The sequence below is a fragment of the Flavobacterium sp. HNIBRBA15423 genome, assembly GCF_052655965.1.
Genome location: NZ_CP199751.1, coordinates 2,768,231 through 2,825,901, shown reverse-complemented (window position 1 = coordinate 2,825,901; position 57,671 = coordinate 2,768,231). Strand labels below are relative to the sequence as shown.

At 31.0% G+C, this 57,671-nt stretch carries 45 protein-coding genes and 4 tRNA genes (2 of these 49 running past the window's edge); 34 read left to right on the top strand and 15 right to left on the bottom strand.

What is annotated here, in order from left to right; all coding sequences use genetic code 11:
• From ilvA to ACULEV_RS12730, 9 genes are all read right to left on the bottom strand, one after another.
• On the bottom strand, positions 1–1,158 hold the 5' portion of the coding sequence (ilvA, locus tag ACULEV_RS12770; RefSeq protein ID WP_445458547.1) for a threonine ammonia-lyase IlvA. Its footprint begins 87 nt before the window's first position; 1,158 of the gene's 1,245 nt are visible here — the first part of the coding sequence; it begins with the start codon at positions 1,156–1,158; the stop codon falls past the left edge of the window.
• A 70-nt stretch (positions 1,159–1,228) separates the two neighbouring features.
• Complete coding sequence (gene ilvC / locus ACULEV_RS12765; protein ID WP_445455435.1) at positions 1,229–2,707, bottom strand: ketol-acid reductoisomerase; 1,479 nt, start codon at positions 2,705–2,707, stop codon at positions 1,229–1,231.
• A gap of 225 nt (positions 2,708–2,932) precedes the next feature.
• The gene (ilvN, locus tag ACULEV_RS12760) at positions 2,933–3,520 is read right to left on the bottom strand and encodes an acetolactate synthase small subunit (protein WP_445455434.1); all 588 of its coding nucleotides are present in this window, start codon (positions 3,518–3,520) and stop codon (positions 2,933–2,935) included.
• Positions 3,521–3,524: 4 nt separating this feature from the next.
• Positions 3,525–5,273, bottom strand: a complete 1,749-nt coding sequence (gene ilvB, locus ACULEV_RS12755; RefSeq protein WP_445455433.1) for a biosynthetic-type acetolactate synthase large subunit — start codon at positions 5,271–5,273, stop codon at positions 3,525–3,527.
• A 10-nt stretch (positions 5,274–5,283) separates the two neighbouring features.
• Positions 5,284–6,963: a dihydroxy-acid dehydratase gene (gene ilvD / locus ACULEV_RS12750; protein WP_445455432.1), complete on the bottom strand. Its 1,680-nt coding sequence runs from the start codon at positions 6,961–6,963 to the stop codon at positions 5,284–5,286.
• 4 nt (positions 6,964–6,967) lie between these two features.
• Positions 6,968–7,870: a branched-chain amino acid transaminase gene (locus tag ACULEV_RS12745; RefSeq protein WP_445455431.1), complete on the bottom strand. Its 903-nt coding sequence runs from the start codon at positions 7,868–7,870 to the stop codon at positions 6,968–6,970.
• Between the two features lie 573 nt (positions 7,871–8,443).
• On the bottom strand, positions 8,444–8,974 hold the full coding sequence (locus ACULEV_RS12740; RefSeq protein WP_445455430.1) for a DUF4136 domain-containing protein: 531 nt from the start codon (positions 8,972–8,974) through the stop codon (positions 8,444–8,446).
• A gap of 73 nt (positions 8,975–9,047) precedes the next feature.
• Positions 9,048–11,024, bottom strand: a complete 1,977-nt coding sequence (locus tag ACULEV_RS12735) for a urocanate hydratase (protein ID WP_445455429.1) — start codon at positions 11,022–11,024, stop codon at positions 9,048–9,050.
• Between the two features lie 186 nt (positions 11,025–11,210).
• Positions 11,211–11,387 carry a DUF5522 domain-containing protein gene (locus ACULEV_RS12730; protein WP_445455428.1) on the bottom strand — a complete coding sequence of 59 codons (177 nt, stop codon included), beginning with the start codon at positions 11,385–11,387 and terminating at the stop codon, positions 11,211–11,213.
• Positions 11,388–11,415: 28 nt separating this feature from the next.
• On the opposite strand from ACULEV_RS12730, the gene ACULEV_RS12725 reads away from it, so the two are divergent.
• Positions 11,416–11,742, top strand: coding sequence for a hypothetical protein (locus tag ACULEV_RS12725; RefSeq protein WP_445455427.1), 327 nt, complete (start codon positions 11,416–11,418; stop codon positions 11,740–11,742).
• On the opposite strand, the gene ACULEV_RS12720 is transcribed toward ACULEV_RS12725, so the two are convergent.
• Together ACULEV_RS12720 and ACULEV_RS12715 are read right to left on the bottom strand one after the other, a co-directional pair.
• Positions 11,739–14,921, bottom strand: a complete 3,183-nt coding sequence (locus ACULEV_RS12720; RefSeq protein ID WP_445455426.1) for a hypothetical protein — start codon at positions 14,919–14,921, stop codon at positions 11,739–11,741. The genes ACULEV_RS12725 and ACULEV_RS12720 overlap by 4 nt on opposite strands.
• 909 nt (positions 14,922–15,830) lie before the next feature.
• Positions 15,831–21,707 carry a GEVED domain-containing protein gene (locus tag ACULEV_RS12715; protein WP_445455425.1) on the bottom strand — a complete coding sequence of 1,959 codons (5,877 nt, stop codon included), beginning with the start codon at positions 21,705–21,707 and terminating at the stop codon, positions 15,831–15,833.
• A 393-nt stretch (positions 21,708–22,100) separates the two neighbouring features.
• On the opposite strand from ACULEV_RS12715, the gene ACULEV_RS12710 reads away from it, so the two are divergent.
• The 4 genes from ACULEV_RS12710 to hemL all read left to right on the top strand — a co-directional run bounded on the left by ACULEV_RS12710 (position 22,101) and on the right by hemL (position 27,115).
• A complete protein-coding gene (locus ACULEV_RS12710; RefSeq protein WP_445455424.1) occupies positions 22,101–24,011 on the top strand; it encodes a T9SS type A sorting domain-containing protein in 1,911 nt (636 codons plus the stop codon).
• Between the two features lie 61 nt (positions 24,012–24,072).
• Positions 24,073–24,966, top strand: coding sequence for a 1-aminocyclopropane-1-carboxylate deaminase/D-cysteine desulfhydrase (locus ACULEV_RS12705; protein ID WP_445455423.1), 894 nt, complete (start codon positions 24,073–24,075; stop codon positions 24,964–24,966).
• Complete coding sequence (locus ACULEV_RS12700) at positions 24,963–25,829, top strand: glucosaminidase domain-containing protein (protein ID WP_445455422.1); 867 nt, start codon at positions 24,963–24,965, stop codon at positions 25,827–25,829. Before ACULEV_RS12705 ends, ACULEV_RS12700 begins: the two co-directional genes overlap by 4 nt.
• The gene (hemL, locus tag ACULEV_RS12695; RefSeq protein WP_445455421.1) at positions 25,829–27,115 is read left to right on the top strand and encodes a glutamate-1-semialdehyde 2,1-aminomutase; all 1,287 of its coding nucleotides are present in this window, start codon (positions 25,829–25,831) and stop codon (positions 27,113–27,115) included. The genes ACULEV_RS12700 and hemL overlap by 1 nt, the downstream gene beginning before the upstream one ends.
• A gap of 57 nt (positions 27,116–27,172) precedes the next feature.
• Here the strand turns inward: hemL and ACULEV_RS12690 are convergent, their stop codons facing one another.
• Entirely contained in the window at positions 27,173–27,499 is a 327-nt protein-coding gene (locus tag ACULEV_RS12690; protein WP_445455420.1) for a hypothetical protein, read from the bottom strand.
• Between the two features lie 82 nt (positions 27,500–27,581).
• A complete protein-coding gene (locus ACULEV_RS12685) occupies positions 27,582–28,004 on the bottom strand; it encodes a hypothetical protein (RefSeq protein WP_445455419.1) in 423 nt (140 codons plus the stop codon).
• Between the two features lie 137 nt (positions 28,005–28,141).
• Here ACULEV_RS12685 and ACULEV_RS12680 point away from each other — a divergent pair, with 137 nt between their 5' ends.
• The 3 genes from ACULEV_RS12680 to ACULEV_RS12670 all read left to right on the top strand — a co-directional run bounded on the left by ACULEV_RS12680 (position 28,142) and on the right by ACULEV_RS12670 (position 31,523).
• Positions 28,142–28,507: a hypothetical protein gene (locus ACULEV_RS12680; protein ID WP_445455418.1), complete on the top strand. Its 366-nt coding sequence runs from the start codon at positions 28,142–28,144 to the stop codon at positions 28,505–28,507.
• A 117-nt stretch (positions 28,508–28,624) separates the two neighbouring features.
• Positions 28,625–29,473: a hypothetical protein gene (locus ACULEV_RS12675; RefSeq protein WP_445455417.1), complete on the top strand. Its 849-nt coding sequence runs from the start codon at positions 28,625–28,627 to the stop codon at positions 29,471–29,473.
• 58 nt (positions 29,474–29,531) lie between these two features.
• Positions 29,532–31,523 carry a TonB-dependent receptor gene (locus tag ACULEV_RS12670; protein ID WP_445455416.1) on the top strand — a complete coding sequence of 664 codons (1,992 nt, stop codon included), beginning with the start codon at positions 29,532–29,534 and terminating at the stop codon, positions 31,521–31,523.
• Positions 31,524–31,554: 31 nt separating this feature from the next.
• On the opposite strand, the gene lysS is transcribed toward ACULEV_RS12670, so the two are convergent.
• Complete coding sequence (gene lysS, locus ACULEV_RS12665; RefSeq protein WP_445455415.1) at positions 31,555–33,252, bottom strand: lysine--tRNA ligase; 1,698 nt, start codon at positions 33,250–33,252, stop codon at positions 31,555–31,557.
• A gap of 223 nt (positions 33,253–33,475) precedes the next feature.
• Between lysS and lipB the strand changes: the two genes are divergently transcribed.
• The gene (lipB, locus tag ACULEV_RS12660; protein ID WP_445455414.1) at positions 33,476–34,177 is read left to right on the top strand and encodes a lipoyl(octanoyl) transferase LipB; all 702 of its coding nucleotides are present in this window, start codon (positions 33,476–33,478) and stop codon (positions 34,175–34,177) included.
• On the opposite strand, the gene ACULEV_RS12655 is transcribed toward lipB, so the two are convergent.
• Entirely contained in the window at positions 34,174–34,839 is a 666-nt protein-coding gene (locus ACULEV_RS12655; RefSeq protein WP_445455413.1) for a ribonuclease HII, read from the bottom strand. The genes lipB and ACULEV_RS12655 overlap by 4 nt on opposite strands.
• Positions 34,840–34,957: 118 nt before the next feature.
• On the opposite strand from ACULEV_RS12655, the gene ACULEV_RS12650 reads away from it, so the two are divergent.
• The 25 genes from ACULEV_RS12650 to rplJ form a co-directional block, all read left to right on the top strand.
• Complete coding sequence (locus tag ACULEV_RS12650) at positions 34,958–36,859, top strand: S8 family serine peptidase (protein ID WP_445455412.1); 1,902 nt, start codon at positions 34,958–34,960, stop codon at positions 36,857–36,859.
• 178 nt (positions 36,860–37,037) lie between these two features.
• Positions 37,038–40,106: a SusC/RagA family TonB-linked outer membrane protein gene (locus ACULEV_RS12645; RefSeq protein WP_445455411.1), complete on the top strand. Its 3,069-nt coding sequence runs from the start codon at positions 37,038–37,040 to the stop codon at positions 40,104–40,106.
• A gap of 27 nt (positions 40,107–40,133) precedes the next feature.
• Positions 40,134–41,606 carry a RagB/SusD family nutrient uptake outer membrane protein gene (locus tag ACULEV_RS12640; RefSeq protein WP_445455410.1) on the top strand — a complete coding sequence of 491 codons (1,473 nt, stop codon included), beginning with the start codon at positions 40,134–40,136 and terminating at the stop codon, positions 41,604–41,606.
• 64 nt (positions 41,607–41,670) lie between these two features.
• Positions 41,671–42,498 (top strand): hypothetical protein, encoded by an 828-nt coding sequence (locus tag ACULEV_RS12635; protein ID WP_445455409.1) that lies wholly within the window; start codon positions 41,671–41,673, stop codon positions 42,496–42,498.
• Between the two features lie 94 nt (positions 42,499–42,592).
• The gene (locus ACULEV_RS12630) at positions 42,593–44,515 is read left to right on the top strand and encodes a putative porin (protein ID WP_445455408.1); all 1,923 of its coding nucleotides are present in this window, start codon (positions 42,593–42,595) and stop codon (positions 44,513–44,515) included.
• A 219-nt stretch (positions 44,516–44,734) separates the two neighbouring features.
• Complete coding sequence (locus tag ACULEV_RS12625) at positions 44,735–46,096, top strand: pyridoxal-phosphate dependent enzyme (RefSeq protein WP_445455407.1); 1,362 nt, start codon at positions 44,735–44,737, stop codon at positions 46,094–46,096.
• A 110-nt stretch (positions 46,097–46,206) separates the two neighbouring features.
• Positions 46,207–47,475, top strand: a complete 1,269-nt coding sequence (locus tag ACULEV_RS12620; protein ID WP_445455406.1) for a DUF2851 family protein — start codon at positions 46,207–46,209, stop codon at positions 47,473–47,475.
• Positions 47,476–47,507: 32 nt separating this feature from the next.
• A complete protein-coding gene (locus tag ACULEV_RS12615) occupies positions 47,508–47,726 on the top strand; it encodes a PspC domain-containing protein (RefSeq protein ID WP_445455405.1) in 219 nt (72 codons plus the stop codon).
• A gap of 83 nt (positions 47,727–47,809) precedes the next feature.
• Positions 47,810–49,630, top strand: a complete 1,821-nt coding sequence (locus ACULEV_RS12610; RefSeq protein WP_445455404.1) for a sodium-dependent transporter — start codon at positions 47,810–47,812, stop codon at positions 49,628–49,630.
• A gap of 20 nt (positions 49,631–49,650) precedes the next feature.
• Positions 49,651–49,809: a hypothetical protein gene (locus tag ACULEV_RS12605; RefSeq protein ID WP_445455403.1), complete on the top strand. Its 159-nt coding sequence runs from the start codon at positions 49,651–49,653 to the stop codon at positions 49,807–49,809.
• Positions 49,810–49,856: 47 nt separating this feature from the next.
• Entirely contained in the window at positions 49,857–50,732 is an 876-nt protein-coding gene (locus ACULEV_RS12600) for a ComEA family DNA-binding protein (RefSeq protein WP_445455402.1), read from the top strand.
• Between the two features lie 37 nt (positions 50,733–50,769).
• Positions 50,770–51,939 carry an acyl-CoA dehydrogenase family protein gene (locus tag ACULEV_RS12595; protein WP_445455401.1) on the top strand — a complete coding sequence of 390 codons (1,170 nt, stop codon included), beginning with the start codon at positions 50,770–50,772 and terminating at the stop codon, positions 51,937–51,939.
• Positions 51,940–52,064: 125 nt separating this feature from the next.
• A complete protein-coding gene (rpsU, locus tag ACULEV_RS12590; protein ID WP_130736423.1) occupies positions 52,065–52,259 on the top strand; it encodes a 30S ribosomal protein S21 in 195 nt (64 codons plus the stop codon).
• A 66-nt stretch (positions 52,260–52,325) separates the two neighbouring features.
• Positions 52,326–53,222 carry a tyrosine-type recombinase/integrase gene (locus ACULEV_RS12585; protein ID WP_445455400.1) on the top strand — a complete coding sequence of 299 codons (897 nt, stop codon included), beginning with the start codon at positions 52,326–52,328 and terminating at the stop codon, positions 53,220–53,222.
• A gap of 34 nt (positions 53,223–53,256) precedes the next feature.
• A complete protein-coding gene (gene hpf, locus ACULEV_RS12580) occupies positions 53,257–53,559 on the top strand; it encodes a ribosome hibernation-promoting factor, HPF/YfiA family (protein WP_445455399.1) in 303 nt (100 codons plus the stop codon).
• 91 nt (positions 53,560–53,650) lie between these two features.
• Positions 53,651–53,724 (top strand) — tRNA-Thr (locus ACULEV_RS12575).
• 34 nt (positions 53,725–53,758) lie between these two features.
• Positions 53,759–53,839: transfer RNA gene (locus tag ACULEV_RS12570), tRNA-Tyr, on the top strand.
• Positions 53,840–53,867: 28 nt separating this feature from the next.
• Positions 53,868–53,939: transfer RNA gene (locus ACULEV_RS12565), tRNA-Thr, on the top strand.
• Positions 53,940–53,997: 58 nt separating this feature from the next.
• Positions 53,998–55,185, top strand: coding sequence for an elongation factor Tu (gene tuf / locus ACULEV_RS12560; RefSeq protein WP_445455398.1), 1,188 nt, complete (start codon positions 53,998–54,000; stop codon positions 55,183–55,185).
• A gap of 57 nt (positions 55,186–55,242) precedes the next feature.
• Positions 55,243–55,314 (top strand) — tRNA-Trp (locus ACULEV_RS12555).
• A gap of 16 nt (positions 55,315–55,330) precedes the next feature.
• Entirely contained in the window at positions 55,331–55,525 is a 195-nt protein-coding gene (gene secE, locus ACULEV_RS12550) for a preprotein translocase subunit SecE (protein WP_445455397.1), read from the top strand.
• Positions 55,526–55,529: 4 nt separating this feature from the next.
• Entirely contained in the window at positions 55,530–56,081 is a 552-nt protein-coding gene (gene nusG, locus ACULEV_RS12545) for a transcription termination/antitermination protein NusG (protein WP_445455396.1), read from the top strand.
• 66 nt (positions 56,082–56,147) lie between these two features.
• Positions 56,148–56,585 (top strand): 50S ribosomal protein L11, encoded by a 438-nt coding sequence (rplK, locus tag ACULEV_RS12540; RefSeq protein WP_140961434.1) that lies wholly within the window; start codon positions 56,148–56,150, stop codon positions 56,583–56,585.
• A gap of 19 nt (positions 56,586–56,604) precedes the next feature.
• Positions 56,605–57,294, top strand: a complete 690-nt coding sequence (gene rplA, locus ACULEV_RS12535) for a 50S ribosomal protein L1 (RefSeq protein WP_445455395.1) — start codon at positions 56,605–56,607, stop codon at positions 57,292–57,294.
• Positions 57,295–57,317: 23 nt separating this feature from the next.
• Positions 57,318–57,671, top strand: partial view of a 50S ribosomal protein L10 gene (rplJ, locus tag ACULEV_RS12530; protein WP_445455394.1) — the 5' portion only. It continues 144 nt past the right edge of the window; the window shows 354 of its 498 coding nt (coding positions 1–354); it begins with the start codon at positions 57,318–57,320; its stop codon lies off the right edge, out of view.

Here is a 57,671-nt window from a genome sequence, read left to right as displayed (position 1 = left end):
AGTAATGTCGGTTTTATTTTTTAATTCTAAACCTACAATTACTGGACCTGATTCTCTACTGTTTTTTTGTTTGAATTGGAAATAAGTAATATCATCATCATCACCTAAAATCTCGTTTACAAATTCTTTCAATGCACCTGGTCGTTGTGGAAATTGAATCATAAAGTAATGTTTCAATCCTTCATATAGTAAAGAACGTTCTTTAATTTCTGCTGTGCGTTCAATATCATTGTTACTTCCACTCACAATGCATACTATATTTTTGCCTTTAATTTTATCTTTATAAAAGTCTAAGGCTGCAATGGTTAAAGCACCAGCTGGTTCAACTACCATAGCTTCTTCATTATACAATTGCAAAATAGTAGAGCAGACTTTTCCTTCTGGAACTAAAATAATATCGTCTAAGTTTTTTTTGCAAATTTTAAAATTGTGATTGCCAACTTGCTTCACAGCTGCACCATCTACAAATTTATCAATATTTTCTAAGCGCGTATTTTCTCCTTTTTCAATTGAAGTTTTCATTGAAGGTGCACCTTGAGGTTCTACACCAATAATTTTTGTATTAGGACTCAATTCTTTAAATACTGTAGATAATCCAGAAGCTAACCCACCACCACCAATAGGAATAAATACATAATCAATAGGGTCTTTGTAGTCTTCTAAAATTTCTAAGCCAACGGTTCCTTGACCTGCAATGACTTTTATATCATCAAAAGGATGAATAAATACTTTGTTTTCTTCTAAGCAAGTTGTATTTGCGGAAGCATAAGCATCATCAAAAGTATCACCTATAAGGATAATTTCTATGTATTCTTTTCCAAAAAGTTGAACCTGCTTGATTTTTTGTTTAGGAGTCGTTTTAGGCATAAAAATTTTGCCTTTAATTTGGAGTAAATGACAAGAATAAGCCACACCTTGCGCGTGATTTCCTGCACTAGCACATACTATTCCTTGTTTTTTTTCAATCTCAGTAAGCGAACTCATTTTGTTGTAAGCTCCCCTTATTTTATAAGATCGAACAACTTGTAAGTCTTCTCTTTTTAGAAGAATATTCGCGTTGAAATTGTGAGATAAATTTCTATTAGGAAGTAATGGAGTAGGATAGACTACTCCATTAAATTGTTTTTTGGCTTCGAGTACTTCTTCAAATACTGTCATTGTCGTTGTTAGCATGATTTAAAATCTGTTTTAATTATAATCTTTAAAACAAGTATGGATGTTTTATAATTTATTCTACAATTTTTTTCATTGCTGTCATTGCTGCACGCAATTGGGCACCACATATTTCTATAGAATGATTTCTAATACTTGCATTTACTTTTACTAACTCGAAATTGTCTACATTTTTATTAGCTGTTTCATTGAAGTTTTTACCAATTAAATTTGTATCGATTTTCTTCATGAAATTAGCTAAAAGAGGTTTACAAGCATGATCAAATAAATAGCAACCATATTCTGCTGTATCTGAAATTACTCGGTTCATTTCGAACAATTTTTTGCGAGCAATAGTATTCGCGATAAGCGGAGCTTCATGTAAAGACTCATAATAAGCTGATTCTTCTTTGATACCAGAAATAGTCATAGTTTCATAAGCCAATTCTACACCTGCTTTTACAAAGGCTACCATTAAAGTTGCATTATCGAAATAGTCTTGTTCACTAATTTTTATATCAGTAGCAGGAGTTTTTTCAAAATTAGTTTGCCCTGTTGCTTCTCTCCATGTCAAAAGGTTTTTATCACCAGCAGCCCAGTCTTCCATCATTGTTTTAGAAAAATGACCTGATAATATATCGTCCATGTGTTTTTCAAATAAAGGCTTCATTGTATTCTTTAATTCTTCGGCTAATTTGAAAGCTTCAATTTTTGCAGGATTTGATAAACGATCCATCATATTAGTGATACCACCAATTTTTAAAGCTTCCGTAATTACTTCCCAGCCATATTGTACTAGTTTTGAAGCATAACCAGCATCGATTCCACTTTCGACCATTTTGTCGAAACTTAAAATAGAACCTGTTTGTAATAAGCCACATAAAATAGTTTGTTCACCCATTAAATCTGATTTTACTTCTGCCACGAATGATGATAATAGAACACCAGCTCTATCACCACCAGTTCCTACACAATAAGCTTTTGCGATTTCTAAACCATCACCATTAGGGTCATTATCAGAATGTACAGCAATTAATGTTGGTACACCAAAACCTCTTAAATATTCTGCTCTTACTTCAGAAGCAGGAGATTTTGGAGCAATCATTACTACTGTAATATCTTCACGAATCTTTATGCCTTCTTCTACAATATTGAAACCATGTGAATATGACAGGCAAGCACCTTTTTTCATTAAAGGCACAATTTTTTTGACTACATCAGTATGTTGTTTGTCTGGTGCTAGGTTTGAAACTAAATCTGCTGTTGGGATAATTTCTTCAAATGTTCCTACTTCAAAACCATTTTCAGTTGCATTTACAAAAGAGGCTCTTTTTCCCTCAATAGCTTCTTTACGAAGTGCATAAGCCACCTGTAATCCACTATCTCTCATGTTTTGACCTTGAGCCAAACCTTGAGCACCACAACCAATAATTACTATTTTTTTTCCTTTTAGTTTTTCTACACCATTTGCAAATGCAGTACTATCCATAAAATCGCACTTTCCTAATTCTTGTACTTTTAAACGATGTGGTAATGTGTTGAAATAATTTGACATTGTATATTTATTTTTTTAATTTTTATTGTTTTTAGGAGCAAATCCATCTACTCGCTACAATCTTTTTTAAAAAGAATCCATTTTTGTAATTTATAAAAAGAGCTTTCGTTGGTCGCTTTTTTCTAAAAACAAAAACTAGCATTTTTTTAAAAAAGGATTTTCACTACTATCTGGGCTAATTCTTTAATTTATTATCTATTTTCTTTATTCTATTTTCTTTTCAAACTACATCTGAAAGATTTTACTCTTGCTATTCAAATATTCATTATTAATTGGTGATTTCCTTGGATCGTTTTTTTGCATATCCAGCACTTTTTTATGAACTCCTTCACTTGATTTTATGATTGCTATGCGTGAACTTCTGACAAATTCAATTAGCCCATATTTATCTAATTCTTTTAATAAATTATTAATTTCATCATCTTGACCTGTAGCTTCAAAAACGGTATAATCGTTGCGAATAACAACTACATTAGCACCAAACTGTCTTAAAAGACGTTCCACTTTCACATCTTTCATGATTACACTTGTTGGTACTTTGTATAAGGCTATTTGTTGCCAAATGATTTCCTCATTTGTATTATTATATACTTTGAAAACATCTACAATTTTCTCTATTTGACGCACTAGATTGCGAACTACCTCTTCAGTTTCTTTAACTACAATGGTGAAGCGATAAATTTTTTCGATTTCACTTGGAGACGAGTTAAAACTTTCTAAGTTTATTTTTCGTCTGGAAAAAATAATAGCAATTTTGTTTAGAAGACCAACTTGATTTTCGCTATAAACGGTTAATGTGTGTTCTTGTTTCATAATCTTATATCTCTTCTTTACTTAATACGATTTCTGCTACTCCTTTACCTTGAGGAACCATTGGGAAAACATTGTCTTCATGTAAGACTGCTACTTCTAACAAATAAGATTCAGGATGATCTAACATTTCTTTTAGACTGGTTTTTAATTCTTCTCTTCTTGAGATTTGCTTCCCTGCTATGTTATAAGCACTTGCTAGTGTGACGAAATTTGGACTTTGAATATCGGTAAAAGAATAGCGTTTTTCATGAAATAATTCTTGCCATTGTCTAACCATTCCTAAGAAACTGTTATTGAGGATTAGCATTTTTACATTTGGCTTAAATTGCATAATGGTTCCAAGTTCCTGTATGTTCATTTGGGCACCACCATCACCCATGATGGCAATAACTTGTCTTTCAGGAGCTCCAAATTTTGCTCCAATAGCTGCTGGTATTGCAAATCCCATTGTACCTAAGCCACCACTAGTAATGTTGCTTCTCGACTGTGTTTGCTTTGCATATCTACAAGCCACCATTTGATGTTGGCCTACATCAGTAACAATAACAGCTTCACCATTAGTTAATTCATTTAAAACATTTAAAACTTCTCCCATAGTTAATTCACCCTCGGTTGGATTTAGTTCTTTTTCAATAAGTTGCTTGGTTTCTTTTTCTTTTTTGATATTAAATTCTTCGAACCATTCAGGATGTGTTTTTTCTTGAACCAATGCTGATAAAAGAGGTAGAGTTTCTTTACAATTTCCCCAAACAGCTACAGTTGTTTGTACATTTTTATCAATTTCTGCAGGATCAATATCGAGATGAATTACTTTAGCTTGTTTTGCATATTTGTCTAGACGACCAGTAACACGATCATCGAAACGCATTCCAATAGCAATTAGAACATCACATTCATTTGTTAGATAATTTGGACCATAATTACCATGCATACCCAGCATTCCTACAGCAAGAGGATGATTTGTTGGAATAGCACTCATTCCCATAATAGTCCAAGCCGTTGGAATTCCAGTTTTTTCGATAAAAGTTAAGAATTCCTTTTCTGCATTTCCTAATATAACACCTTGACCAAAAATTATGAATGGTTTTTTTGCTTCGTTTATTAATTGAGCTGCTTGTTCTATATATTCATTTCTTACGATAGGTTCTGCTCTATAACTCCTTATATGTACGCATTGTCTATAACCTTTATATTCAAAGAGTTGTAATTGTGCGTTTTTGGTTATATCAATTAGAACTGGTCCAGGTCTTCCTGAACTTGCAATGTAAAAGGCTTTGGCTAATACTTCAGAGATTTCATTGGCATCTGTTACTTGGTAATTCCATTTTGTAATAGGAGTAGTGATGTTGATTACATCTGTTTCTTGAAAAGCATCAGTTCCTAATAAATGAGCAAATACTTGACCTGTGATGCATACTAAAGGAGTTGAGTCAATTTGAGCATCAGCCAAACCCGTAACTAAATTAGTTGCGCCTGGTCCACTGGTAGCAAATACAACACCCGTTTTTCCACTTACACGAGCATAACCTTGTGCAGCATGAATAGCACCTTGTTCATGACGAACTAAAATGTGTTTTAAGCTATCATTAAAATCATAAAGTGCATCGTAAATAGGCATAATAGCGCCACCAGGGTAACCAAATACTGTTGTTACGTCTTCGGATAATAGAGCGTCTATAACAGCTAGACTTCCTGATACATTATGAGTTTTTCCAATGTTGTTTTCCAATGTTTTTTGTTCTAGTGTTTCCATAGTATTGGTATTATAATTCGTCAGTAACACAACCTTCTGAAGCGTCTGTTACCAATTTTAAATATTTGTATAAAACTCCTTTTGTAACCTTTGGTTTTGGTTGGACAAAAGCTTTTTTTCTGTTTTCTAATTCGGTATCGGAAATAGCTAAATGAATAGAATTGTTTATAGCATCTAACTCGATTAAATCACCATCTTTTACCAATGCAATTGTACCACCATCATAAGCTTCAGGTGAAATATGACCCACAACAAAACCATGTGTTCCACCACTGAATCTTCCATCTGTAATAAGTGCTACACTTTTTCCTAAACCAGCACCAATAATAGCTGAGGTTGGTTTTAGCATTTCTGGCATTCCTGGACCACCTTTTGGTCCTACATAACGAATGACAATAACATCTCCAGCTTGTATTTTTTTATCTTCAATTCCTTTAATTAATTCTTTTTCACCATCAAATACTTTGGCTGGACCGGAAAATTTTTCACCTTCTTTTCCTGTAATTTTGGCAACAGAACCTTTTGTAGCGAGATTCCCATATAAAATTTGAAGATGACCTGTTTTTTTTATTGGTTTTTCAACAGGTCGAATGATATTCTGATTTTCAAAATCGATATCTACAATATTGCTTAAATTTTCGGCTAAAGTTTTTCCTGTTACTGTTAAGCAATCACCGTGTAGCATATCTTTGGAAAGTAGATATTTTAAGACCATTGGTACACCTCCATTTTCGTGAAGGTTTTGCATTAAATAATTTCCCCCTGGTTTAAAATCAGCAATAAGAGGTGTTTTATTACTTATTCTTTGAAAATCGTCTTGAGTAATTTTTACACCTACACTTTTCGCCATTGCTATAATGTGTAAAACAGCATTCGTACTTCCTCCAAGTGCAATTAGAGTGGTAATTGCGTTTTCAAAGGCTTTAAACGTCATGATGTCTTTTGGACAAATATTTTTTTCTAATAGTAATTTGATATACGATGCTGCTTGCTTACATTCTTCCATTTTTTCATGGGAAACTGCAGGGTTTGAACTAGAGTAGGGAAGACTCATTCCTAGTGCTTCAATTGCAATTGCCATTGTGTTTGCTGTATACATTCCACCACAAGCACCAGCACCTGGACAGGAATTTTTGATAATTCCTTTGAACTCTTCTTCGGATATTTTTCCTGCAATTTTTTCACCTAGTGCTTCAAAAGCAGAAACTATATTTAAATCTTTTCCTTGATATTTTCCAGGAGCAATTGTTCCACCGTACACCATAATAGAAGGTCGATTTAATCTTCCCATGGCTATAATAGAACCTGGCATGTTTTTGTCACAACCTGGAATTGCAATTACAGCGTCATAATAATGTCCATCAACAACACTTTCTATACTATCAGCAATTATTTCTCTACTCACTAAAGAATAGCGCATACCATCGGTTCCATTGGTAATTCCATCACTTATTCCAATAGTATTAAAAATAAGACCCACCATTTCAGTTTGATTTACTTCTTGTTTGATTAAAGAAGCTAAATGGTTTAAGTGCATGTTACATGTATTTCCATCATAACCCATTGAAGCGATACCTATAAAAGGTTGGGCTAGTTGTTTGTCATCTAAACCGATGCCATAAAGCATGGCTTGAGCTGCAGGCTGTGTAGGATCTTGTGTAACTGTTTTACTATGTTTATTTAATTGCATTTTTTTAATTTTGAAGTGAGAATTGTTGTTCTAACACTAGGTTTTTATAAGCGGTTTGTAATTTTTTTCCTAGACTTTTTTCCCAGTCAAGTGAGAATTCTTTTTTGTCGATTGATTTTATTCCAATAACTTCTGCAGCCGTTCCGCAATAAAAAGCTGAATCTGCCTCATTAAGTTGTTCCAATTTATATTGACCTTCATTTAATTTAATTCCTAGTTGGCAACAAAGTTCAATTATTGTAGCTCTAGTGATACCAGGTAAAATGTTACCTAACTGAGGAGTGAACAGCATTTTATCTTTTTCAAAAAACAAATTAGCACCAGGACCTTCAGCTATGAATCCTTCTGTGTCTAGTAAAAGAGCTTCATCAAAGCCTTTATTTTTTGCTTCATTAGTTGCTAGTATAGAGTTAATATAATGTCCACAAACTTTTGCTTCTATTTTGATTGTTTTTGGATGAGGTCTGCAATAAGAAGAAACGCTAAGATCTAATAAATTATCACCTAAATAGGTTCCCCATTTCCAAGCGCATATCATTATATTTACACTAGTGGGTTTTGTTAGACTCATATTTGGATTACAAAATACAATAGGTCTTAAATAGGCATCACTAAGATTGTTTTTCTCTAATAATTCGTAAGATTTTTCGATTAACTCATCAATGTTGTATGAGAAGGGAATATTTATAAGCTCACATGATTTTTTTAATCTTTCATAATGCTCAGTTGCTTTAAATATTTTTGTTCCAAATGTTGTTTTATAAGCTCTAATTCCTTCAAACGCGCCATAACCATAGTGTAATGTTTGTCCGTAAAGATCAGTTGTAGTTGTAGCGGCTTTTTTAAATTTGCCATTAAAGAATAGCAATGTTTTTTCGTTGTAATATGGATTTGTATTTGTATTCATTTTTTATTGTAATAAATTGTAAATGTACTAGTGTGACTTTTGGTTGTTAATCTGATATAAATAAGTTATACAATATTTAAAGAAGCTTTAATGTTGTTAAGTTGTTGATTTTCATTTATTTGTATTTTTTATTTTATGATGTTAGAATTTTATTTATACTTAATATCTGTTTTTATTGCATAAAAAAAGCCTTTCTGTTTTGAGAAAGGCTTTACTATATGAGCATAATTACCTGACTCGTTCTGATGGACGAATGATAATAATGACAATAATTAATAGTAATAGTATGTTGTTCATTTTTAAATTAAAATTTTTTAAATAAAAAAAGCCTCCAAAAAGGAGGCTTCTAATATGTTTATACATAAAGTCTCCTATCCCAAAAAAGGAATAATAATAATAGAGACAATAATAATAATAACTGTTTTATACATGTGTTTTATTAACTTTTACAAATGTAAAAAAATATTTATTAAAAAGGTTATTTTTTTGAATTTGTATGTTATTTTTATTAAATGATAAATTTTTAATTTTAAAAATCCTTTTTAGATATATTTAAACATATTTAAATCGAATTTATTTTATGGTTGGAGGATATTGTTCTAAAATTTTTGAAACAAATTCCATAATTCTTTCATCTTTTTTGTGGGTATCCTTTGTTAAATTACCACTTCCTTCTCCTTGCCAAATCATTTCTTTAGACTTTGCGTCTAAAATATCAATAAATAATGTTCCTTCTTGAGTTACATAAGCTCTATTATAATTCATTCCCCAATAAGGATTCCAGCCCCATCCAAAGCCCCAACCGAAACCAGCGTTGTTGTAGACATCTACTCGCTCACGTTCTTTAGTAAATATACCTATTAGCATATCTGGATTTTCACTTTTACTAAACCCTTTTGAACTCATTACTTCGTCTATGGAGCGAAGAATTCGTTTTTTATCTAAGTCAGAAATTTCTGCTTTATCTATGCTGCTTTTTAAATAGGCATAAGTTTTATAATTGCTAAAGTTTGCCTTTTTATCATAATCGGCATTCACTCTAACAGAACTACAAGATACTAAGATAAGTAGTATTACTAATGGAATTAATTTTAGTGCTTTCATAACAATATAATTTAAAGTTTCTAGTTACAGGTTTAAAGTTGTTTTATGTAAACACGAAGCTTTAAACATGGAACTATAATAATTTTTCATCTACTATATTAGGGATGGTAACTTTCAATAAAGGTTGCGTCTCCATTGCTCTTTTAATTGCAAAAATAGCACCTTCATTTCTAGCCCAACTTCTTCTTGAAATTCCGTTGTTTACATCCCAAAAAAGCATTGATTCTAAACGTCTCGATGCTTCCTTACTACCATCAAGAACCATGCCGAAACCTCCATTGATTACCTCGCCCCAACCAACACCTCCACCATTGTGAATGGAAATCCAAGTAGCTCCTCTAAAGCTGTCTCCAATTACGTTTTGTATTGCCATATCAGCCGTAAAACGAGAGCCATCATATATGTTTGAAGTTTCTCTATAAGGAGAATCAGTTCCAGAAACATCGTGATGATCTCGACCAAGAATAACATAACCAATTTCTCCTTTAGCTATTGCTTTATTAAAAGCTTCAGCTATTTTAATTCTTCCTTCTGCATCTGCATATAAAATTCGAGCCTGTGAACCTACAACTAGTTTATTTTCTTGTGCTCCTTTTATCCATTGAATATTATCAGCCATTTGCTGTTTAATTTCTTGTGGAGAATTTTGCATCATTTCTTCTAAAACATCGCAAGCAATTTGATCGGTTTTTGTTAAATCTTCTGGTTTTCCTGAGGCACAAACCCAACGGAATGGCCCAAAACCATAATCGAAGCACATAGGTCCCATGATATCTTGAACATAACTTGGATATTTAAAGTCGATTCCATTTGGAGCCATTATATCTGCTCCAGCACGAGATGCTTCTAACAAGAAAGCATTTCCATAGTCGAAGAAATAGGTTCCTTTTGCTGTATGTTTATTTATTGCATCTGCATGACGACGTAGTGTTTTTTGAACTTCTTCTTTAAACTTGGATGGATTATTAGCCATCATTTCATTTGATTCTTCAAATGTGAATCCAATAGGGTAGTAACCACCTGCCCATGGATTATGTAGTGAAGTTTGGTCAGAACCTAAATCTATATGTAAATTTTCTTTATCAAAACATTCCCAAACCTCAACAATGTTTCCTAAATAGGCGATTGAAACTATTTCTTTATTTTCTAGAGCTTTTTTAACTCTAGGTACTAATTCATCAATATTGTCTATTATTTCGTTAATCCAACCTTGTGAATGACGAATATGTGTTATTTTTGGGTTGACTTCAGCACAAACTGTAACACAGCCTGCTATATTTCCTGCTTTTGGTTGGGCTCCTGACATTCCACCTAGACCTGAGGTTACAAATAAACCTCCTAGAGGTGTTTTTTTTATTTTTCTAAAACCATTTAGAACGGTGATTGTTGTACCATGAACAATTCCTTGTGGACCAATGTACATATAGCTTCCAGCTGTCATTTGTCCGTATTGAGAAACTCCCAGTGCATTCATTTTTTCCCAGTCATCTGGTTTGGAGTAATTAGGAATTACCATACCATTTGTAACAACAACTCTAGGAGCGTCTTTATGGCTTGGATACAAACCCATTGGATGACCTGAATACATGGTTAAAGTTTGTTCGTCCGTCATTTCAGACAAATATTGCATGGTTAAAAGATATTGTGCCCAGTTTTGAAAAACAGCTCCGTTTCCACCATAAGTAATTAATTCGTGTGGATGTTGGGCTACTGCATAATCCAAGTTGTTTTGAATCATTAGCATAATAGCTTTTGCTTGCTCGCTTTTTCCTGGATATTCTGAAATAGGACGTGCTTTCATTTCGTAATCAGGACGAAAACGATACATGTAAATACGTCCGTATTTTTCTAGTTCTTCTTTGAATTCTGGAAGTAAGGTTGCGTGATGTTTTGGTTCGAAATAGCGTAAAGCGTTTTGTAGTGCTAATTTTTTTTCAGTATCTGAAAGAATTTCTTTTCGCTTAGGTGCGTGATTGATTTGTGTTTCGTATGGTTTTATATTTGGTAGTTCGTTAGGTATACCTTGTTGTATTTGTTCTTTAAAAGTCATTTTAATTTTGTTTTTTGTTTATTTTCGTTTTTGCGTGAGGGATAGAAGCAAACTACCTTGTAGTGCGAATAGCCCGACCGGAATGAAATGGAGGGCACGCCCTTATAAAACTAAGGATAACGAATATCTGACCTGTGATAGGTTTTGTAAATTTTTATTTTATATCGCAACAATTGAATGTCCATTTTATTTTTTTATTGTTCCTGTTTTTTTATCGAAACCATAAGGACAATGACGACATCCACTCTTACAGCAATATCCTCTCTTTAAATGATAGGTTTCTGTAAAACACTTATAACCTTCAGGAGTATAATAAAAATCTTCTCCTTCTTTTAAATTATTTGGATTTAACGTATTGTTCATAAGCACAAATTTAGCAACTTTGTAGCATATGATAATAATAGTTGTGAAATATTTAATTCCGAAAGGGTATAAGGGAATTACTTTTTTTCCGTTTATATTTCTTTTAAATAAGGAAGATGGAAAAAAAGTGGTGCTTGTAAATCATGAAAAAATTCATATAAGACAGCAATTAGAATTATTAGTTGTTCTTTTTTTTGTATTGTATGTGATAGAATTTTTGTTTCGCTTTTTTAAATATGGAGATTGGAATAAAGCCTATAGAAATATTTCATTTGAAAAGGAAGCTTACTCTAATGAAAAAGACCTTAACTATTTAAAGAAAAGGTCTTTTTGGTCTTGGGTTAATTATTTTTAGAAAATTACTTTTTTATTAATAATTATTCCAGTGGTTAATTTTATTTGAACTATTAATGTAGTATTGTTTTTTTGTAAATTTTGAACTGTTAATTCTGGTGAATTTACATTTTCTATTGAGGCTAGATTTCTACCTAGTATATCATATATTTTAATTGATTCAATATCTGTTCTAGTAGATTTTACAATTAAATTATCACTTGTTAAGACAATTATTTCATTTTCTGTTGTAATAAAATCTGAATTGTCTAACGTACTGTTTGTATACCTTAACACAAAACGATTGTCTATATTTCCTGAATCATTAGAGGTAAAACTGTATGGTGTAGTTCTTAAATCGTGAATGATACCAGTTTGTAAATCTTCAATATAAATATTTTGGTTAGGATTCACAAATAATCCATCCACAGTTCCAATACCAATTGAATAATTACCTATTTGAGGTAAATATATTCCAAGTGGAACTAAATCAGTTTCATTGAATGGAAGAGTACGACCTTGAATATTTAATCTTTGATTTTGATTTAAGGTATAAATATCAAAATTATTTTTATTAGGTGCAGGTGCATCATAAAGTCTATCAATAGTATCTGTTGCATTAGTTATATAACCAACAAGAGTTCTTGCTGAATTGTTATTTTGATCTATAAGGTCTAACCAAATTCTATTTTTTTCAATTTGAGAAGAATTAGAACTTCTATAAAATTCACTATTATCATGAGCATTACTTCTCAAACTATTGTTAAATATTAAGTTTTCTGTTGTTGATGCACTCGTGTGGTTCATTAAGACAAAAAATCCTTGACCCGCAGCTATATAACCTCCAAATACATCTGGTCCAGATGAACTTCCCGAAATATTATAAGTAATATAATCACTTAGGTCGTAATTTGAGGTGTAATTTTGATAGAATGCAGTTGGAAATAAAGTACTTGGAAGTGTTCCATGTGTCCACACTTTTATAAAGCCATTTATATTAGTATTTAATGTTAAGAAGTCTATTGCGTCTATTGCTGAAGGGTATGGATTACCGACTAAGTTCCAATTGTCATCTTCTCTATTTATAGGTGTTGCTGTAGGTCCTGTATAGCTTGCCCCATCATAAGTGCCTCTTTGAATTGGAATATTGATATCTCCATTATTTGGTGTTCCAGTGAAAGTAGCAGTAAAAACTTGTGGTGATGAGGTGTAATTGTTAGGTGCACGTACAATATATCCTTTTCCTTCAATCATGTTTTCGTTTGTACTTACCCAGTTTCCAAAATTACTTGCATATGTTGTAGGTAGAGTTGGTTCCCATTTGTATTTATTACTTCCTAAGATATTTGATAACGAAAAATTTGCAACAGGAGACGACCAATATACATAATCATATTGTTTTATACTTGCATCTCTATCCATAGTCATTATTCCACTATTTGCGACATTATTTATCTGAATTAAACTAGCATTATTTTGTAAAAATAAATTACCACCAGCGTTAATGTCTACCCAATCGGTAATGGTTGTTGTGTTATTGCTGGTTATTGTCATATTTGCATTATTGTAAATGGATAAATTTAATCCAAAAGCATTGCCATTAACAATAGGGTCATTTGTTGCATCAGGAATTACTAGACAATCTGCTGTAGTAGGTACTCCAGCTGGTGTCCAATTGTTAGCATCATTCCAATCTGTACTAATAGAACCATTCCAAACTTTGCTTTGGTTTACAGTAACTGTAGTTTCATCAAGCTCTGTTAATGTAGCTCCTCCACATAACTGATAGGTAACTTCTGCTGTATATGTAGTTGTAGTTGTTGGGCAAACACTAATTTGATCTAAGGTGCTTACTACAGGACCTGATGTACCTGAACCTTCATGCCATACTATAGATGTAATTGAAGTTCCATCTGGGACAAATCTCCATGCTTCATTTACAGCTGTCCAATTAGCATCCAATCCATTTCTGTTTGGTGCAACTGTAGCAATAGTCCCAGTTGGATCTTGTATTCCAACAACTGCATTTCCATTATTCCATGTTCCTGCTCCAAAATTATCTATATTCTTTTCTTGTATATATACTTCTATAACATTAGTATTCTCATATAAAACAATCATTCCTGTATATAATATTGAGTTTTCTTCATACATGGGAACATCTTTCCAGGAAGCTACTAATGCACGACAACCTGTGTTAAGTGTAATTAATTCCCATCCTACTTCTCCTCCATAGGTAGGATCAATGTCATGAAATACACCAAAAATTGCATTTTCAATTAAAGAAGGATCTCCAGCGATAGGGAGATTAGCATTAAAGTTCCAACCACAAGTTCCTCCTGGAGAATTGCTAGTTAAGTCAAAGGTGATAACACCATTAGAGCCAATTAAACATTGGTTATAGGTATTACCATAAAAACAGAAGTCAAAAGGTAAATTTATTGTTGGAGACCAAATATCATCGGTATCAACGCTAACAGGATTTGTTAAGCAATCAAATTGATATGGAGGATTATAAGGAATTGATTCAACTAAATAAGATGTAGTTTCTCCTAAATCTAAATAATGAGCTTCTAAGTCTACACAAGTAGAGGAAGCAGCACAGCTTACAGGATCTGGATCAGCTCCATCTAAATTAAGTCCACCAGAAACGACTGAAGGGCATCCTAATTCAGAGATTCCTGTACCATCACCTGGAGAGCATGATGAGTCAACTGAGAAAGCACAAATACCAAATGTTCCATATGAATTACTATATCCCCATACTCTTACATATATTGTATTACCTGGAGTTAAATCTGTTCTATTTATATAGGACATATTTCCATTTGGGCTACCATCATCGTCACATCCAAGAAGTGTTAATGAGCCACATGTTCCTGTGTACCAAGCCATTCCGGAGTCTATCATTGTGCCTTCTTGCATGTCTACAGCTACTCTTCCGTTTGCAGGAACTACAAATGAAAACCAAACATCACCACTTATATAATTGGCACAGCCTGGATTCGGTGGTGTTGATGGTGTAGTAGATGCAGTAGCAGATACATTAGTATAATTTGTATAGGAACAACTAGTATTAATTGTTAAAGATATAGCTGCAGAACAATTATCATTTGATGGAGCTTGAGCAAATCCTTTTTGGATGCAAAGTGTGCAAAAAATCAATAAAATTGTGGTTAATGTTAAGTAATTTTTTTTCATAAGGCATTGATTAATAGCATTAAACAATTGTAAATTTAGTTTTTTTATATCAAATAGGAAAATATTTTTAACAATTTTTGCTTTTATTGTTAAAAAACTGTTAAAAAATCGATTTTTCTTGTTAAAAAAATAGTTTTTCATAGCTAAGAGATTTGTAGTTTGTCATTGTTAAAAGATTTTTAGTTGTTTTTTCTTAATTTTTTACCATAAATAATTATATTTTCACGTTAAATTATAATAAAAATATCATTTATGTTAATTTTTTTTATATTATTTTTTTTCTTGTTAAAAAAATAAATTGTAATCTTCTTGTATTGTTGAAATACAGCTAATTAGCTGAGTTATGCTGAAATTTTAAAAATGCAAAAAAATCAAAAATCATAATTTTTATAGTATCAACGCTATAAAAGTATAAAGCATTAATCGTTAAATCATAAAATTTCGATAGTTGAAATTGATATATCGATAAAAGACATTAATATGTCGATGAATGAAAATGAGCACTTATTTAAGATGAATGAGTTTTTTAAACCTGTGATATGTATATCAATTTGGCATCAGAATTCGATATTAATAGGTTAAGTTGAACTAATATAAAATGCCAAGAAGAAATTATTTGATAGTTTTTTGAGAATAAGTGGTGATTAATTATTTTAATCGAATTAGAAATATAAATATTTCTCAATTGTAGTTTTCTATTTAATAGAATTATTACTTTCTATGTTAAAGTGAATTTTCATTATAGAAAAGAGAACCTAGGATTGAATTAGAATTAGTATCATTTCATTTGCTTAAACTTTTTTATATAAGTTTTTCTTAATTTGTAATGAAGTGTTTATTGTATGAAGTAATACAAAAAAAACCAGTCTAAAATGACTGGTTTTTTGGAATAAAGCATATTTTATTTTTTTAAAAAACAACCTTTTTATTTATAATAAATCCGTTTTCAAGTTTTATTTTAATAATTATGGGAGCATTGTTCTTTTGAACATTCTTAATTTCTTTTTCAAGTGAATTAATTTGCTTGATAGTTATAATATTTCTTCCTAAGATATCATAAATTTCAATTGAATCAATATTAGTAGTAAGTGATTTAATAGTTAAGGTATCGCTAGTTATAACTAAAATATCATTTTCATTTGTATCAAAATTAGAATTCCCTAATGAGTTATCTGTATTATTAAATCTAAGAATAAATCTATTATCAATATTGCCTATATTGGAAGTAAAACTATATGGAGTAATTTTAAGGTCATGAATTGTTCCTGTTTGTAAATCTTCTAAGTAAATATTTTGATTTGCATTAGTAAACAAACCATCAACAGCTCCTATTTCAATAGTATGATTGCCACTTTGAGTAATATAAACTCCTATTGGAACAATATCAGATTCTACAAAAGGAAGCGCTCTACCTTGTATGTTTAATTTTTCATTTGATGTGGAAATAGAATAAATATCGAAATAATTTTTATTAACTGCTGGTGCGTCATAAAGTCTATCAATATCATTAGTTGCATTTGAAATATAACCCACTAATGTTCTTACGGAAGGACCGTTTTCTTTTGTAAGGTCTAACCAAATTCTATTTGATTCTATTTCGTTCTCACTTCTGTAAAATTGACTATTACTATATGTTGCATCTCTCATACTGTTAGTGAATGTTACATTTTCAGTTGTAGCTACAGTTGCATGTTTCATTTGTACAAAAAATCCTTGACCTGAACCAATGAATCCTCCGAAAACACCAGGTCCTGAAGAAGAACCACTTGCATTGTAAGTAATATAATCGTTTATAGAATAATTGCTTTGGAAATTTTGATAAAAAGGATTCGTTGTTGAAGAGCTTATAGCAGTTCCATGTGTCCATATTTTTACAAAACCTTCAAGATTGGTGTTAGCAGTAAGAAAATCAATTGCATTAATGGCTGAAGGATATGGATTGCCTATTAAGTTTAGATTATCATCATCTTTAGTTATAGGAGTTGTAGTTGGTCCTGTATAATTGGAACCATCATAAGTATCTCTAGATACAGGAATAGTAATATCTCCGTTGTTAAAAATACCTGTAAAATTAGCTGAAATTGTGCTGGCAACTCCTTGTCTTGCTATGTATCCTTTACCTACTATCATATTTCCACTTGCACTTATCCAATTACCAAAGTTACTAGGATATGTAGGAGCTCTATTTATTGTTGGTTGCCAAACATATCTTGGTGTTCCAGGAATACTGGCTGAAGAGAAATTACCTACTGGTGATGAATAATATATGTAGTCATAAGTATTAGTGGTTGAAGTAGTTCTATTCATTGTCATTGTACCTGTACCAGAATTTGCTACATTATCAATTTGAATTAAACTTGTGTTGTTTGCTAGGTTGAAACTTCCATCATTAATGATGAATTCTTTAATTGTTAAAGCATTATTGTTTTGAACATTTAAAGTCGCTCCAGATTTTATCACTAAATTTTTACCAATTCCATCTGGACTAGTATTTAATAATGAGTTTGTACCTGTATTAGATATAATAACACATGTATTTATATCTGGAATACCAACAGGTGACCAGTTGTTAGCGTCATTCCAATCTGAAGAGGAAGTTCCTTTCCAAATCCTAGTTTTATTGGTAACGTTTATTGTAGAACTTGTAGAACATCCATTAGTCAAAGTTGCATTTGCAGTAAATGAATAAGTTGGTGTTTCTAATTGTGCTACTGTAGGTTTAATATATACGGTTGAGATAGGAGTTCCTGATGTATAAGGTATGGTACAAGCCGCATCTAAATAGGCATCTACAGGTAATGCACTTGTCCATGTAAATGCAGGAGTTAAAGTTCTATCTCCGTATAATTCAATATCATCTATAGCTACACCATCACACCATCCTGCTTTATATCTAAATCTTATTTGGAAAGAAGGAATTCCAATATAAGGGCTTAAGTCAAAAGTCTGTGTAGCAAATTGAGTTCCAATTCCAACATCAGATAAGAATAAACCTGATGGTATAGCAGTCCATGCTCCTGAGCCATTTTTGTATTCTAATGTAACGAATTCTGTTGTTGCGCTATTGTCATCATAATAGCTAGAAAAATACATTTTGAATGACAAAGTTAAATTTAAGAAACCAGTTGTGTTAACAACTGAAGATTCTAAGGCAGTTTCAACTTTACCAAATGAACCTCCTCCAGTAGATAAATCTGAAGTTGACATTACAAACTGATTAGGGCTAAATCCAGAAGAAATTGCAGGATACCAAACTGGGTAAGCTGGATAAGCAGGTATATAAGTACTGCTTCTTACTTGCCAGTTCGTTATTGATGCATTTGGAGTTGCTATGCTATTATTGGTAAACACACCTAAACCACTTTCGAAATTTTCATTTATAAGTGAAACTTGTTCTGTTGTTGAGTTTGCAGATAGATCTATTATGCTGTCTTCTCCACATATTTCAGGACTTGATGTTGTAAATGTTATAGTAGATACAGGGTTTACATACGCAAAGACTTCAGTTCTAAATAACGATTCACAAGAACCATTGTAGGCTGTTACATAGTATGCTGTTTTTGTTGAAATTGATGGAGTTGTCCATGAAGTTGTTGAAGAAGTTCCTACTAGAACACCTCCAGTTTTAGCAGAATACCATCTATATTCAGTTGTGCCAGCAGTTCCGATTGCTCCTAATGTTAGTGTACCTGTTCCACATCTTGTTGCTGAAGTAATGGTCTGAATTTTTGCAGTACAATTTGCTATTACAGTAAAGATGTAATCTTCTGTTTCTCCATTACTTGCAATATTTCCACAAGAATTAAAACTATTACTTCCTGCGTTTATTCTGATTCTGATTCTATAATCACCAGGTGTAGCTGTTGCTGGAACAACAAATCCAAAAGTAGTATTTAAAAATGCAGTTGTTGCCTGATAAACAATCTCCGTTGTGTTGTCAAATAAATTATCTTTATTCCAGTCTACCCAAGCTTTCATATAAACAGAAGCGTTTCTGTTAGTGTCTACAAAAATATTTACTCCTTCACCTTGAGCTTGTGATGCTTTTGGAGTTAAAGAAGAAAAATCTTGGAATCCTGCTGGATTTGATGAATAGGTAGAAGTATTACTGGAATTTGTAATATTACCTACAAAATCAACTTGAGTAATATAATTTTCTGATTGTAATCCTGCAGTAACTGATGGTGTACAATAATTTTGTGTATTAGTAGTGGTAAATCCTGTTAAAGGAGTTGATGTATTATATAATGGACCACCAGTGCAAAAAGAATTATATGAAAAAACAAAAATATAATATGTAGTTGTGTTTGTTAATCCTGAGATTGTAAAAGTAGTGCTACTATCATTTGAAACAACAATATTTCCTGCTCCTATAAGGCCACCTACAGAATAGGTAGATCCATTTGAAGGTGAAGGTACAGTTCCTGTAGTATTGTAAACAACTAAATAATTATTTGAAGCTGGTGAAGCAGGAGTAAATGAACCTGATATAAAAGTACCAGTAGGACTTAATGATAAAGATGTAGGTTGAGCTGTAGGAGTAGAACATGGTGATGCAGGAATGATGTTTAATGTGTAATCTTCCACTTCTCCATCAAAACCTGTTGCACAAGAATTACCTGTTACAGAATTATACTTAGATTGGATTCTCATCCTAGTTTGACCAGTAATAGCTCCAACTGGAATTGTAATTGACAAAGGGCATAATGAACTAAGACCATTTGTTACATTTACAGCTGTGCCTAAATTATAAGATTCACCTGCATCTGTAAATAAACCGTTTCCATTCCAGTCAATCCATACAGTTTGATAATTAGTATAATTTCCTGCTGTATTAATATAAACATTAAGATTGTATGATATTCCTTTTAATACAGTAGTAGTAATACCAGTAAAATTAGAATAACTTGAATTTACAGTTGTTCCTATATTGTTTATTGTATTAAATTGAACTCCTGTAATACCATCAGGTATTGTGTCACCAGAGGAAGTGCAATAACAAGGCTCATTGGCTGTTGTGAAATTCCATACTGTAGGAGTTCCTGCGGTTATTCCACAAGAATTTCTTGGAACAACTTTCCAATAATATGTTGTTGAGGCACTTAACACTCCTGTGTTGTATGAGTTTGTAGCTACATTAGCAGTTAAAATTATAGGTAAACTTCCAGCTCCAAAATAAACATCATATGATGTTGCACCTGCAACTGCTGACCAATTGATTGAATTAACTGCTCCAGTTCCTAAATAACAAATTCCTGAAGTTGAATCTGTCGGATTAGGAGATGTAGCTATCGCTGGTGAATTATTTACAATTACAGTTAAACTTCCTTCTCCTGAACTCCAACAACCAGTAGTGTTATTTCTTGATCTTATATAATAAGTTCCTGTAGTGTTAACATTGTAAGTTGCACCATTATTTGTAGTATCAGTTCCACTTAAAACTGTTTGCCAATACCATGTTTCTCCTGCTGGTGGTGTACCTGATCTTGTTAAAGTAACTCCAGTAGGATTACATTGAGGGGAATTACTAGTTGGATTAGAAGGATTTGCTGGTACTGAATTTACCGTTAAAACAGCAGCATTTGATGTTATAGGACAGCCAGAAGCTGAGGTTATAATTACATCAAAATTTCCAGCAATTGGTACAGAAGGACTTGTTATATTTAAAGTTGAAGTGTTTACATTACTATATGGAGGTGTATTTGTTAAATTAACACCATTTCTTCTCCATTGATAATTAATACCATTAGTTGCTATTACACTAAATGAACCAGACCCAGATGCACATATTGTTGTAGCAATTGGTTGTGAAGTTATAATAGGAGTAGTGTCTATTGTTAAAGCAGCAGAATTTGATGAGATAGAACAAACCCCGTTTCCTACAATTACATCAAAATTTCCAGCAATTGCCAAAGCAGGATTAGTTAATGATAAAGTAGCAGTGTTTACACCGCTATATGGAGCTGTGTTTGTTAAATTAACACCATTTCTTCTCCATTGGTAAGTTGTTGCACCAGTAGCAACTACATTTAGTGAGCCATTACCTGGTTTACATATTAGAGTAGATATAGGTTGTGTTGTTATCGTTGGGGTAGTTAATACAGAAAATATTCCAATAGAAGTAGCAGTTCCGCCTGATGTTGTTACACTAACAAGTCCTGTTGTTCCAGTTCCTACGGTAGCTGTTATTGAAGTAGCTGAATTAACAGTAAAAGAGGTAACATTTGTTCCTCCTATTGTTACAGCAGTAGCTCCAGTAAAATTTGTTCCTGTTATGTCAAAAGTTGATCCTACACAACCACTAGTTGGAGTAAAGCTAGTAATTGTTGGTGGAAGTACAGGTGAATAGATGCATATAGTTCCATTCATATTGGCATTGTCCCCATATCTTTGGATTCTTATCCGATATCTCACTCCTGGGGTAGTAGCATAAGTAATTGTTTCATCTCCAGATCCTGTATTGTCTGAGCAGGCTAGTGAAGTCATTCCTGTGGAACATCCACCTGTAAATAAATGCAATACAGCATCTCGATTACTATTGTAGGTTATAGTGGTTGAAGTTGAAGTAGCATCAAACCATCCCCAAGCATCATCTCTATCTTCTGCACCACATCCTGAGGCACCATCCCAATAATCAGTATTGTTGTTTGAATTAAATGTGACAGGATTACATGTAGTGCCTACAGTTAGTTCTCCTGCTGCACCATTACCACAATCATTTAATTGTCCAAAAGAATGAAATGAAAATAAAAGAAATATAAAAAGAACAAGTGTATTGTTTTTCATTAGGTTATGCCTTTTGTGAGAAAAAAAAGCACATAACACATTAGATGAGTAAAATAATTTCATAAGCAGGTGGTTAAATCAGTAATTTTTTCTTTATCAGCATGATACAGAGTAAATAGCGATGCAAAAGTAATTTTTTTTTAACACAATTGATAGAAAAAATGTTAAATTTGTTAAATAGAGGATTTTTTAACTTTTGTTGATGCTTTTTGTCGATTGTTTATGTTTTATTGGGTAGTTTTTATAAGTATTGACTTATAATTTTATATCTTTAACTAGTATTTTAAAGATTATATTGATATTTAACCTGTTAAGTGTTAAAACATATTCTTTTTTTAATTATTTTTGCTTGGTGTAATATTCACAATTGTGTAATAGTAAAACTTCATTATTATGAGAAAAACATTATTTTATTTTTTTGTTTTATTAACTTTGGATATGAGTGCGCAAATATATGTTAGTCCAAATAGTTATGTTTTTGTTAATGATGCTTACTTGTATGTTCAACAAGATGTAAATCTCGACAATAATGGCAATTTTTATTTGAGAAATAAGTCGCAATTACTGCAAGGGAATACATCTACTAGTTTGAACCAAGGATTAGGTAATTTGTCGATTTTTCAAGAGGGTACATCTAATAATTTTGGTTATAATTACTGGTGTTCTCCAGTAGGAGTTCCTTCAGCTACAGTAGGTAATGGAAATTTTGGGATAACAAGGTTAAATAGACCAACTGCAATAATTACTAGTTCACCAGCCACAATTTTGCCTGCTTCTAGTTTAAATGGAGTTTCTACAAATACATCCTTGTCAATTGCTTCTCGATGGATATACAAATATGTTCAATCAAATCAATATGGTCAATGGAGTTATGTAGGTAATGCATCAACCATTAATCCAGGAGAAGGATTTACTATGAAGGGTGTTTCTGGAAGTGATTCAGTTGTTGCGGATGCAGTTGAAGGAGTAGCAAATAATTCTGGGAATAATCAACGATATGATTTTAGAGGCAAGCCAAATGAAGGTACTATTAATATCCCAGTTGGTAATACTGCAGGTCCAGATTATCCAAATAGAACTTTAACAGGAAATCCTTATCCTTCTGCTATTAATTTAAATTTATTTCTATTAGAAAATAGCGGTTATACTGTTAATTATTCTAATGGTACTTATTCATTAACAGGTTCGCCTGTTATTAACGGAAGTGCTTATTTCTGGGAACATGAAAAACCAGCAACTTCACACTATGTTTCACAATATATTGGAGGTTATGGTGTTTATGTAGCAAACGGAGCTACAGCATTTTCTCCAGGAACTTACACTTCAGCTACATGGAACACTTATAATGGTAATGGAACACCAAATACTTCTGGTTCTTCTACTGGGAATGCTTATTTAAGAATGTTTACACCCATTGGTCAAGGTTTTAAAGTTCAAGGTGTAGTTGCTTCAGGTAACGCTCAAATGAAAAATTTATATCGTGCTTTTGTTAAAGAAGGAGTAGCAAGTAGTTCTGAATTTGAACGTTCTTCTAATGTGAATTTTTCTAATAATAATTGGGAAGAAATTCCAAATGTTGCTAACGTTGATTACACACAGTTTTCAAAACTACAAGTTCCTCAATTTAAAATTCATACTATTATGAATGATGAATTTACAAGAGAAACTGTTATTGCTTTTAATAATAATGCTACTGATGGTTACGATTTTGCACTAGATGCAATCGCACCTGATTCTAATTTACCTAGAGACGTATACTTTCCATTGGAAGGTGATAAGCAATTTGTGATTTCAACTTTGTCTTTTGATATTGATAAAAAAATGCCAATTGCTTTTAAAACTGATATTCAGGCAACTTTTAAATTGGCTGTTAATGAATTAATCAATTTTGATTTAGCTCAGGAAATATTTGTTCATGATAAAGAGACTGATATTTACTATGATATAAAAAATAGCTTTTTTAGTATAACGCTAAGTCCTGGAGTATATAAGACACGATTTGAAATTACTTTTAAAAATATTGATGCAACTTTAGGATTGAATGATGAAATAATAGATTCTTTTGAAGTATATCAAAATAATGACAATCAAGAATTAACAGTTTTTAATACATTACAAAAAGATGTTAAATCAATTAAGTTATATGATGTAACTGGTAAATTGGTTATTAATAAAGCAAACCTAGGTACTTCGGAACAAATTCAAGTTTCAACTTCTGGATTGAGTGATGGCGTATATTTTGTAAAATTAACTACTCATGATAATTTTAATGTAGATAAAAAAGTATCTATTTCTAAAAACTAAATAATATCTTAAGATATGTTAAACCTCGATTTTGTCGGGGTTTTTTTTGTTATTTTGCAAAGTGAATCAAAAAATTAATATAAAGCAACCAAATAATATTGAAATATATATTAAGAGAGAAGATTTATTGCATCCTTATATTTCGGGAAATAAATTTAGGAAATTGAAATATAATGTTCAAAAGGCAATTGAAATAGGTTCAGAATTGTTAATCACATTTGGAGGAGCATATTCTAATCACATACTTGCCACAGCTGCAGCTGGAAAAAAATATGGTATAGCAACATTAGGTGTGATAAGAGGTGAGGAATTAGAAAGTAAAGTTTCTGAAAATCCTACATTGTCTTTAGCGAATGAGTTTGGTATGCAATTTCTATTTGTTTCTAGAGAAGTTTATTCTAAAAAAGAAGAAGCTAGTTTTATTGAAGATTTAATGAAAAAATACAAGAGGAGTTATATTTTACCAGAAGGAGGAACAAATGATTTAGCTATTAAAGGTTGCGAGGAAATTTTAATAGAAGAAGATGCTAGTTTTGATTATGTTTGTTGCGCTGTAGGAACAGGTGGAACTATTTCTGGTGTTATTAATACTTCAAAAGAGCATCAAAAAATAATTGGTTTTTCTGCTTTAAAAGGAGACTTTTTATCTGATGTAATTCGTAAATTTGTGTCCAAGTCAAATTGGTATATAAATAATGAGTATCATTTTGGAGGTTATGGAAAAGTCACTGATGAATTAATTACTTTTTTGAATAATTTTTACAACTCAACGTCAATTCCATTAGATCCAATTTATACTGGGAAAATGGTTTATGGAATTTTTGATATGATTCAAAAAAACAAATTTCCCGAGAACAGTAAAATTCTCCTAATTCATACAGGTGGATTGCAAGGAATTAAAGGAATTAATAAGGTTAGATTAAAGAAAAACAAAGAGCTATTAAAATACGTATGATAAAGAAAATAATTTATATTTTTATACTACTAATTATTGTAAGTTGTGGTTCATCTAGAAATAAGAGAATAAACCAAACTAAGAATAGAATAAATAGTACAAAAACGATTTCAAATAAAAAGGTAACTGTTACTATAAACGATACTAAAGATAGTAATTCAACAGAAACAAAAGAAGATTTGGAAGCAACTTCAAAAGTATCTGTTACTTATAGTAATGTAAATTCATATATAGATTCTTTTAAAGATGTTGCAAAATTGAATATGAAGCAATATGGTATACCTGCAAGCATTATCCTAGCTCAAGGTATTCTTGAATCGGGTGCTGGAAATGGAAGATTATGTAAAGAAGCAAACAATCATTTTGGAATCAAATGTCATAAAGAATGGAACGGTCCTTCAATTACTCATGATGATGATGCCGCTCAGGAATGTTTTCGTAAATATGAAGACCCATCAGAATCTTATAGAGATCATTCTTTGTTTTTAACTTCTAGAAGTAGATATAATAAATTATTTGAATTAGATAAAGGTGATTTTAAAGGTTGGGCTAAAGGACTTAAAGCAGCTGGTTATGCAACTGATCCTAAATATCCTTCAAAGTTAATAGGTATTATTGAGCGTTATCAATTGAATAAATATGATAATGAAGTTTTGAATAAAACAGAAGATATTAAGTCGGATAGTGTAGTAATTAATGAAAATAATACTAATACTAATAATCTTTCATTATACATCATTCAAAAAGGAGATACATTGTATTCTTTGTCAAAAAGATTTAATTTATCGGTGGAAGAGTTAAAGAAAATAAATGGGCTTAAAGATAATTCATTGTCATTAGGTCAGAAAATTAGATTAAAATAATGTTATACAAAAGAAGTAGCGAGTTATTCGTAGAGGCTAATAAAGTAATTCCAGGAGGTGTTAACTCACCAGTAAGAGCTTTTAAAGCAGTAGGAGGGACACCTATATTTATTAAAAAAGCTAAAGGAGCTTATTTATATGATGAAGACGGTAATAAATATATAGATTATATTAACTCTTGGGGACCAATGATTTTAGGTCATGCTTATGAACCAGTGGTTAATGCTGTAATAGAGAGAGCTAAGGACGGAACTTCATTTGGAACACCAACAGAGTTAGAAACTAAAATAGCTGCCTTGGCGGTGTCGATGGTTCCTAATATCGATAAAATTCGTTTTGTGAGTTCTGGAACCGAAGCTTGTATGAGTGCTATTCGCTTGGCTAGAGGATTTACTAAAAGAGAAAAAATAATTAAGTTTTCAGGTTGTTATCACGGTCATTCCGATTCTTTTTTAATTGCTGCAGGTAGTGGTGCAGTCACTTTTGGTGTGCCTAATAGTCCAGGAGTAACAAATGGTACTGCAAAAGATACATTATTGGCTAATTATAATGATATAGAAAATGTAAAAGAATTATTTGAGTCTAATAAAAATCAAATTGCAGCACTTATAATCGAGCCTGTAGCTGGAAATATGGGTTGTATACCTCCAAAAAAAGATTTTTTAAGACAATTGCGAACACTTTGTTCTGAAAATGGTACATTACTTATTTTTGATGAAGTAATGACTGGATTTAGACTTGCTAAAGGTGGTGTCCAAGAATTATTTAATGTAGATGCAGATATAGTTTGTTTTGGAAAAGTTATAGGAGGAGGATTGCCTGTAGGCGCTTTTGCTGCTAGAGAGGAAATAATGAATTATTTGTCTCCTTTAGGGCCAGTTTATCAAGCAGGTACATTATCTGGAAACCCTTTAGCAATGGCTGCTGGTTATGAAATGCTAAAGGCATTAAATGATGATAAAGAGGTTTTTAATAGATTAGAAGAAAAAACAGCTTATTTGGAAAGGGGTATTAATGTAGTGTTAACAGAAAAAAATATTGAATTTTCTATCAACAGAGTTGGATCAATGATTTCTGTTCATTTTGACGCATCACCTGTATATGATTTTGAAACTGCTAAAAATGGAGATAATGAAACCTTTAAGAAGTTCTTTCATGGTTTGCTTGAAAAAGGTGTTTATATCGCTCCTTCTGCTTATGAAACTTGGTTTATTACTGATGCCCTAAGTTATGAAGATCTAGATTACACAATCCAAGCTATAAAAGAGGTTGTAATTCAATTATAACTTACACACTTTTTAGGATAGTATCATAAAAAAAATCCTGCATTAAGCAGGATTTTTTTAATTTGTTACTCTTTTAAACAGAGTAGTATTCTTTTTTAATTTATCATAATTTTCAGGAGTTAAAGAAGCTTCTAATTTTTTAGCTATAGTGTTTGAAATAACTTTTCTTCTTTCTTCACTTGAAGTTTTTGATTGCTCATCATATTTATGATAAAATAGATTATAAAAATCAATCTGTTCTTTTTCTCCTAATCCTAATAAAGTAACAACGTCTTTACTATCTTTTTTAGCTAAAACAACAAGATCTTCTTTTCTTTCTTCTTGAGCATAAGAGCTTAAGCTAAAAGCAAAAAATAAAACTAAAATAGCAAGTATTTTTTTCATTTTTGATGGTTTTAATAGTTATATGGTACCAAATCTAAATTAATTTTAGCTTTAATCCAAAAAAATGTTTTGTTTTATTAGATTATTTTTTATTATTTCTTTCTTTTCTATGTTCTTTCATCTTGTCTTTTCTTTCTTTTTGATGATTTTCCCAAGTTTCCAATTGATCTGGAGTTAAAATTTTTGTCAAACTTTTTTTCATTTCTGCTTGATTTTTTTCCATTTCGTCTTTCATTTTTGAACGGTCTTCACGAGATTTTTTCTCTTGTTTGGCTCTAGCTTCTTTAATTTCTTCTCTTTTTTGCTCCCTTTTCTTAGATTGTTCTTCCAATAAAGGTTTGATTTTTTCTTGCTGTTCATCAGATAAATTTAATTCTGAAGTCATTTTTTGTAATTGTTTTTCAACACGTTCTTCAGGACTTAATCTTTCTTTTTTCATTTCTCCTCTTTGAGCAAATGCTAACGAAGAAAATACAATCATAACTGTTACAATTATTGTTTTCATAATTTTAAATATTTTAATGTTTGTCTATTAGATAGTTAATTTTAAAAAAGGTTTAATTGAAATAAAAAAGTGTATAAAATGATAATTATCATTTTGTTCTGTATTTCAGTTTGTATATTTGTTCTGTGAAAAAAGCAATGTTCATTTTAGCATTATTTATACTGGTTAAGCCGGTAATTCCAGTATTGGATTACATTGTTAATTATGAATATATAGCAACAGAACTTTGCGAAAATGTATCTAAACCAGAACTTAAATGCAATGGAAAATGTCATTTAGCAAAAGAGCTTGCAAAGGTTTCTGAATCTGAAAAACCAACTTCTTCAAACAAAAAAAATGTTTCTCATACTGAAGCAGAAGTATTGTTTTGTAATGAAATTGAAAAAGCAAACATTTTGTTTAGTTTTTATTTTTTAGAGAAAAGGAAAGCTGTTTTCTATCAAGATTTGTATAAATCTGTTGCTTTCTATTCAATTTTTCATCCTCCCATTTTTATTTCTTAATTTTTTTAAACCATTATTGATTTGTAATAGCAATTCAATAAGAACACTTGTGTTCCAATTTATCTGAAGTTTTTACTTCGGATAATGTGTTTATTGTATAAAAAATAACTAATAAAAATGAAATTTCAAATAAAAAATATAGTAGCCATTTTATTTATGGCTTTGGCTCTTACTTCATGTTCTGATAATGATGATTCAGTAGCAGTTAACGAATTAGACGGACTTATAAAATTTCAAGAAATGACAAATACAACACATACTATAGAGTTGTATTCTAAAGCAGGAACTTTGGTACAAGGTTATAACGAAATTAAATTAAGAATTAAAGATAACGCAACAAATCAATATGTTAAAAACGCAACTGTATCTTGGATGCCAATTATGCACATGGCAATGATGAACCATTCTTGCCCAAATTCTGAAGTTGAAAAAATTACAACAGAAGGAACATTGTATGAAGGTTATATAGTTTTTCAAATGGCTCAAAACGATACAGAATATTGGGATTTAAAAGTAAATTATACTATTGATGGCGTTGATTATACTACTACTTCAGTAATTGATGTTCCAGCTTCTGTGAAAAGAACTGTTAACTCATTTATGGGCTCAGATAATGTTAAATATATTGTTGCTTATGCAGAACCAAGCTATCCAAAAGTTGCTGTTAATGATATGGTTGTAGGTGTTTGGAAAATGCAAGATATGATGACTTTTCCAGTCGTAGATGGATATACTTTAAAAATAGACCCAAGAATGCCAAGTATGGGCAATCATAGTTCACCAAATAATGTTCATGCAACACAAACTACTGCTGGTGATCTATATAATGGAAAATTATCATTAACCATGACTGGGTATTGGAAAATTAATTTGCAGTTAGCAAAACCTGATGGAACTATTGTGAAAGGGGAAGAAATTACCGAAACAGTTACAGCAAGTAGCATTTTCTTTGAGATAGAATTTTAATCCATCAAAAAATAAAAGGTCAAATTCAATAGGTTTTTGGCCTTTTTAATAAAAGATTATGAAAAAAACAGTATCAATTTTTGTACTGTTGTTTTCTGGCTTTGTGCTAGCGCAAAATCAGGAGAACGACACCTTGAAAAGTAAAGAACTCAAAGAAGTCATTTTGATTGGGAAAAAAGCCGATTTGCACGAAAAACAAGTGAAATCATTGGGCTCAATAGATGAATTTTTACAGCAATCTTCAAAAGTGAATATGATAAAACGTGGTGCTTATGCTTGGGAGCCAATTATCAATAATATGCCATCAGAAAGAACGCTTATTACTATTGATGGTATGCGAATTTTTGGTGCTTGTACTGATAAAATGGATCCTATAACTTCTTATGTTGAAGTTTCTAATTTATCAGAAGCAACCATAACTTCTGGACAAGAAGGCAGTTGTTTTGGAAATACCATTGGAGGTTCGATAGATTTAAAAAGGAATAAAACATTTTTCGGTGAAAAAAATTGGAAAATTCACGTAAATTCTGGTTTTGAGACTAATAATAATCAGAAAATACTTGGAACATCAGTTAATTATAATGATAGTTTATTTTACGTGGATTCTGATGTTATGATTCGTAATGCTGAAAATTATAAAGCGGGAAATAATAAAGAAGTTTTATTTTCCCAGTTTAATAAAACCAACTTTTCAAATACTTTTGGATTCAAGTTAAAAGAAAATAAAATCATAGAAACCTCATTAATTTATGATAAAGCTACAGATATTGGTTACCCAGCTTTACCAATGGATGTTTCATTAGCAGAAGCCATAATTACTTCATTGAAATATGAATATATACCTTTGAATTCAACAATTAAGCATTGGGAAACCAAAATTTATTTCAATACTATTAAGCACAAAATGGATGATACAACTCGCCCAAATGTGCGTATTCATATGGATATGCCTGGCTGGAGCGAAACATTTGGTTACTATTCAAAAGCAACTCTTTTAAAAGAAAAACATCATTTTTTAATTAACTTGAATTCATTTTATAACAAGTCAATTGCTGAAATGACAATGTATCCAAGCGACCCAAATGAAAACCTGATGTTTATGTACACATGGCCAAATGTTAGAACACTTTATAATGGTGTTTTTTTAGAAGATGAATATGTTTTTAATTGTCATTCCAGCTTAAAAATAACAACAGCAATAGGAAGTCATATAAATCATGTGGCAAGTCAATTTGGTTTAGAAAGCATGCAAATTTTTTATCCAGAAATGAAGGCTCAAAAAAATAGAATTTTAAAAAGTGTTTCATCCAAATACAATTATATAAAAGAGGGTTTTGAGTATAGTTTTGGACTAGCTTATGGTGAACGTGCACCTTCTGTTTCAGAAGGATATGGTTTTTATTTATTCAATAGTTTTGACGGATTTGATAACATTGGAAATCCCAATTTAAAAAATGAAAAAGCATTAGAAAGTAGCTTTTCAATTGGTTTTAAAGATGATAAATTTAAGATAAATGCTTCTACTTCTTATTTTAAAATTTATGATTATATTATTGCAAAAACAGATCCCGTTTTGGTTCCAATGACAATAGGAGCAAATGGTGTTAGAATTTATACGGCATTAGATTATGCAACATTTTTTAATGCTAGTATTTCTGCTGAAGTGTATCTATCAAATTCTTTTAAATGGGTTTCTCAAGTGACTTATGCAAAGGGAAAAGATAATGAAAACAACAATTTACCATTTATAAGTCCGTTAAGTTATAATTCTTCATTGCGATTTAGTAAAAATCAATTCAATGCTGAAATTTCAATAGCAGGGAATACAACGCAAACAAATTTCAATCCTGAGTTTGGCGAAGATAGAACACCAAGTTATGCGATATTTAATAGTAGTACAGGATATAAATTCAAATTAGGAACAAATAATTTTATAGCTAAATTGGGAGCTGAAAATTTGTTAGATACTTACTATTCTTCTTATGCAGATTGGAAAAATATTCCAAGAATGGGAAGAAATTTCTTTATAAATTTGAATTACAGTTTGTAATGAAAAAGGAACTCAATTGAGTTCCTTTTTTTTATTTCCCTAAATATTCAGCAATTTTATTATCACCATCTACTTTAATCTTCATTAAACCATGTTTAGTGATTCCTTTGCTAGCAGCATCCCATTTTTTACCGCTTAATTCCGATTTTATTTTTAAATCACCAATTGAAATTCCTTCGTTAACTTTTAAAATTTCAATAATGTGTTTTTCATCTTCTGTTAAATCTGGACCTTTTTTCTCTGGTCTCATTTGTGGAAAGAATAACACTTCTTGAATCGATGGGTTATTGGTCAAAAACATGATTAATCTATCCATACCAATTCCTAATCCAGAAGTTGGAGGCATTCCATATTCTAAAGCTCTTAAAAAGTCTTCATCAATAATTCCGTTTGCTTCATCATCACCTTTAGCAGCTAAAGCCATTTGAGCTTCAAAACGTTCTCTTTGATCAATAGGGTCATTTAATTCAGAATACGCATTTGCAATTTCTTTTCCACAAACCATTAATTCAAAACGCTCTGTTAATTCTGGATTATCACGGTGTGATTTACATAAAGGAGACATTTCTTTAGGATAATCTGTAATAAATGTTGGTTGTATGAAGTTACCTTCACATTTTTCACCAAAAATGGCATCAATTAATTTTCCTTTGCCCATGGTTTCATCTACTTCAATTCCCATGGATTTAGCCGCTTCAAACAACTCAGCTTCAGTTTTGCCAGTAATGTCAAATCCAGTAAATTGCTTAATAACATCGGTCATAGTTGCTCTAGCATAGGGAGCTTTAAAATCTACTTTATGTTCTCCAAAAGTAGCTTCTGTTGTTCCATTAACCTGCATAGCACAATATTCAAGTAGATTTTCAGTCATTTCCATCATCCAGTTGTAGTCTTTGTAAGCTACATAAATTTCCATTGCTGTAAATTCTGGGTTATGAGTTCTGTCCATTCCTTCATTACGGAAATTTTTTGAAAATTCATAAACACCATCAAAACCACCAACGATTAATCTTTTTAAATATAATTCATTAGCAATTCGCATATACAATGGAATGTCTAGACTATTATGATGTGTAATAAATGGTCTGGCAGCTGCTCCACCTGGAATCGATTGTAAAACTGGAGTTTCAACTTCCATATAACCTGCTTCATTAAAAAATGTACGCATGGCTGTAAATAGTTTGGTTCTTTTCATAAAAACCTCTTTCACCTGTGGATTTACAACCAAATCAACATAACGCATTCTATATCTTAATTCTGGATCAGTAAATGCATCAAATATGTGACCAGTTTCATCAGTTTTTGGTAATGGCAATGGACGTAAAGTTTTACTTAAAAAAGTAAATTTAGATACACGAACGCATTTTGCTCCTACTTGCGTAGTAAACAATTTACCTTCAATACCAATAAAATCACCTAAATCAGTTAATTTTTTAAAAACTTGATTGTAAAGTGTTTTGTCTTCACCTTCACAAATAACATCTCTATTTAAATACAATTGAATTCTTCCTTCACTATCTTGTAGTTCAGCAAAAGCAGCCTTACCTTGATCACGAACACTCATTAATCGTCCAGCAATAACAACTTCCTTACCTTCTTCAAAAGTTTCCTTAATCTGCTTTGAAGTATGATTTACAGGAAATAAATCTGCAGGATAAGGGTTAACACCAAGTTCACGTAAAGCTTTAAGCTTTTCTCTTCTAATGATTTCTTGTTCTGAAAGTTGCATATAAATGTATTTAAGCGTGCAAAGATAGGTATTAGTTTAAAAGTTTAAAAGTTTAAAACTTCAAAAATTTGCTTTTTATTTTGAGCGAAAGATTAGGGCTTTTTTGTAATCCATTTTCCTGCCATACTCTCTATCTTTTTTTTCAAAAAAGGATGCCGTTTCTGTCAGGGCTATAAGTGAAACTATTTGTATATTTGCAGTATTAATTTTCAATACACTACTTGTGACTCAAAATAAAGAAATTCAATTACAAGATTTAGGAAATAAAGATTATAAAGAAACTTGGGATTATCAAGAAGAACTTTTTAAAGGAATTGTTGATGCAAAAATTCAAAATAGAAGACAAGAAGCTAATTTGCAAACTCCTAATTATTTCCTTTTCGTAGAACATCCACACGTATATACTTTAGGGAAAAGCGGAGATTTTTCTAATTTATTACTTTCCGAAAAACAATTAGAAGCAAAAGGAGCAACTTTTTATAAAATAAATAGAGGTGGAGATATAACTTATCATGGTCCAGGGCAAATTGTTGGTTATCCAATTTTGGATTTAGAAAATTATTTTACTGATATTCATAAATATTTACGGTTTTTAGAAGAGGCTATAATTTTAACGCTAGCAGAATACGATATTAAAGGGACAAGAAGTGAAGGAGAAACAGGAGTTTGGTTAGACGTTGGAACACCATTTGCAAGAAAAATTTGTGCTATGGGAGTTAGAGCATCTCGCTGGGTAACTATGCATGGCTTTGCTTTAAATGTAAATGCCGACTTAGGATATTTTGATAATATTATTCCATGCGGAATAAAAGGTAAAGCAGTAACATCAATGCATGTAGAATTAAATACAAGTGTAGATGAAAAATTGGTAAAAGAAAAAATACTCAAACATTTCTCTAACTTGTTTGAATGTAAATTTATTTAAAACTTTAAATCTAGAGCTAATTGGTCAGGTAATAATCTAAAGCTCATCCTATGGTATTTGCATGGACCATATTTTTTTATGGCTTCTCGATGCTCTTTTGTGGGATAACCTTTGTTCTTTTTCCAATTGTACATAGGGAATTCTTGATGAATTTTATTCATATATTCATCTCGATAAGTTTTGGCTAATACAGAAGCAGCAGCAATACTTAGATATTTTGAATCACCTTTAATGATACTTTCATTAGGAATTTTTTTTAATAATTCAATTTCTTGTTTTGTGAAGATTTTTCCATGACTATTTTTTAAATCTAATTTCGAAAAAATAGGTCTATTCCCATCCACTATTATAAATTCAGGAATAGTATTTAATTTTAAAATGCTTTCTTGCATCGCCTTCATGGAAGCATTTAGAATATTTATTTCGTCAATTTCGTTATTATGAATATGTCTAAATGCAAAAGTTATTGCTTCTTTTTCAATGATAGGTCTTAAATTAAATCTATTTTTTTTAGATAATTGTTTTGAATCATTCAATGTTAAAGATTCAAATTCTTCAGGTAAAATAACAGCCGCAGCTGTCACTGGACCAGCAAGACATCCTCTACCAGCCTCGTCAGTTCCGCATTCTAAAGTGTAGTTACTATGTAGTTTTTTTAACATTAAAAATTTAAATTACTGTTTTTTGATGCAACCAAATGTTAATTTTACAACCCTATATTCCTTTAAATGTTCGAAATTACATTTTTATTTATATTTTTGTCAAAATAAAAACATAAAAATGAGAAAAAAAATTACTATATTAATTACTTTGTTATTAAGTGCTTTATCTTTTTCACAGAATAATGAAGAAAGAAAAAAAATAATTGATTTTAATAGAGCTAATAATGATGGCTCGGTTGTTTTTAATAATGAAAAGTATTCTTTTACAGAAACAAAAGATGCAGTTCTAAAAGCAATTGACTTAGGAATTTCAACAACAATTGTAGATTCTAGAGGAAATGTTGGAGAATTAGTAAGATTTGACGGAGATTTACCAATTTATTATACAGTGTTTAATCAAGGAGGAGCAATTACCACTAGAGCAAATTTATTGCATCCTGGAGGTAGTATGGGATTAAGTTTATCGGGCAATGGAATGATAGCAGGAGTTTGGGATCAAAATCATCCAAGATTAACTCATAATGATTTTAAAAACTCAGGTGGAGTAAGTAGATTACTTGCTGTTGATGGGCCAACGAGTCCTGCAAATCACTCAACCCATGTTACTGGAACAATTTTATCTTCTGGCGCTAATTCTCTTACAGGTAGAGGAATTGCATATGATGCTACTGGATGGATATTTGATTGGACAAATGATATGGCAGAAATGAATCAGTATGCGGGTTTTGGTTTATTAGTTTCAAATCATTCATACGGATTAATTGCATCTAATTTACCAACTTGGTATTTTGGTGCTTATGTTTCAGATGCCAATGCGGTTGATAATATTTGTTTTAATAACCAAAAGTATTTACCAGTATATGCTGCAGGAAATGATAGAGATGATTTTGCAACTTTAAATTCAACTAAAAATGGTAATGATTTGCTTAATGGTGATAAAACAGCTAAAAACCCAATAATTGTAGGAGCTGTTTTTGAAGTGAATAATTATGTAAATGCATCGAGTGTTTCTATTTCAAGTTTTTCAAGTTATGGTCCAACTGATGATTTTAGAATTAAACCAGATATTGTTGCTAAAGGAGTTAATGTTAATTCAACCACATTTACATCAAATACATCTTATGGAATGTTGTCAGGAACTTCAATGGCTTCACCTGGAGTAACTGCCTCGTTATTGTTAGTACAGCAATACAATGGTTCTGTAAATAGCGGTAATTATTTGAATGCATCAACTTTAAAAGGGCTAGCTTTACATACTGCTGATGAAGCAGGTCCTACAGATGGACCTGACCATATGTTTGGTTGGGGATTATTAAATTCCGCAAAAATGGTGCAAACTTTACAAAATAAAGGTGTTGAATCAATGGTAATTGAAGGTCAATTGACGGATGGTCAGGTTTTTACTCAAAACATATTAGCTTTAGGTTCAGAACCTCTTAAAGTTTCAATAAGTTGGACTGATAGACCTGGTAATGTTGCGACAAGTAATGTGGTTGATGAAGTGAATTCAAGATTAGTTAATGATTTGGACTTGGTAGTTACTAAGCAAGGAGTAGATTATAGTCCTTGGAAACTAAATAAGGATTGGAATAATATTGTTGCTTTAAAAGGTGATAATGATGTTGATCCTTTTGAGAGAGTTGATATTGTGGATCCAGTTGGGGTTTACCAAATTGCAATTTCTCATAAAGGAACTTTAGTTGGAGGAACTCAAAATTATTCGTTAATTGTAACAGGAGTTGATGCAGATGCAGTTCTTGGGATTAATGATTTTGAAAGTAGTAATAATGATTTTTTAATATGGAAAAATCAAAATGGCTCAATAGGTTATTCGTTTAAAGGGAATATTGATTTGCCATCACAATTTGTTATTCATGATGTAAATGGTCGATTAATTTATAAAAATATTTTGTTTGAAGATTCTGGTGAAATTGAAATTAATGATATTAATAAAGGAGTTTATTTTATTGAGATTCAAACAAGTTCCGGTGTTAAGGTTAGAAAAAAAGTAATTTTTTAACTTTAAAAAATACTTGAAAAAAAGTCAATTGTTAATATTAACAATTGACTTTTTTTTGTTTACAATCATTTTATGTTAAAATTAACGTTTTTGTTTTGAATCTATTGAAATTAATGGAATAATGTTTGTTTTTTTAAAAAAAAATCAAGAAGTTTGCTCTATAACTAACTTAAATAAAATGATGAGATCAAGTTTTAAATGGATTTTCACACTATTAGTAGTGTTAACTGTCCAGTTTTCTTTTGCACAAGGGAAAAATGTGACAGGGGTGGTTTCAGATGATCTGGGGCCAATTGCAGGGGCAAGTGTTGTTGTCAAGGGCACAAATAATGGTACCACAACAGGTTTTGATGGTACTTATTCGATTAGAGCAAGCCAAGGTGACGTTTTACTGTTTTCATATGTAGGTTCTACTGAAGCAGTAACTGTTGGTGAGGCTAATGTTTATAATGTTTTACTTAAAGTAGTAGAATTGGTTGAGGTAGTTGTAGTTGAAGGTTATGATAGAACTAAGACTAAGGCAACTACAAATACCACATCAACTACTGTAAGTTCGGAGACAATTGAAAATAGACCAAATGCTTCGGTTTTGGCTTCTTTACAAGGAACTACTCCAGGTTTAACATTAATATCTTCTTCTGGGTCGCCAGGTTCTGCAAAGTTTGATGGATTTATTAGAGGAGCATCTTCAATAAATGGTAGTACAGATCCTTTGATTGTAATAGATGGTATACCATCGACTTCAAATCAATTTAGAAATTTAAATCAAAATGATATTGAATCTGTTACTGTTTTAAGAGATGCAGCTGGTACTTCTATTTATGGTAATAAAGGGGCGAATGGTGTTATTCAAATAACTACAAAAAATGCTAAGTTTGACTCTGGTGTTAAATTTACTTATGATGTTGTTACTGGTTTTAATACATTGCCAGAGAATGACTATAATATGTCTAATGCTAGAGAAGTATTAACTATTGAAAAAAGAAAAGCAACTAATGGAGGTTTAGGTACTACACTGACTGATGAAGAAATTGCTGCTTATGATATTGATACTGATTGGAGAGATGTTTTCTTCAATGTGGATGTGACTCAACAACATAACTTTGGAGTTTCTTTTGGTAGTGAAAATACTACTAATTATACTTCATTAGGTTATTATACGCAAGGTGGTTTGGTTCCAACGACAGATTTTAAAAGATTTTCATTAAGAAATAATTTTCAAGCTAAATCAAAAAATGATAAATTTACTCTTGATACGCAAATAGCTTTAGCGCATTCTAAAAGAAATCAATTGAATCAAGAAACAAATAATGGTATAAATAATAATACAATTCAAAACCCGCTTCATGGTAGTGTTATGGGATTACCTTATGCACCTCCAAGTCCTTATAATAGTGGACAAGAATTATTAGATGCAATTGGATTTAACTTTAATGGTGTTAATGATACTTATGTATTACAAGATATATTGAGGCCTAATAGCTTACCAAGTTTCTTTACAGAAAATTCTGTTATTTTAAATATTGGAACAGCTTATAAAATAACTCCTTCATTATCTATTCGAAATAGAGCAGGTTTGGATGTTAAGGATAGTGATGGTGTTTTTGCAAGATCACCATGGTCTTATTTAGCTTTAGCAGTTCAGACAAGTAGAGGAGAGGCATTTGGAGGTTTTGAAAATAGAACTAATACAAAAGATTTAACTTTTACAAATATCTTTAGCTTAGATTATAACAAAACAATTAATGAAAAGCATAAATTTAATTTTGGAGCATTTTTTGAATATACTAAGGCTCACTATATTTCTAAGACACAATTTCAAAACGGTTTAAATCCATTAAATTATGTTCCTGGAGCTGGTACTGGATATGTTGCATTTAATCCTGCAACTCCTAATTCATTTATTTCAACAGCTGCTGGTAGCAAATTTAGCGGAGGTACACTTTCTTATTTTGGTACTTTAGATTATGACTATAATGATAAATATGGTTTTAGTGGAGTTATAAGAAGAGATGCTTCTTATCGTTTTGTAGGAGATAATAAATGGGGTACCTTTTGGTCAGCTGCAGCAAGATGGAATATCGATAAAGAAAGTTTTATGGAAGGTTCTTCTTTTAGTATGCTAAAATTAAGAGCTTCTTACGGAACTAATGGTAATCAAAATATTTCTGCAGCTAATTACGGTTTCCCGTCTCTATTAACAGCTAATAATTTAGTTAGAGATTTAAATGCAACTGGAAATGGATATCAAAATATTCCTGGAATTTTTATAAGTCAAATTGCTAATACAACTTTAAGTTGGGAGGAAGTATCTCAAGCTAACTTAGGAGTAGATTTTGTTGTATTTGATAAAAAATTAGAAGGTAATATTGATGTTTATCGTAAAGTAACTGATAAGCTTTTTAATTCAATTAATACTTCGGCTACAGTAGGTACTTATACTCTTAATGCTAACAATGGTAAGTTAAAGAATGATGGTGTTGAAGTTAATTTAAGATATAACATTATCAGAAATGATAACTTTAGATTCTCTGTATTTGCTAACGGTTCATATAATAAAAATGAAATTACAGAATTATTAGAGAATGATCAAAGTGGTGTTTCTCAATTATTACAAGTTGGTAATATCGTAAATGAGTGGAATTTAATACCTTATGTTGGAGTTAACCAAGGTAATGGAAACTTATTATTTTTAGATAAAGATGGAAATGTAACTGAAACTCCTGATGCTGCTAATGATAGAAGAGCTACAGGAAAAAGTAATCTTCCTAAATATCAAGGTGGTTTCGGATTCAATACAGATTATAAAGGATTTTTCTTAAACACTTTATTCTCTTATGCATATGATGTTTGGAGAATAGATAATCAGTTAACTTGGGCATATAATCCAGATTTTATTGGTGATGATAATGTTTCTGCTGATTTATTAAATGCATGGACACCGCAAAATACAAACACTAATATTCCTTCATTGTCAGCTTCTAATACATCTCTTAGTGGAGATTCGGATAGATTTTTATATGATTCTTCATTTTTACGTTTAAAGAATGTAAGTGTTGGATATAATTTTCCTGCCAAAATGTTACAAAATACACCAATTTCTAGTTTACGCTTTTATGCACAAGGAGAAAATTTGTTAACATGGACTAAATGGAGAGGTTTTGATCCTGAAGCAATAACTTCACTTTCAGTAACAAATTTCCCTAATCCAAGGACTATTTCTTTTGGAGCTAGTATAGGTTTTTAATTAATAAAATAAAAAATATAAATTGATATGAAAAATATTAAAAAAATCTTATTTTTCGGTCTTGTGTTACTATTAGCTTCTTGTGAAGATGCAATTAATATAGTACAAGATGGCGAAATTAATAATGAAGCTTCATTTCAAACTGTTAATAATTTAAGACAATTTTTGGATGGAGATATTTATGGTCGTGTTAATACTACAAATGAGATAGGTTTTACTGCTGTTTTTACTGATGAGGTTGGAATTGGACAGGGCAATGGTGGTCAAGGTCTAGAGTTACATAGGTATTTTTTAAATGCTAATGATGGAAATGCTGCAGCTTTATGGCTTGGACAATATACATTAATTAACAGAGTAAATCGTCTGATTGAAGTTTCTGATTTAGTTACAGTTGTAGATGCAACTGAAGAAGCACAAAAAAACTCTATTTTAGCTGAAGCTAGAACTTTAAGAGCTTATTCTTATTTGCAATTATTGGCATTCTTTTCTGAGGATATGGCAAATGATGCTGAATTAGGTGTTATGTTGTTAGACTTTGTGCCTGCAGTTGACGTGAAATTGCCTAGAGTTGCAAATTCTCAAATTTATGCTTTAATAGAATCTGATTTAGCTTTTGCAGAAAATAATTTAGCTTCAACGGCTTTAGATTATAAATATGTTACTAAAGGTTTAGTTAATGCTATTAGAGCTAGAATGTATGTCTACAGAAAAAATTATACACTAGCTAAGCAATATGCTCAAGCTGCTATTGCAGAATCAGGTTTAGCTTTATCTAATACATCTACTTATAATTTAATGTGGAATGACTTAGCTCAAGGTGAAACTATTTTTGCTGCTTCTAGACCATCAGCTGGTGCTTGGGGAAATATTGGTAGTACTTTTGTTTTCAATACATCAGATTTAAATGGTGGTGTTTTTCACGATATGGGTAGAAATTTATATAATGCTTTAGCTGCTAATTCAAGTGATATTAGATTTCAAACTTGGGTAGATCCTACTTCTCTTGTGAATCCAAATTATATGACAGATCCTACTTATATCGATACTGATGTATTAGTAATAAATAAATATCCAGGTAAAGCAAGTCAGCCTTTAAGAAATGACTTAAAACTTTTCCGTGTATCTGAAATGAAATTAATTCTTGCTGAATGTGAAGTAGGAGGAACTATTCAGAATTTAGTAAATGCAGCTTCTTTAGTTCAAGAAGTTAGAACAGCTAGAAATACAGGTCAAACTTTACCTGTTTATACTTCTGCTCAAGAAGCATGGGCTGATATTCTTTTAGAAAGAAGAAAAGAATTATGTTATGAAGGACACAGATATGTTGATATCAAACGTTTAGGGTCTTTAGCTAATGCAAGTATTGATAGAAATCAAACGGATGATATTACTAATGCTACACCTTTAACTTTGCCTTTATCTGATTACAGATTTACTATGCCTATTCCTCAACAAGAAATAGCTGGTAATACAAGTATTCAACAAAATACAGGTTATTAATCAACCCTTTTATCACTGAGGTGGTTATAAAACCTCCTCAGTGATAAAACAAAAACTTTTGAAAATGAAAAAACTTAATTTATTAAAAATTGGACTTTTATCATTGTTTGTTGCAACTATAAGCTGCGATAATACTGATGATAATCTTAAGAAATATGAAGGTGAGCAAGCTCTTTTGTTTGGAAAATCTTCATCAAATTTAGCATCAAGTAATTCTGAAGTGTCTTTTGTTGAAGTTGAAGTTGCTGTTACGAATCCTTCAAATTCTGATAAAACTATTTCTTTTCAAATTGACCCTAGCTCAACTGCTGATGCTAGTCAGTATACTATTGATCAATCTACTTTAGTAATACCAGCGGGGAAATCAATTGGAAAAGTTAAAATTACTGCGAATTATGACAATATACCAGATGGACAAACAACTACACTTGTTTTGAAATTTGAGACTAATGATTATGTTTTACCTAATCATGATACTCATACTGTTAATCTTTTTAGATTCTGTGAGACTGATTTGGCAGGTAGTTATTCTGTAACTACTACTTATGGATATCATGATTTTTTACCGTCATATAGTACTAATACAATGAATGTAACAATAGCAGAAACAGGTGTTAATAGATATAAAGTTGATGACTTTTCTGGTGGATTATATTCAGTTGGACCTTATGCTACAAATTATGGAACTGGGGCTGCAGGAGCTGCAACTCTAAGAGATTTAACATTTGTCGTGAATTGTGGAGCTATATCTTGGACAGGTGAATCAGATCCATGGGGAACTATTGTTGCTCAAGGAACAAATACTTATGATCCCGTAACTGGTGTTATCACTATTTCTTGGTACTGCAATGGTTATGGTGAGAATGGAGTTTCTGTTTATACTCCTCAATAAATGAGAAATATTTATAAAAAATTTAAGACCTACAGTAATGTAGGTCTTTTTTTATTCCCTAATTTTCCATTACATTTGCTTTTATTTATTTATAATGAAAAATTTTCTGTTTGTTTCTTTATTTTTTCTTACTATCTCAGTTTATTCTCAAAAGAAGGAAGATAAATCTGTTAACAAAGTGACTGATTCTACTCGAGTTTTCAATCCTGCTAAAATTAATAGTGAAGAAAAACCACCTATAAATTTATACAAAATATATACACTACAAAAAGACACAACCTACTTAGATACTACGCTTTCTATTCAAAAAGAATATAAATTCAATTTGTTAAGAAAAGATATTTTTGGATTATTACCATTTGCAAATGAAGGACATACTTATAATACTTTAAATTATTCTTTAGTTAAAAAAAATAGTATGCCCAGCATGGGTTTCTTAGGTAAACATTTTAATTATTTAGAAGTTGATGATATTAAATATTACAATGTGCCAACACCTTTATCTGATTTGTATTTTAAAACAGTAATGGAGCAAGGACAATCTGTAGATGCTTTTTTAACTGTAAATACAAAACCCAATCTTAATTTTTCTATTGCTTACAAAGGATTGCGCTCTATAGGAAAGTACATTAATAATATTTCTAGTTCTGGAAATTTCAGATTTACAACGAGTTATTTTACTAAAGATAAAAGATATATACTTAACGCTCATTTTACAGGACAAGACATTTCGAATCAAGAAAATGGAGGTATTGTAGATACAGCTGTATTTGAGTTAAGTGAGCCTCCTTTTAATGAAAGAGAACGTTTAGATGTTTATTTTAATGACGCGACTTCATTGCTAAAAGGAAACCGTTTCTTAATTGATCATTCTTTTAAATTGAATAAAGAAAAACCAAATAGTTTACTGTTCACACACCAATTTAATCACGAATACAAGTTTTTTAATTTTGAGCAAACAACAGCTAATGATAGATTTGGTAGCTCTTACTCAAGTTCAATAAATAATAAAACAAGATACAATCATTTCTATAATAAAATTGGAGTTGGTTTTACAACAAAAAAGTACGGTGAAATTGCCTTTTTTATAGAAGATAATGTTTATAATTATTTTTATAAAAGTGTAGTTTTTGATAGTGCAGGAAATACACTAGTTCCAAATGCAATAAATGATAGAATTACATCTTTGGGAGGTAATTACACTTATTATGCAAATAATTTAAGAGCAAATTTATTACTATCAAATTCAATAACAGACCAATCAGTTTCAAATATTGAAGCTACGGTAAACTATAAATTAAATGATGACTATAAATTTGAATTTAAATATCAAAAAATAAATAGTTTGCCTAATTTAAATTATACACTGTACCAAAGTAATTATGTAGATTATAATTGGTCTAATAATTTTAAAAACGAAAAGCGAAATCTTTTTCAGTTTGCAATTTTAACTAAATGGGTAAATCTAGAAGCACAATATTCAATTTTAGACGACTATTTGTATTTTGATAATACTACAAATGATATAAAAATACTTACGGTAAAGCCTTTTCAGAATAGTAATACTATAACATATAAAGCTGTAAAAGCATCAAAAGACATTAAATTTTGGAAATTTGGTTTAGATAATACATTATTATATCAAAGTGTAGACAATTCAGACAAAACATTAAATGTACCACAATTAGTAACACGAAATTCGCTTTATTTTTCAGAACATGTTTTCAAAAAAGCTATGTTTATTCAAACAGGAATTGTCTTTAATTATTTTACAGAATACTATGCAAACGATTACAATCCTTTATTAGGTGAGTTTTATGTACAAAATGAAACCAAAATAGGTGGTTTTCCTATGTTTGATTTCTTTATAAATGCAAAAGTCCGTCAGGCAAGGATTTTCTTAAAAGCTGAACATTTTAATTCAGCAATGACTGGCTATAATTTTTATTCAGCACCTAATTATCCATATCGCGATTTTATCGTTCGCTTTGGTATTGTTTGGAATTTCTTCAAATAAAAATTGGATAAGGAACGAAAGGCTTGGTCTTTATTTAGAAACCTTATTCCTGCTTTACGTTGCAATCTCTTCGAGGATTTCCACTGCAAATGTTAATTCAACGAATTCCTATAAAAAATATAAAGCTAATGAGTTAATCAGGGTTGTTGAGTTGTCCATTTTCATTTTTGTATTCGCAATATTCACACTATCTTTGCATTCTAAATTCTAAATTTAAAAATGAAATTCGCAAAAAACATATTAGAAACTATAGGAAATACACCATTAGTTAAAATCAATAAATTAACGCAAGAAATTGATGCATTAGTATTAGCTAAAGTAGAAACTTTCAATCCAGGTAATTCTGTTAAAGATAGAATGGCTGTTAAAATGATTGAAGATGCTGAAGCAGATGGAAGATTAAAACCAGGCGGAACAATTATTGAAGGAACATCTGGAAATACAGGAATGGGTTTAGCTTTGGCGGCAATTGTAAAAGGATATAAACTAATTTGTGTTATATCTGACAAGCAGTCAAAAGAAAAGATGGATATTCTTCGCGCAGTTGGTGCAAAAGTTGTTGTTTGTCCCACAGATGTTGAACCTACAGATCCTCGTTCCTATTATTCTGTTTCTAAACGATTAGCTACGGAAACTGAAAATGCATGGTATGTAAATCAATATGATAATCCTAGCAACACAATTGCTCATTATGAACAAACTGCTCCCGAAATTTGGGAACAAACAGAAGGTAAAATTACACATTTTGTAGTAGGTGTTGGAACTGGAGGAACCATTTCTGGTGTTGCAAAATACTTAAAAGAAAGAAATCCAAATGTAAAAATTTGGGGAATTGATACTTATGGATCAGTATTTAAAAAATACCATGAAACAGGTATTTTTGACGAAAATGAAATCTATTCTTACATAACTGAAGGTATCGGAGAAGATATTTTACCTAAAAATGTAGATTTTTCTCTAATAGATGGTTTTACAAAAGTAACCGATAAAGATGCAGCAGTTTATACACGTAAATTAGCTCTAGAAGAAGGAATCTTTGTTGGAAATTCTGCTGGAGCAGCTATTAAGGGAGTATTACAATTAAAAGAACATTTTAAACCAGAAGATGTAGTAGTCGTTTTATTTCATGACTCTGGAAGTAGATATGTAGGAAAAATGTTTAATGACGATTGGATGCGAGAAAGAGGTTTCTTAGAGGAAGAAGTAACTAAAGCTGTAGATTTAATTAAAGACCACCAAGACAAACCATTAATTGTAGTGAAAACTGAAGAATTGGTTTCTCATGCAATAGAAAGATTAAAAAAATATAAAATTTCTCAAATTCCAGTAGTTGATACAACAGGTTTTGTTGGTAGTTTAGATGAAACCGATTTGTTTAGAAGTTATGTTGAAGATAAAAATATTGCCGATAAACCTATAAAAGACGTAATGGGTAAACCATTTCCAATTGTAAAGGCCAATACTTCAATTGAAGAAGTTTCTAAACTAATTAATAAAGATAATCAAGCTGTTTTAGTTGAATTAGAAAATGGTAAACATCATATAATAACAAAACACGATGTAATTAGCTCAATAAAATAAAAAATTTAAAATATTTCAATAAAACCTGTATTTCTATGATTTACAGGTTTTGTTTTTTGTATATATTTGTACTTTACTATAAGCCAATAAATTAATTACAAGCCATACAAATGAAAGAAGAATTCTTACATTATATTTGGTTACATAAGAAACTCAATGTAACCAAACTCTTTACTTCAAAAGGAGAAAAAATTGAAGTTCTCAATTTTGGACAATACTTGCAAACAGTTGGTCCTGATTTTTTTAATGCACAACTTATAATTGACAATCAAAAGTGGGCTGGAAATATTGAAATTCATTTAAAATCTTCGGATTGGTATTTGCATAATCACGAAAAAGACACAAATTATAATAATGTTATTTTACATGTTGTTTGGGAACATGATGTAGAAATTTATCGAAAAAATAATTCAGAAATTCCAGTTCTAGAATTAAAGCATTATATAGCTTTAAATGAAATAAACAATTATAAAAATCTAATGCTTTCTAAAACTTGGATTAATTGTGAAAATCAAATTAGTAATATTGATAGTTTTACCTTAGAAAATTGGAAAGAAAGGCTTTTTTTTGAAAGATTAGAAAGAAAATCAAAACTTGTATTAGAATTATTGAAAGAAACAAAAAATGATTGGGATGCAGTTTTATTTTGTTTGTTAGCTAAGAATTTTGGATTAAATGCAAATGGAGAAATTATTTTTAAAATGGCAAAAACTCTACCATTTCCAATAATAAGAAAAGAGTCTAACGAATTAGAAAATTTGGAGGCTTTATTTTTTGGTTCAACCAATTTACTTAATGCAGATTTTGAAGATGTTTATTTTCAAAATTTACACTCAAAATGGGAATTCTTAAAAAGCAAATATAAGCTAGATGGAGTTGTATATGATACTTTGCAATTTTATAAATTAAGACCAGATAACTTTCCTACTATTAGATTATCTCAATTAGCAGTATTATATTATTCAATTCATAATATTTTTGAAAAAAGTATTTATGTTAAAGAGGTAAAAGAATTTTATAAGTTATTTGCTGTTTCTGCAAATGATTATTGGAATACTCATTATAATTTTGACAAAGAAAGTAATTTTAAAAAGAAAAAAATATCAAAAAGATTTATAGATCTAATCATAATCAACACAATTATTCCTTTACGATTTGCCTATTTGAATTATATGGGAAAAGAAAACTCAGAAGAAATAATAGATCTAATCAGACAAATTCAACCTGAAAAAAATGCAATAATTCAGAAGTTTAGTTATTTTAATATAAAAGCAAAGACAGCTTTAGATTCGCAAAGTTTATTACAATTAAAAAAGGAGTATTGTGATAAAAATAAATGTCTTAGTTGTAATATTGGAATCAATTTGATTAAAAATTAATCAGTATATTTGACTGGTAAATCAAGTAAGAAATGTATAAAATACTTCATTTTTTTGAAAAGCACGGTTTTTTTGTAGCAACTAGATTAGCAGATAAGCTTGGAATTAGGGCTACAAATGTTCGCTTGTTTTTTATTTACATAACTTTTGTAACTGCAGGTTTGGGTTTTGGATTTTATCTTACCTTAGCATTTCTTTTAAAGCTAAAAGATATGATCTACACAAAACGCTCTTCGGTTTTCGATTTATAATTGCTGAATGTCAAAGACTTAACTTTTCTTTGTTTTTTCGATACTTTTCTTATCTTTGGAAAATTAACAACCAATAAATAAATATGTCAACAAAATCAGAATCTTGGGGTTCTAGGGTAGGACTCATCTTGGCAATGGCTGGAAATGCTGTTGGATTAGGAAACTTCCTGCGTTTCCCTGTACAAGCCGTTCAAAATGGTGGTGGAGCTTTTATTATTCCTTATTTAGTATGTTTTTTAGTAATGGGTATTCCATTATTATTTATAGAGTGGTCTTCAGGTCGTTTTGGAGGTCGTTCAGGTAATCATAGTACACCATATATTTTAGATTCTATGGCAAAAGGTAGATTGTGGAAATATATAGGTGTTTTCGGGATTTTTACAAATATTGCAGTTGCAGCATATTACTGTTATATTGAATCTTGGACTATGTCTTATGTCTATCATTCTATAGTAGGGACATTTAATAATATGAGTCAAGCTGATGTTGCTGGTTTTTTTGAATCATATACTAACATATCTGAATCAACTACAGGTATTCCTTTTGAAGCAGTAATATTTTATATAATCTGTTTATTATTAAATACATTCATCTTATCAAAAGGATTAGGTGGTATTGAAAAAGTAGCTAAGATAGGTATGCCTTTGTTAATTATGTTTGGGGTTATTTTAGCAGTAAGAGGTTTAACACTTGGTACAAGTGGTGCTTCTGATATTTTTCCAGATGCAAATGCATGGGATGGTCTAAATTTCCTTTGGACACCACAATTTGATTCATTAACAAGTCCAAAAGTTTGGTTAGCTGCAGCAGGTCAGATATTCTTTACACTTTCTGTAGGAATGGGTACTATACATTGTTATGCAGCATATTTAAAATCTAAAGATGATATTGCTTTAAATGCTGTTTCTGCTGGTTTTATGAATGAATTCGTGGAAGTAGTTTTGGGTAGTTTAATCGTTATTCCTATTGCTGCTGGTTATCTTGGTTTAGATTGGGTAATTCAAAATGCAGGTTTTGGTATGGCTTTTCAAACTATGCCTTATTTGTTCCAACAATGGGGTAGTTCTTTAGCAATAATTGCAGGTGTCTGTTGGTTTGGTTTATTATTTTTTGCAGGTATTACATCATCCCTTGCTATGGGAACACCTTGGATGGGGTTCATGAAGGATGAATTTAATTGGTCAAAAAATAAAGGAGCATGGTCATTTGGGGCATTAGTCTTAATAATGGGATTACCTACTGTTATATTCTACAAAGAAGGTTTATTTGATCAATATGATTATTGGGCAGGAACAGTAAGTTTGGTTGTTTTTGCATTCCTAGAAACAGTTTTATTTTCTTATATTTTTGGAATTAAAAGAGGTTGGGCAGAAATTAATCAAGGAGCGGATATTAAAATACCAGGATTTTATAAATACATAATATTAATAGTTACACCATTACTATTAGGTTGGGTATTGCTTTCAAGTATACCTGATTGGGTTGATAAAGTAAAGGATAATGACACAAATAATAAAGAATGGTTTGCTAGTGAATTTTACGCTGAAAATTTTGATGGTGCTGGAAAAAATTCGGGTACAGTTGAAGAAGTAAGTGCTAATAGTGTTAAGTTTTCTTTTGAAGATACTAAAAAAGTATTTGATAAAGAAACTGAAACAGTCAAGACAGTTGGGTTTACTAATTACAAAGAGTATAAGTTTAAAGCAAAGAAAAATCAAGTTGTTGTTGTCCAAAAAGGAGATGTTGTAAAACCAAGCGACATAATTGCAACTGGAGATTTTACAAATGATACTCTATATAAGTTTATGGGAAGAATGTTATTACTTTCATTGTTTGCTTTTATAAGTATAATAGTTTATTTTGCTTACAAGAAAAGAGTGAGAGAAGGTAGAGCAACATTATAAATTTTAAAATAAAGATAAAAATGAATACATCAGCCTTAATAACAATGTTAGTAGCACAAGGAATAGTGGTTTCTTTTGCTAGTTATTTTTTCTATAAAGTATTAACTATTCCGCCTAAACAAGAACCAGATTCGTTCAATGAAAATGATGATGAACTAGTAAGACAACAAAAAGATTAAAAAATAAATACATCTGAAATTTATATAGTTTTATTTTGAAAAAACAGATGAAAGAATTTAAATCCTACTTTCTATTTTCGAGAGAACATAGAAGTGGGATTTTTTTATTAATCTTGCTTATATGCATAATTCAGATAGTATATTATGTTTTAAAGGCCAATAATTTTTTTAATAGCACTAATCTACTACAGGATAAAGAATGGCTTTTGGTTCAAAATAAAATAGATAGTATTAAAAAAAACAATACAAAAATTGAGTATAAGCCAAAATCATTTAATCCAAATTTTATAACAGATTACAAAGGTTATATGCTAGGAATGTCTGTTGAAGAAATTGATAGATTACACCAATATAGAGAATTAGGAAAATTTGTAAATTCTCCTAAAGAATTTCAACAAATTACTCATGTTTCTGATGAACTATTAAATAAAATGGAACCACTTTTTAAATTTCCTGATTGGGTAAATTCTAAAAAATCATATAAAGCCTTTGAAAGTTTTTCCAAAAAGACTACTGAAAAAATAATTCCAATTGATTTAAATAGCGCTACTAAAGAAGATTTAATGAAAGTTTATGGAATTGGAGATAAAATTTCAGATATTATTCTTAAAGAAAGAGAAAAGTTTGGAACATTTGTAGCTGTAGAGCAATTAGAATTTGTTTGGGGTATTTCTCCAGAAGTTTTGCAAGAATGTAAACTTCGTTTTTTTGTTCAACCAACTCAATCTGTAAAAAAAATAAATATAAATACAGCTTCAACAAAAGAACTAGTTAAATTTCCTTATTTTAATTATGTTTTTGCAAAAGAGATTGTTACCTATAGAAGTATGAATGGTATTTTAAGTTCTATTGAAGATTTAGCAAAAATTAACAACTGTCCTTTAGAAAAATTAAAAATAATCGCCTTATATTTGGAATTCTAAAAAAATAACTTCATTTAAAGAAACCAAATATAAATTCATGGATTTAAAATACTTCACAGAAGAACATCAATTATTTAGATCAAGTTTGCGAGATTTTTTGCATAAAGAAGTGGTGCCTCATATTGAAAAATGGGAAAAAACAGGAACAATTGAACGTTTTATTTGGAAAAAATTTGGAGAAATGGGTTTTTTCGGAATAAATTATCCTGAAGTTTATGGTGGAATGAATTTAGATTTATTTTACACAGTAATCTTTTTAGAAGAACTTCAAAAAATAAAATCGTCTGGTTTTGCTGCCGCTATGTGGGCACATTCATATTTAGCAATGACACATTTAAACGCAGAAGGAGATGAAAGAATTAAGCAAAACTATTTAGCACCAAGTATTTCGGGTGATAAAATTGGAGCTTTGTGTATTACAGAGCCATTTGGAGGTAGTGATGTTGCTGGAATGCGTACAACTGCTGTGAAAAAAAGAGATAAATATATTATCAATGGTTCAAAAACCTTTATAACAAATGGAGTTTATGCAGATTATTTGATAGTTGCGGCAAAAACAAGCCCAGAGCTAGGTAATAAAGGAATTACTATCTTTTTAGTAGATAGTAAGGCTAAAGGAGTATCGGCTACTAAATTAGATAAATTAGGTTGGAGAGCTTCTGATACAGCAGAAATTGCATTTGATAATGTTGAGATTCCTATTGAAAATTTAATGGGAGAAGAAGGAAAAGGATTTCCATATATTATGCAACATTTCGCTTTAGAGCGTTTAATAATGGCCATCAATGCGCACGCAAGAGCTGAATATGCTATTGAATACACAATTGAATACATGTCTCAACGTGAAGCATTTGGAAAGACTATAGATAAATTTCAAGCATTACGTCATAAAATAGTTGAGCATGTAACAGATGTTGAGCATTGTAAATTATTCAATTATTCGGCAGTTGCTAGACTTGATAAAGGTGAATATGTGGTTAAGGAAGCTACTATGGCTAAATTAAAATCAACAAAAGTTGCCGATGAAACAATTTATAGTTGTTTGCAAATGTTAGGTGGCTATGGTTATATGGAAGAATATCCATTGGCACGTTTATTTAGAGATAGTCGTTTAGGGCCAATTGGAGGAGGAACTTCAGAAATTCTTAAGGAAATATTATCAAAAATGATTATTGATAAGCAAAATTATAAGCCGGCTGTTGAATAATGCTTCGGCATGGCTAAACTTAATTGGGAGAATAGTTTGGTTGGATAAAATATTTAATAAAAACAATTTGATATTAAAAATAAATTTTTACTTTTGCAGTCTAAATGAAAGGGGGTGCCTAAATTATGTTAATTATACCAATTAAAGACGGAGAAAATATAGATAAAGCGTTAAAACGTTATAAAAGAAAATTTGATAAAACTGGAACAGTTCGTCAGTTAAGAGCTAGACAAGCTTTCCATAAACCGTCAATTGTTAAGAGAGCTCAAGTTCAAAAAGCAGCTTATATTCAAAGATTAAAAGATTCATTAGAGTCTTAATATTTAGAATCTAAAATATAAAACCGTTAGATAATAAAGTGTAACTTTGTTTCTAACGGTTTTTTTATGACTACAAATCTCCAAGCATATCAAGATTATTTAATAAAAGAAAAGAATTATTCTCTTCTTACTGTAAATGCGTATCTAAATGATGTGCTTTCTTTTCAGGAATTTTTAAAAATTAATCATGAAAGTGTTGCTTTGGAAGAAGTTGTTTATCCGTTGATAAGGAGTTGGATTGTTTTATTAGTAGAAAATAAAATTTCAAATAAATCAGTAAACAGGAAAATTTCGTCATTAAAATCGTACTATAAATTTCTTCTTAGAATTAAGCAAATAGATGTTAATCCGCTGTTGAAACATAAATCGTTAAAAATACCTAAAAAAGTTCAAATTCCTTTTTCGGAAAGAGAAATTGAAAATGTTTTTGAAGTAAATCAGTTTTCAAAAGATTTTGAAGGTATAAGAAATCAGTTAATAATTGAGCTTTTTTATACAACAGGAATGCGAAGAGCAGAATTGATAAATTTAAAGTTGTCGAGTATCGATTTTTCAAATCAAACTTTAAAAGTGTTAGGTAAAAGAAATAAAGAAAGAATTATCCCTCTCTTATTGTGTACGAAAAGCTTGTTGAAAGAGTATTTAATTGTTCGTTTGGAGAAAGTTAAACCTAGTTTTTCGGATGTGTTAATTTTGTCTAAAACAGGAAATAAAATTAGTGAATCATTTGTCTATCGTTTAATTAATGATTACTTTAGTAGTGTGTCTCTGAAAGTTAAAAAGAGTCCCCACGTTCTTAGGCATTCATTTGCAACTCATTTGCTAAATAATGGTGCCGATTTAAATTCAGTAAAAGAATTATTAGGTCACGCTAGTTTGTCGTCAACACAAATATATACTCATAGTAGTTTAAATGAGTTGAAAAAAGTGTATCAAGAATCACATCCTAGAAACCAGAAATAATTCACTTGTCTAACCTAAGTAATTATTAAAAAGTATGAAAGTAAATGTTCAGGCAGTTAATTTTAATGTTGATAAAAAATTAATCAACTTTATTCAAGAACGATTAGATAAATTGGAAAAATATTTTGATAAAGTAATTTCATCAGATGTTTTTTTAAAATTAGAAAATACTAGTGATAAAGAGAATAAGACAGTAGAAGTAAAAATTCATGTACCAGGTGAAGAATTTGTGGTAAAAAAAACATGTAAAACCTTTGAAGAAGCTGTTGATATTTCAGAAGAATCCTTAGAAAGAATTTTGGTAAAGTACAAGGAAAAAATAAGAGCACATGCTTAAAGAAAAAAAAAGACAAAAAAAGTTTTGAATAAAAAATAAATTCTATACATTTGCAGTCCGTTAGAAATAGCGGACTTTTTTTATTATAGTTGCCGGTGTAGCTCAGCTGGCTAGAGCAGCTGATTTGTAATCAGCAGGTCGTGGGTTCGAGTCCCTCCATCGGCTCAATGTGTTAAGTAACTGATAATAAAAATGGTACGGGGAGATACTCAAGCGGCCAACGAGGGCAGACTGTAAATCTGCTGGGTAACCTTCGCAGGTTCGAATCCTGCTCTCCCCACAAACATTCCTGTTGATGACAGATGTAAGCCGGTGTAGCTCAGGGGTAGAGTGCTTCCTTGGTAAGGAAGAGGTCACGGGTTCAATTCCCGTCATTGGCTCTGGATATGTTTATAATTTTTGAACACTAATATATAACTAAGATTAAATTATTAAATCATGGCAAAAGGAAATTTTGATCGTTCCAAACCACACTTAAACATTGGTACTATTGGACACGTAGATCACGGTAAAACAACTTTAACTGCTGCAATAACTAAAGTATTGTCTGATGCTGGTTATTCTGAAGCAAAATCGTTTGATCAAATTGATAACGCACCAGAAGAAAAAGAAAGAGGTATTACTATTAATACTTCTCACGTAGAATATGCTACTGCAAATCGTCACTATGCTCACGTTGACTGTCCAGGTCACGCGGATTACGTTAAGAACATGGTAACTGGAGCAGCGCAAATGGATGGAGCTATCTTAGTAGTTGCTGCTACTGATGGTCCTATGCCACAAACTCGTGAACACATCCTTTTAGGTCGCCAAGTAGGTGTGCCAAGAATGGTTGTATTCATGAACAAAGTTGATATGGTTGATGATGCTGAGTTATTAGAGCTTGTTGAGATGGAAATTAGAGATTTATTATCTTTCTATCAATATGATGGTGATAATGGACCAGTTATCCAAGGATCTGCTTTAGGAGCTTTAAATGGAGAGCAAAAATGGGTTGATACAGTATTAGCTTTAATGGAAGCTGTTGATAACTGGATTGAATTACCAGCTCGTGATGTTGATAAGCCTTTCTTGATGCCGGTAGAGGATGTATTTACAATTACTGGACGTGGAACTGTTGCTACAGGTCGTATCGAAACTGGTATTGCTAACACTGGAGATCCAGTAGAGATTGTAGGTATGGGTGCTGAAAAGTTAACTTCTACTATTACGGGTATTGAAATGTTTCGTCAAATCCTTGATAGAGGTGAAGCTGGAGATAACGCAGGTATCTTATTAAGAGGTATTGCAAAAGAAGATATTAAAAGAGGAATGGTAATTGTTAAGCCAGGATCTGTTAAGCCACATGCTCATTTCAAAGCAGAGGTGTATATCTTGAAAAAAGAAGAAGGTGGACGTCATACTCCATTCCATAATAACTACCGTCCTCAGTTTTATGTACGTACAACTGATGTTACTGGTACTATTACTTTACCAGCTGGTGTAGAAATGGTTATGCCAGGTGATAACTTAACTATTGAGGTTCAATTATTAAGTGCAATTGCATTATCTGTAGGTTTACGTTTTGCAGTTCGTGAAGGTGGTAGAACTGTTGGTGCTGGTCAGGTAACTGAAATTTTAGACTAAATTATAGTTTATAACTAAATAAAAAGCCAGTTGATTTTTTCAACTGGCTTATAATAAACGGGCGTAGTACAAGGGCTAGTATAGTGGTCTCCAAAACCATTGATGGGGGTTCGAATCCCTCCGCCCGTGCAAATCATATAAAGTAATGACGAAATTTGTTAATTATATTTCAGAAGCATTTCAAGAATTGAAATCTAATGTAACTTGGCCTGAGTGGGCAGAGGTTCAACGTTTAACTATAATTGTAGCTTTGTTTTCGATTATTTTTGCGCTTTTGACTTATGGTGTAGATCAATTGTTTGTTAAAGCTCTTGAGGGCTTTTTTAACTTACTAAAATAGTATCATGGCAGATAATAATGTTAAAAAGTGGTATGTTGTAAGAGCAGTAAGTGGTCAGGAAAATAAAGTTAAGGCTTATATTGAATCTGAAACACTTCGATTAGGAATGTCAGACTATGTGTCTCAAGTTTTAGTGCCAACAGAAAAAGTTGTACAAATAAGAGATGGGAAAAAAGTAGCTAAAGAAAAAGTATATTTTCCTGGTTACATTATGATTGAAGCTAGTCTTACAGGAGAAGTTCCACATATCATTAAATCTATCCCAGGAGTAATTGGTTTTCTCGGTGAGACTAAAGGAGGTGATCCAGTTCCTTTGAGAATGTCAGAGGTTAATAGAATGTTAGGTAAAGTAGATGAATTATCTGTTAAAGTAGATAATATTTCTATACCATTTTCAGTTGGAGAAACAGTTAAAGTTATTGATGGTCCTTTCAATGGATTTAATGGTGCAATTGAAAAGGTTAATGAAGAAAAGCGTAAACTTGAAGTAATGGTGAAAATTTTCGGAAGAAAAACACCGTTAGAATTAAGTTTTATGCAAGTAGAAAAAGTATAATCAAGTTACATATATAAATCACATCAATCGCTTCCAATTGATAGATGTGCTAAATTTTTTTAAAAAATGGCAAAAGAAGTTAGTAAAGTAGTTAAACTACAAGTTAAGGGAGGTGCTGCGAATCCATCGCCACCGGTTGGACCTGCTTTGGGGGCTGCTGGGGTTAACATCATGGAGTTTTGTAAGCAATTTAATGCTAGAACTCAAGATAAACCTGGCAAAGTTTTACCGGTACAAATTACTGTGTATAAAGACAAGTCTTTTGACTTTGTTGTAAAAACGCCACCTGCTGCAATTCAAATTTTAGAGGCAGCAAAAGTTAAGTCTGGTTCAGGTGAACCTAATCGTAAGAAAGTAGCAAATGTTACTTGGGATCAAATCAGAACTATTGCTGAAGACAAAATGCCAGATCTTAATGCTTTTACTATTGAAAAAGCAATGAGTATGGTTGCAGGAACAGCTAGATCTATGGGTATAACAGTATCAGGAGACGCTCCTTTTTAATCGTTAAAGAGAATTAGACATGGCAAAATTGACAAAAAAGCAAAAAGAGGCTGCTTCAAAAATTGAAAAGAATAAACAATATACTTTAAAAGATGCAGCTGCATTAATTAAAGTTGTTTCTTCTGCAAAGTTTGATGAGTCTGTAGATATCGCTGTACGTCTTGGAGTTGATCCAAGAAAAGCAAATCAGATGGTAAGAGGTGTTGTTACGTTACCACATGGAACAGGTAAAGATGTTCGTGTGTTAGCATTAGTAACTCCAGATAAAGAAGAAGAAGCTAAAGCTGCTGGTGCAGATCACGTGGGTTTAGATGATTATCTTCAAAAAATTAAAGATGGTTGGACAGATATTGATGTAATTATCACTATGCCAGCTGTTATGGGTAAATTAGGTCCATTAGGTCGTATTTTAGGACCAAGAGGATTAATGCCAAACCCTAAAACAGGTACAGTAACTATGGATGTTGCTAAAGCTGTTCAAGAGGTGAAAGCTGGTAAAATTGACTTTAAAGTTGATAAAACTGGTATTGTACATGCAGGAATAGGTAAAGTGTCTTTTGATGCTGATAAAATCTATGACAATGCTCACGAAATTATTCAAACATTAATAAAATTAAAACCAACTGCAGCTAAAGGTACTTATATTAAGTCTATACACTTATCTAGTACAATGAGTCCTGCTATTGCTTTAGACACTAAGGCAGTATAATTTGGTAGTTAAAAATTTTTAGTATGACTAGAGAAGAAAAATCAATCGCTATTGAAGATTTAACTGCAAAGTTAGCGGGAGTGAACGTTATTTATTTAGCAGACACCTCAGGACTTGATGCAGATTCTACTTCAAACTTAAGAAGAGCTTGTTTTAAAGCGGGAATCAAATTAGAAGTTGTTAAAAATACTTTGCTTGAAAAAGCAATGGAGGCTTCTGAAAGTGATTTTGGTGATTTATCATCTGTTTTAAAGGGAAATACTTCTGTAATGATTGCTGAAACAGCTAATGGACCAGCAAAAATTATTAAAGAATTCCGTAAAAAAAGTGATAAACCAGTTTTAAAAGGAGCTTATATCAATCAAGAAATCTATATT

Coding starts and splice junctions, on each gene's coding strand:
- ilvC (WP_445455435.1), bottom strand. CDS start 2,707: ATGTCAAATTATTTCAACACATTACCACATCGTTTAAAAGTACAAGAA.
- ilvN (WP_445455434.1), bottom strand. CDS start 3,520: ATGAAACAAGAACACACATTAACCGTTTATAGCGAAAATCAAGTTGGT.
- ilvB (WP_445455433.1), bottom strand. CDS start 5,273: ATGGAAACACTAGAACAAAAAACATTGGAAAACAACATTGGAAAAACT.
- ilvD (WP_445455432.1), bottom strand. CDS start 6,963: ATGCAATTAAATAAACATAGTAAAACAGTTACACAAGATCCTACACAG.
- ACULEV_RS12745 (WP_445455431.1), bottom strand. CDS start 7,870: ATGAATACAAATACAAATCCATATTACAACGAAAAAACATTGCTATTC.
- ACULEV_RS12740 (WP_445455430.1), bottom strand. CDS start 8,974: ATGAAAGCACTAAAATTAATTCCATTAGTAATACTACTTATCTTAGTA.
- ACULEV_RS12735 (WP_445455429.1), bottom strand. CDS start 11,024: ATGACTTTTAAAGAACAAATACAACAAGGTATACCTAACGAACTACCA.
- ACULEV_RS12730 (WP_445455428.1), bottom strand. CDS start 11,387: ATGAACAATACGTTAAATCCAAATAATTTAAAAGAAGGAGAAGATTTT.
- ACULEV_RS12725 (WP_445455427.1), top strand. CDS start 11,416: ATGATAATAATAGTTGTGAAATATTTAATTCCGAAAGGGTATAAGGGA.
- ACULEV_RS12720 (WP_445455426.1), bottom strand. CDS start 14,921: ATGAAAAAAAATTACTTAACATTAACCACAATTTTATTGATTTTTTGC.
- ACULEV_RS12715 (WP_445455425.1), bottom strand. CDS start 21,707: ATGAAAAACAATACACTTGTTCTTTTTATATTTCTTTTATTTTCATTT.
- ACULEV_RS12710 (WP_445455424.1), top strand. CDS start 22,101: ATGAGAAAAACATTATTTTATTTTTTTGTTTTATTAACTTTGGATATG.
- ACULEV_RS12700 (WP_445455422.1), top strand. CDS start 24,963: ATGATAAAGAAAATAATTTATATTTTTATACTACTAATTATTGTAAGT.
- hemL (WP_445455421.1), top strand. CDS start 25,829: ATGTTATACAAAAGAAGTAGCGAGTTATTCGTAGAGGCTAATAAAGTA.
- ACULEV_RS12690 (WP_445455420.1), bottom strand. CDS start 27,499: ATGAAAAAAATACTTGCTATTTTAGTTTTATTTTTTGCTTTTAGCTTA.
- ACULEV_RS12685 (WP_445455419.1), bottom strand. CDS start 28,004: ATGAAAACAATAATTGTAACAGTTATGATTGTATTTTCTTCGTTAGCA.
- ACULEV_RS12680 (WP_445455418.1), top strand. CDS start 28,142: ATGTTCATTTTAGCATTATTTATACTGGTTAAGCCGGTAATTCCAGTA.
- ACULEV_RS12675 (WP_445455417.1), top strand. CDS start 28,625: ATGAAATTTCAAATAAAAAATATAGTAGCCATTTTATTTATGGCTTTG.
- ACULEV_RS12670 (WP_445455416.1), top strand. CDS start 29,532: ATGAAAAAAACAGTATCAATTTTTGTACTGTTGTTTTCTGGCTTTGTG.
- lysS (WP_445455415.1), bottom strand. CDS start 33,252: ATGCAACTTTCAGAACAAGAAATCATTAGAAGAGAAAAGCTTAAAGCT.
- ACULEV_RS12655 (WP_445455413.1), bottom strand. CDS start 34,839: ATGTTAAAAAAACTACATAGTAACTACACTTTAGAATGCGGAACTGAC.
- ACULEV_RS12650 (WP_445455412.1), top strand. CDS start 34,958: ATGAGAAAAAAAATTACTATATTAATTACTTTGTTATTAAGTGCTTTA.
- ACULEV_RS12645 (WP_445455411.1), top strand. CDS start 37,038: ATGATGAGATCAAGTTTTAAATGGATTTTCACACTATTAGTAGTGTTA.
- ACULEV_RS12640 (WP_445455410.1), top strand. CDS start 40,134: ATGAAAAATATTAAAAAAATCTTATTTTTCGGTCTTGTGTTACTATTA.
- ACULEV_RS12635 (WP_445455409.1), top strand. CDS start 41,671: ATGAAAAAACTTAATTTATTAAAAATTGGACTTTTATCATTGTTTGTT.
- ACULEV_RS12630 (WP_445455408.1), top strand. CDS start 42,593: ATGAAAAATTTTCTGTTTGTTTCTTTATTTTTTCTTACTATCTCAGTT.
- ACULEV_RS12625 (WP_445455407.1), top strand. CDS start 44,735: ATGAAATTCGCAAAAAACATATTAGAAACTATAGGAAATACACCATTA.
- ACULEV_RS12620 (WP_445455406.1), top strand. CDS start 46,207: ATGAAAGAAGAATTCTTACATTATATTTGGTTACATAAGAAACTCAAT.
- ACULEV_RS12615 (WP_445455405.1), top strand. CDS start 47,508: ATGTATAAAATACTTCATTTTTTTGAAAAGCACGGTTTTTTTGTAGCA.
- ACULEV_RS12610 (WP_445455404.1), top strand. CDS start 47,810: ATGTCAACAAAATCAGAATCTTGGGGTTCTAGGGTAGGACTCATCTTG.
- ACULEV_RS12605 (WP_445455403.1), top strand. CDS start 49,651: ATGAATACATCAGCCTTAATAACAATGTTAGTAGCACAAGGAATAGTG.
- ACULEV_RS12600 (WP_445455402.1), top strand. CDS start 49,857: ATGAAAGAATTTAAATCCTACTTTCTATTTTCGAGAGAACATAGAAGT.
- ACULEV_RS12595 (WP_445455401.1), top strand. CDS start 50,770: ATGGATTTAAAATACTTCACAGAAGAACATCAATTATTTAGATCAAGT.
- rpsU (WP_130736423.1), top strand. CDS start 52,065: ATGTTAATTATACCAATTAAAGACGGAGAAAATATAGATAAAGCGTTA.
- ACULEV_RS12585 (WP_445455400.1), top strand. CDS start 52,326: ATGACTACAAATCTCCAAGCATATCAAGATTATTTAATAAAAGAAAAG.
- hpf (WP_445455399.1), top strand. CDS start 53,257: ATGAAAGTAAATGTTCAGGCAGTTAATTTTAATGTTGATAAAAAATTA.
- tuf (WP_445455398.1), top strand. CDS start 53,998: ATGGCAAAAGGAAATTTTGATCGTTCCAAACCACACTTAAACATTGGT.
- secE (WP_445455397.1), top strand. CDS start 55,331: ATGACGAAATTTGTTAATTATATTTCAGAAGCATTTCAAGAATTGAAA.
- nusG (WP_445455396.1), top strand. CDS start 55,530: ATGGCAGATAATAATGTTAAAAAGTGGTATGTTGTAAGAGCAGTAAGT.
- rplK (WP_140961434.1), top strand. CDS start 56,148: ATGGCAAAAGAAGTTAGTAAAGTAGTTAAACTACAAGTTAAGGGAGGT.
- rplA (WP_445455395.1), top strand. CDS start 56,605: ATGGCAAAATTGACAAAAAAGCAAAAAGAGGCTGCTTCAAAAATTGAA.